Source organism: Olsenella intestinalis, from assembly GCF_023276655.1.
GTDB lineage: Bacteria > Actinomycetota > Coriobacteriia > Coriobacteriales > Atopobiaceae > Olsenella_J > Olsenella_J intestinalis.
The window spans coordinates 1,247,306-1,304,976 of the sequence record NZ_JALGRK010000001.1 but is presented as its reverse complement, the minus strand read 5'-3'; the positions used below and the strand labels follow the sequence as shown (position 1 = coordinate 1,304,976).

The 57,671-nt window shown below is 63.4% G+C and carries 40 protein-coding genes (2 of these 40 running past the window's edge); 12 read left to right on the top strand and 28 right to left on the bottom strand.

The window, feature by feature from the left end; all coding sequences use genetic code 11:
• From M5D76_RS04880 to M5D76_RS04865, 4 genes are all read right to left on the bottom strand, one after another.
• Positions 1 to 170, bottom strand: partial view of a MupG family TIM beta-alpha barrel fold protein gene (locus M5D76_RS04880; protein WP_248922257.1) — the 5' portion only. Its footprint begins 910 nt before the window's first position; the window shows 170 of its 1,080 coding nt (coding positions 1-170); the start codon lies at positions 168 to 170; the stop codon falls past the left edge of the window.
• Positions 171 to 263: 93 nt separating this feature from the next.
• Positions 264 to 1,745, bottom strand: coding sequence for a PTS transporter subunit EIIC (locus M5D76_RS04875; protein WP_248922256.1), 1,482 nt, complete (start codon positions 1,743 to 1,745; stop codon positions 264 to 266).
• Positions 1,746 to 1,826: 81 nt separating this feature from the next.
• On the bottom strand, positions 1,827 to 2,723 hold the full coding sequence (murQ, locus tag M5D76_RS04870) for an N-acetylmuramic acid 6-phosphate etherase (protein ID WP_248922255.1): 897 nt from the start codon (positions 2,721 to 2,723) through the stop codon (positions 1,827 to 1,829).
• Between the two features lie 8 nt (positions 2,724 to 2,731).
• A complete protein-coding gene (locus tag M5D76_RS04865; RefSeq protein ID WP_248922254.1) occupies positions 2,732 to 3,664 on the bottom strand; it encodes a MurR/RpiR family transcriptional regulator in 933 nt (310 codons plus the stop codon).
• 268 nt (positions 3,665 to 3,932) lie between these two features.
• Between M5D76_RS04865 and M5D76_RS04860 the strand changes: the two genes are divergently transcribed.
• From M5D76_RS04860 to M5D76_RS04845, 4 genes are all read left to right on the top strand, one after another.
• Positions 3,933 to 4,094 carry a PTS sugar transporter subunit IIA gene (locus tag M5D76_RS04860; RefSeq protein WP_248922253.1) on the top strand — a complete coding sequence of 54 codons (162 nt, stop codon included), beginning with the start codon at positions 3,933 to 3,935 and terminating at the stop codon, positions 4,092 to 4,094.
• 9 nt (positions 4,095 to 4,103) lie between these two features.
• Positions 4,104 to 4,268: a hypothetical protein gene (locus M5D76_RS04855; protein ID WP_248922252.1), complete on the top strand. Its 165-nt coding sequence runs from the start codon at positions 4,104 to 4,106 to the stop codon at positions 4,266 to 4,268.
• A 418-nt stretch (positions 4,269 to 4,686) separates the two neighbouring features.
• Positions 4,687 to 6,519 carry a DUF6020 family protein gene (locus tag M5D76_RS04850; RefSeq protein ID WP_248922251.1) on the top strand — a complete coding sequence of 611 codons (1,833 nt, stop codon included), beginning with the start codon at positions 4,687 to 4,689 and terminating at the stop codon, positions 6,517 to 6,519.
• A gap of 145 nt (positions 6,520 to 6,664) precedes the next feature.
• Complete coding sequence (locus M5D76_RS04845) at positions 6,665 to 8,212, top strand: hypothetical protein (RefSeq protein ID WP_248922250.1); 1,548 nt, start codon at positions 6,665 to 6,667, stop codon at positions 8,210 to 8,212.
• A gap of 72 nt (positions 8,213 to 8,284) precedes the next feature.
• Here M5D76_RS04845 and M5D76_RS04840 read toward each other — a convergent pair whose 3' ends face one another.
• The 4 genes from M5D76_RS04840 to wecB all read right to left on the bottom strand — a co-directional run bounded on the left by M5D76_RS04840 (position 8,285) and on the right by wecB (position 12,557).
• Complete coding sequence (locus M5D76_RS04840; protein ID WP_248922249.1) at positions 8,285 to 9,361, bottom strand: hypothetical protein; 1,077 nt, start codon at positions 9,359 to 9,361, stop codon at positions 8,285 to 8,287.
• 56 nt (positions 9,362 to 9,417) lie between these two features.
• The gene (locus M5D76_RS04835; protein WP_248922248.1) at positions 9,418 to 10,044 is read right to left on the bottom strand and encodes a hypothetical protein; all 627 of its coding nucleotides are present in this window, start codon (positions 10,042 to 10,044) and stop codon (positions 9,418 to 9,420) included.
• Positions 10,045 to 10,154: 110 nt separating this feature from the next.
• Positions 10,155 to 11,450, bottom strand: coding sequence for a flippase (locus tag M5D76_RS04830; protein WP_248922247.1), 1,296 nt, complete (start codon positions 11,448 to 11,450; stop codon positions 10,155 to 10,157).
• A 3-nt stretch (positions 11,451 to 11,453) separates the two neighbouring features.
• A complete protein-coding gene (wecB, locus tag M5D76_RS04825; protein ID WP_248922246.1) occupies positions 11,454 to 12,557 on the bottom strand; it encodes a non-hydrolyzing UDP-N-acetylglucosamine 2-epimerase in 1,104 nt (367 codons plus the stop codon).
• A 475-nt stretch (positions 12,558 to 13,032) separates the two neighbouring features.
• Here wecB and M5D76_RS04820 point away from each other — a divergent pair, with 475 nt between their 5' ends.
• Entirely contained in the window at positions 13,033 to 14,106 is a 1,074-nt protein-coding gene (locus M5D76_RS04820) for a hypothetical protein (protein WP_248922245.1), read from the top strand.
• Between the two features lie 16 nt (positions 14,107 to 14,122).
• On the opposite strand, the gene M5D76_RS04815 is transcribed toward M5D76_RS04820, so the two are convergent.
• From M5D76_RS04815 to M5D76_RS04780, 8 genes are all read right to left on the bottom strand, one after another.
• A complete protein-coding gene (locus tag M5D76_RS04815; RefSeq protein WP_248922244.1) occupies positions 14,123 to 15,253 on the bottom strand; it encodes a glycosyltransferase in 1,131 nt (376 codons plus the stop codon).
• Between the two features lie 154 nt (positions 15,254 to 15,407).
• Positions 15,408 to 16,433: a glycosyltransferase family 2 protein gene (locus tag M5D76_RS04810; RefSeq protein ID WP_248922243.1), complete on the bottom strand. Its 1,026-nt coding sequence runs from the start codon at positions 16,431 to 16,433 to the stop codon at positions 15,408 to 15,410.
• 37 nt (positions 16,434 to 16,470) lie between these two features.
• Positions 16,471 to 17,721, bottom strand: a complete 1,251-nt coding sequence (locus tag M5D76_RS04805) for a hypothetical protein (protein ID WP_248922242.1) — start codon at positions 17,719 to 17,721, stop codon at positions 16,471 to 16,473.
• A 91-nt stretch (positions 17,722 to 17,812) separates the two neighbouring features.
• Positions 17,813 to 18,595, bottom strand: a complete 783-nt coding sequence (locus tag M5D76_RS04800) for a glycosyltransferase (protein WP_248922241.1) — start codon at positions 18,593 to 18,595, stop codon at positions 17,813 to 17,815.
• Positions 18,592 to 19,308, bottom strand: coding sequence for a glycosyltransferase (locus M5D76_RS09265; RefSeq protein WP_248922240.1), 717 nt, complete (start codon positions 19,306 to 19,308; stop codon positions 18,592 to 18,594). Before M5D76_RS09265 ends, M5D76_RS04800 begins: the two co-directional genes overlap by 4 nt.
• A complete protein-coding gene (locus tag M5D76_RS04790; protein WP_248922239.1) occupies positions 19,308 to 19,889 on the bottom strand; it encodes a DapH/DapD/GlmU-related protein in 582 nt (193 codons plus the stop codon). Before M5D76_RS04790 ends, M5D76_RS09265 begins: the two co-directional genes overlap by 1 nt.
• Complete coding sequence (locus M5D76_RS04785; protein ID WP_248922238.1) at positions 19,882 to 20,721, bottom strand: NAD-dependent epimerase/dehydratase family protein; 840 nt, start codon at positions 20,719 to 20,721, stop codon at positions 19,882 to 19,884. Before M5D76_RS04785 ends, M5D76_RS04790 begins: the two co-directional genes overlap by 8 nt.
• Complete coding sequence (locus tag M5D76_RS04780; protein ID WP_487250683.1) at positions 20,718 to 21,722, bottom strand: WaaS/CpsH family glycosyltransferase; 1,005 nt, start codon at positions 21,720 to 21,722, stop codon at positions 20,718 to 20,720. Before M5D76_RS04780 ends, M5D76_RS04785 begins: the two co-directional genes overlap by 4 nt.
• 354 nt (positions 21,723 to 22,076) lie before the next feature.
• Here M5D76_RS04780 and M5D76_RS04775 point away from each other — a divergent pair, with 354 nt between their 5' ends.
• Positions 22,077 to 23,360, top strand: a complete 1,284-nt coding sequence (locus tag M5D76_RS04775; protein ID WP_248922236.1) for a helix-turn-helix domain-containing protein — start codon at positions 22,077 to 22,079, stop codon at positions 23,358 to 23,360.
• 41 nt (positions 23,361 to 23,401) lie between these two features.
• Here the strand turns inward: M5D76_RS04775 and M5D76_RS09260 are convergent, their stop codons facing one another.
• From M5D76_RS09260 to M5D76_RS04760, 3 genes are all read right to left on the bottom strand, one after another.
• Positions 23,402 to 24,550 carry a glycosyltransferase gene (locus M5D76_RS09260; protein WP_248922235.1) on the bottom strand — a complete coding sequence of 383 codons (1,149 nt, stop codon included), beginning with the start codon at positions 24,548 to 24,550 and terminating at the stop codon, positions 23,402 to 23,404.
• Positions 24,551 to 24,616: 66 nt separating this feature from the next.
• Entirely contained in the window at positions 24,617 to 25,453 is an 837-nt protein-coding gene (locus M5D76_RS04765) for a DUF4422 domain-containing protein (RefSeq protein WP_248922234.1), read from the bottom strand.
• Entirely contained in the window at positions 25,450 to 26,079 is a 630-nt protein-coding gene (locus tag M5D76_RS04760; RefSeq protein WP_248922233.1) for a CatB-related O-acetyltransferase, read from the bottom strand. Before M5D76_RS04760 ends, M5D76_RS04765 begins: the two co-directional genes overlap by 4 nt.
• A gap of 479 nt (positions 26,080 to 26,558) precedes the next feature.
• Here M5D76_RS04760 and M5D76_RS04755 point away from each other — a divergent pair, with 479 nt between their 5' ends.
• The 4 genes from M5D76_RS04755 to M5D76_RS04740 all read left to right on the top strand — a co-directional run bounded on the left by M5D76_RS04755 (position 26,559) and on the right by M5D76_RS04740 (position 29,447).
• Positions 26,559 to 26,837 carry a hypothetical protein gene (locus tag M5D76_RS04755; protein WP_248922232.1) on the top strand — a complete coding sequence of 93 codons (279 nt, stop codon included), beginning with the start codon at positions 26,559 to 26,561 and terminating at the stop codon, positions 26,835 to 26,837.
• Between the two features lie 65 nt (positions 26,838 to 26,902).
• Positions 26,903 to 27,343 (top strand): hypothetical protein, encoded by a 441-nt coding sequence (locus M5D76_RS04750; RefSeq protein ID WP_248922231.1) that lies wholly within the window; start codon positions 26,903 to 26,905, stop codon positions 27,341 to 27,343.
• Positions 27,307 to 28,611: a DDE-type integrase/transposase/recombinase gene (locus M5D76_RS04745; protein WP_248921882.1), complete on the top strand. Its 1,305-nt coding sequence runs from the start codon at positions 27,307 to 27,309 to the stop codon at positions 28,609 to 28,611. The genes M5D76_RS04750 and M5D76_RS04745 overlap by 37 nt, the downstream gene beginning before the upstream one ends.
• Before the next feature lie 2 nt (positions 28,612 to 28,613).
• Positions 28,614 to 29,447: an ATP-binding protein gene (locus tag M5D76_RS04740; RefSeq protein WP_248921430.1), complete on the top strand. Its 834-nt coding sequence runs from the start codon at positions 28,614 to 28,616 to the stop codon at positions 29,445 to 29,447.
• 522 nt (positions 29,448 to 29,969) lie between these two features.
• Here M5D76_RS04740 and M5D76_RS04735 read toward each other — a convergent pair.
• The 5 genes from M5D76_RS04735 to M5D76_RS04715 all read right to left on the bottom strand — a co-directional run bounded on the left by M5D76_RS04735 (position 29,970) and on the right by M5D76_RS04715 (position 34,601).
• On the bottom strand, positions 29,970 to 30,950 hold the full coding sequence (locus M5D76_RS04735) for a glycosyltransferase family 2 protein (protein WP_248922357.1): 981 nt from the start codon (positions 30,948 to 30,950) through the stop codon (positions 29,970 to 29,972).
• A gap of 26 nt (positions 30,951 to 30,976) precedes the next feature.
• The gene (gene tagD / locus M5D76_RS04730) at positions 30,977 to 31,375 is read right to left on the bottom strand and encodes a glycerol-3-phosphate cytidylyltransferase (protein ID WP_248922230.1); all 399 of its coding nucleotides are present in this window, start codon (positions 31,373 to 31,375) and stop codon (positions 30,977 to 30,979) included.
• Position 31,376: 1 nt separating this feature from the next.
• Entirely contained in the window at positions 31,377 to 32,618 is a 1,242-nt protein-coding gene (locus M5D76_RS04725; protein WP_248922229.1) for a CDP-glycerol glycerophosphotransferase family protein, read from the bottom strand.
• 203 nt (positions 32,619 to 32,821) lie between these two features.
• Positions 32,822 to 33,877, bottom strand: coding sequence for a glycosyltransferase family 2 protein (locus M5D76_RS04720; RefSeq protein ID WP_248922228.1), 1,056 nt, complete (start codon positions 33,875 to 33,877; stop codon positions 32,822 to 32,824).
• 1 nt (position 33,878) lies between these two features.
• The gene (locus tag M5D76_RS04715; protein ID WP_248922227.1) at positions 33,879 to 34,601 is read right to left on the bottom strand and encodes a sugar transferase; all 723 of its coding nucleotides are present in this window, start codon (positions 34,599 to 34,601) and stop codon (positions 33,879 to 33,881) included.
• Between the two features lie 473 nt (positions 34,602 to 35,074).
• Here M5D76_RS04715 and M5D76_RS04710 point away from each other — a divergent pair, with 473 nt between their 5' ends.
• Complete coding sequence (locus M5D76_RS04710) at positions 35,075 to 36,166, top strand: acyltransferase (RefSeq protein ID WP_248922226.1); 1,092 nt, start codon at positions 35,075 to 35,077, stop codon at positions 36,164 to 36,166.
• A gap of 71 nt (positions 36,167 to 36,237) precedes the next feature.
• Here the strand turns inward: M5D76_RS04710 and M5D76_RS04705 are convergent, their stop codons facing one another.
• A complete protein-coding gene (locus M5D76_RS04705) occupies positions 36,238 to 37,698 on the bottom strand; it encodes an exopolysaccharide biosynthesis polyprenyl glycosylphosphotransferase (protein WP_248922225.1) in 1,461 nt (486 codons plus the stop codon).
• Between the two features lie 256 nt (positions 37,699 to 37,954).
• Between M5D76_RS04705 and M5D76_RS04700 the strand changes: the two genes are divergently transcribed.
• Positions 37,955 to 39,022, top strand: coding sequence for an acyltransferase (locus M5D76_RS04700; RefSeq protein WP_248922224.1), 1,068 nt, complete (start codon positions 37,955 to 37,957; stop codon positions 39,020 to 39,022).
• Positions 39,023 to 39,473: 451 nt separating this feature from the next.
• Here M5D76_RS04700 and M5D76_RS04695 read toward each other — a convergent pair whose 3' ends face one another.
• The 3 genes from M5D76_RS04695 to M5D76_RS04685 form a co-directional block, all read right to left on the bottom strand.
• Positions 39,474 to 40,499 (bottom strand): DnaJ domain-containing protein, encoded by a 1,026-nt coding sequence (locus M5D76_RS04695; protein ID WP_248922223.1) that lies wholly within the window; start codon positions 40,497 to 40,499, stop codon positions 39,474 to 39,476.
• A 147-nt stretch (positions 40,500 to 40,646) separates the two neighbouring features.
• Positions 40,647 to 56,534: an InlB B-repeat-containing protein gene (locus M5D76_RS04690; protein WP_248922222.1), complete on the bottom strand. Its 15,888-nt coding sequence runs from the start codon at positions 56,532 to 56,534 to the stop codon at positions 40,647 to 40,649.
• A gap of 295 nt (positions 56,535 to 56,829) precedes the next feature.
• Positions 56,830 to 57,671 carry the 3' portion of a lectin like domain-containing protein gene (locus M5D76_RS04685; protein WP_248922221.1) on the bottom strand. 1,459 nt of this gene lie beyond the right edge of the window, so the window shows 842 of its 2,301 coding nt (coding positions 1,460-2,301); its start codon lies off the right edge, out of view; it ends in the stop codon at positions 56,830 to 56,832.

Genomic DNA, 57,671 nt, shown 5'->3' with positions numbered 1-57,671 from the left:
CGGCAGAGCGCGATCATGCGGCGCGCCTCGCGCGCGTAGTCGTCGCAGGTCTCCTCCGGGATGTGCAGCGACGTGAACGCGAAGCGCACGCCCACGGCCGCGGCGCGCTCGACGAGGGCGGCGTTCGCCTCGAAGCCGCCGGAGAAGTACAGGGAGATTCCGGTGTTCATGCTGCCTCCCGAGAGGGTGCGTGCGACCCCGCCGGATGACGGGGCCGCACGGCGTGCCAACAGATTCAGGCAAATGCCGAGAAGAGCGTAGCGCTACTCCCCGAAGACGTCGTTGATGCGGGACTCGTCGACGCCGAAGAAGTACGTGAGCGCGAACCCGGCGGCGTAGGCCGCGAGCATCGCGATGACGTAGTAGAGCTGCGTGCCCGGGACGACGATCAGGAGGCCGAAGAGGCCCGAGACGCCCTGGGAGACGGTGCCCAGGTGGAAGAGCCACGCGAGCACGCCGCCGACGCCCGAGCCCAGGCAGGCGCAGACGAACGGCTTGCCGAGCGGCAGCGTGACGGCGTACATGAGCGGCTCGCCGACGCCCAGGATGCCGACGGGGATGGACTCGCGCAGGTACGTGCGGACGCGCTGGTTCTTGGTGCGCACGTAGAGTGCCAGGCCGGCGCCCACCTGGCCGCCGCCGGCCATCATGAGGATGGGCAGCAGGTAGTTGACGCCCTGGGAGGGGCCGGTCGGGTCGTTGAGCATGGCGTGGATCGGCGTGAGCGCCTGGTGCAGGCCGACCGACACGAGCGGCAGGAACGTGGCCGACAGCAGGTAGGCGCCGAACGCGCCGAGAGTGTCGTAGAAGAACTGCAGCACGAAGAAGATGCCCTGCGTGAGGAAGGCGCCGATCGGCTGCAGCGCGATGACCGCCACGATGGAGCCCACGCCCACGGTCAGAAGCGGCGTGAAGAAGGTGTCGAGCGTGCTCGGCATCACCTTGTGGAGGTTGCGCTCGAGAAGAGCGAAGAACCAGCCGCAGATGAGGGCGCCCAGAAGGCCGCCGGCCGCGGCGTTGTAGGTGGTCGACATCGTGATCGAGATTGCGCCGTCGGCAAAGGCCGGGGTGGGCAGCGCGAAGGGCAGGCTCACGAGGGCCGCACCGTCCTTCGCCTTCGCCATGAGCGGCATGGCCACGTTGGCGATCGAGAGCGAGCCGGCCATGGCGCCGAGCACGCCGGAGCCGCCGAACTCCTTGCAGGAGTTCATGCCCACGAGCAGCGGCAGGTACAGGAAGAGCGCCCAGCCCATGGTGCGGATGGCGGCGTACCACCAGATCCCGTTGAGCGAGCCGCCCGTGGAGACGCCGATGACGTTGGTGATGCCGTTGATGAGGCCAGCGGCGATGATGCCGGGCAGCAGCGGCACGAAGATGTTGCCGATCCTCTTGAGGAAGCGCTGGACGGGCTTGTCGTGCTTGGCCTTCTGGGCGGCCTTGTTGTCGGCCGCGGCCTGCAGGACGTCGGCCTCGCCGGCGTCGCCCGGCTTGATGCCGGTGAGCTTCGCGAACTCGTCGAGTACCTTGTTGACCGTGCCGGGCCCGAAGACGACCTCGAAGCGGTCGCCGTCCTCGACGACGTGCATGACGCCGTCGACGCCCTTGAGCGCCTCGACGTCAACGGCGGAGGCGTCCGCCACCTGGACGCGAAGGCGCGTCATGCAGGCCATGTTGGAACGCACGTTGCCCGCGCCGCCCACGGCAGCCAGGACGCCCTCGGCACATGCCGCAAAATCCTTTCCCATTCTTCCTCCTCAACCTTGTTCGTATGTCTGCCAGGGGCCGGCGCGCGCCTGCCCTTGGGTGGTACCGACTCAGACCGTGCGTCAGGCGATGGCGCCGCGCACCTTGCCCTTCGCGCGGGCGAGACGAGCCTTCGCCTCGCTCGCGCAGACCTCCGCGAGAAGCATCACGATCGCGACCTTGGCCGAGCCCTCGGCCTCGGACAGCGCCGCGGCGGCAGCGTCGCGCGAGCAGCCCGTGGCCTCCATCACGATGTTCTGGGCGCGCACGCGCAGCTTGTCGTTGGTCTGCTGCACGTCGACCATGAGGTTCTGGTAGGCCTTGCCCACCCCCACCATGGAGCCCGTCGAGATCATGTTGAGCACCATCTTCTGCGCGGTGCCCGCCTTCAGGCGCGTCGAGCCCGTGAGCACCTCGGGGCCGCAGTCGACCTCGATGGCGAGCTCCGCCTCGCGCCCGATGACGGAGTCGCGGTTGCAGGCGATGGCGACCGTCCTGCAGCCCAGCTCGCGCGCACGGCGCAGGCCGCCCACCACGTACGGCGTCCGGCCGCTCGCGGCGATGCCCACGGCAAGGTCGCGCGCCTCGAGACCGATTTCGTCGAGCTCGCGCGCGCAGAGCTCGGCGGAGTCCTCGGCGCCCTCGACGGCGCGCACGAAGGCGCCCTCGCCACCGGCGATGAGGCCCACCACGCGCTCGGGCTCGACCCCGAAGGTCGGCGGGCACTCCACGGCGTCGAGCACGCCCAGGCGGCCGGAGGTGCCGGCCCCGAAGTAGACGATCCGCCCGCCCGCCGAGAGCGCCTCGACGCCCCAGGCCACGGCCTGGGCGATGTGGTCAAGCTCCTCTCGCACGGCGGGCGCCACGCGCGCGTCCTCCTCGTTCATGGCGGCCACGAGCTCGCGCGGCCCCATCTGGTCGAGGTCGCGCGTCCGTTCGTTGCGGCCCTCGGTGGAGAGCCTCGACAGGTCGATGCCCATGCTTCCCCCTATCTCCTTCGCACCGCGGCGTCCGCGGACGGACGCGCTCCCGCGACGCGGGCGCGGCCGAGGCACCGCTCGCGGGCGTCGCCGTCGGAGGCGCCCTTCTGGATCCAGTTGCTCGAGAGGCGCTCCATGCTCTTCTCGTAGTTGCGGCTGAGGTACGTCGTGAACAGCACGTCGACGACGTTGAGCTGCGCGATGCGCGACGACATAGCGCCGCTGCGCACGACGAGCTCGGTCGCGGCCACGCCGAGCACCACGTCGGACAGGTCGACCAAAGGCGACGCGAACGAGCCGCGCGTGATCGACACGATGGTCGCGCCGCTCTGCCGCGCCACGCGCACGCAGCGCAGGACGTCCTCGGTCATGCCCGAGTAGCTCACGACGATCGCGAGGTCGCCCGAGCGCAGGTTGCTCGCCGAGAGGAGCTGCGAGTGCAGGTCGTGGCTCATCTGGCAGTCGATGTCGAGCCTCATGAGCTTGAGCTGCAGGTCATGCGCGACAAGCAGCGACGCGCCCATGCCGAACAGGGCGATCCGCCGCGCGCTGCCGATGAGCTCGACCGCGCGGTCGACGGCCTCGACCTCCAGCCCGTCGCGCGTGAGCTCCAGCGTGGACACGTTGCGCGACGTCACCTTGTCGATCACGTCCTGCGTGGAGTCGCCGGTCATGACGCCGTCGGAGACCACGGCGCGGCTCTTCTCGGCGATGGCGCGGTCGTACACGAGGCTCCGCTGGAAGTCCGGGTAGCCGGAGAACCCCAGCTTGCGCACGAGGCGCACCACCGTCGAGGGCGACGTGTAGGTCAGCTCCGCCAAACGGTGCGTCGAGACGCCCACCGCGTCGTCCGGGTGAGCCAGCAGGTACTCGATGATGTCCAGCTCGGAGGCACTCGCCAGCGGGCGGTACTCCTCCAGATGAACGCGGAACCCTCTCATTGTGCCGGCCTCCCCTCGACGCGCCTGGACCGGGGCCGCGGCCCCGACTGACGGACCAATGCTACGTCGTTGTCATCCCTATTGATTTTGTTGACAGCATCGTTTCACGACGTGGAACGCTACCACCACAGCCACTACCGCCCACCGCCCGCAACGGACCGTTCACAGACGGGTAATGACCGCAGCCAGCGCGTAACATGTCAGCAAACAGTCAGTCGCGCGCCCGAACGATCCGGACGCGCGGCGACACTCATCTGAGGCCGCGGGCGTGTTCGACGACCGCTTCGTCGCATCCACGCTCGAGCGCGAGAGCGTCGCCGACACGAGCATGAACGAAGTCTTCGCAATCCCCCACACGACGACGCCCATCGCGAGCCGCACGGCCGTCTCGGTCGCCATCCTCAGACACCCCATCAAGTGGAGCGAGTAGGGCGAGCTCGTGCAGATCGTGTTCCTGCTTGCGGCCTGCCGCGACATAAATGCAGAGATGGAGCACCTCTACGGCCTGCTCGTCATGATCGTGAACGACTCGCACATCCAGCGCGAGCTCAAGGGCGTCTCCGACTACGACGCGTTCTTCCGCATGCTCACCTCAGCGTCATAAAAAAGCCCCCTTGCTTCCGCCCATCCAGATAAAAGGTGGGAGTACTCCAAGGGGGACGCTGTCATACTGGCGGGCTTCTATTTGCCCGCTCCAAATAATAAGGCGAAACCTCCCCTCTGTCACACATTCGCAGATAAAAGATGCGTGGAAATAGGCCGCTGAAGACAGCGGCAAACAAAGACCCAACAGTTCATTCCTTTCAGAACCGCGCAAAGCATGCCTTCGGCAGAAGCAGGCATCAGGACCGAGGCCGCAGGCACAAGCGCACGCGTCACCACACCCACACCACCCACGCCACCTTGCCCGCGCTAACGCCCCAGCGTAGGATAGACATTTAGTCGAAGCCACGCCGACGTCCCGCGGCCCACGCGATCACCGGCGCCGCATGCCATCACGCCAACCCACCAGGAGACCAACCTTGAGCACCACCACACGACGACTCGCCCGCCCGGCCTGCATCATCGCCTACCTCGCCCTGCTCGCCGTCTCCTTCGCCTACACGCAGGGCCTCGCGCACCCGCTGCCCGACGCGATCCGCACTGCGCTCGGCCTGCCCGCCTGCCTCGCGCTCGCCGCCTACGGCTACTTCCTCCACAAGACGCTGCGCCGCCCCGCCGCGCACGACGTCCCCACGGCAATCGTCTCGCTCATACTCTCCCTCTTCTGGGTGCTCGGCTGCGCGCTCAGCCAGCTCAAGACCATCGTCCCCCTCTTCCAGGACGCCAGCCACGCGGCAAAGACGCTCCTCGCCATCGCGACGATCGCCGTCTTCATCCACAGCCTCGCCACGCCCCTCTTCGACCGCATCCTCGCGCGTCACGAGCACACCGCCGCCGAGAAGAGCCTCCCCTCGGCAGCGGCCCAGACCGCACTCGAGCGCCTCGTCCGCCTCGCGCCCGTCGTCCTGCTCGTCGCCTGGGCCCCAATGGTCGTCGCCCAGCTCCCGGGCTCCACGAGCTTCGACATGAACTTCATGCTCGCCCAGGTCACGGGCTCCATGCACTGGAACACACACCACCCGCTCGAGGCGACCCTCATCTACGGCGCGATCTTCTCCCTCGGCCGCACCCTCGGCGGAAACGAAGTCGGCTTCCTGCTCATCACCCTCTTCCAGACGGCCGCCTACGTCGCCGCCTGCACGTTCGAGCTCCACACGCTCGAGCGCCTCGGCGCCCCGCGCTGGGCGCTCGCGGCCAGCCTCGCCTTCTTCGCCCTCAACCCCATCTTCTCCTGCTACTGCCAGTGGGACGTGAAGGACAGCCTCTTCGGCGCCGCCTTCATCGCCTACCTCTCACTGTTCGTCCTCTACGCCAAGGATCCCGCCGCCTTCGCCACCAACCGGCGCAACATGGCCACCCTCGTCGTCGCAGCCTTCCTCACGGGGGTCCTGCGCAAGAACGGCCTCTACGTCGTCGCGCTCTCGCTGCCGTTCCTCGCCCTCCTGCACACCGGCGCGCGCCAGCGCCTGCGCGCCGCCGTCCCCCTCGTCATCGCCGTCGCACTCGTCCCGGCGTCAGGCGCCATCCTCAAGGCCGCCCTCCACGCCGAGCCCGGCGCCCCCGCCGAGGCCCTCTCCATCCCCTTCCAGCAGACGGCCCGCTACGCCCTCCTCAACGCCGACGACGTGGAGCCTTGGGAGCGCGAGGCCATCGGCCGCACCCTCGACTACGACCGCCTCGCAGGCGCCTACGACTGGGCTGTCTCCGACCCGGTCAAGAACACCCTCCACAGCGCCGACCACCTACCCGACTATCTGCGCGCCTGGGCCTCGCAGGGCCTGCGCCACCCCGAGACCTACCTCGACGCCACGCTCCTGCAGACCTACGGCTACTGGTACCCCAGCCTCGCCAACGACTACAAGCAGGAGTACGCCGGCTTCGCCATGGCCGACAACAACGGCATCACGGCAACCAAGTGGCTGCCCGAGGGCGCGCGCAACCTCGCCCAGCGCATCCCGGCGATCTTCAAGGCCATCCCCGGCCTCGGCCACCTCTCGTACATGGGAATCTACACGTGGGCGCTGCTGCTCGCCGCGGCGCTGCTGCTGCGCGCCGGCAGGCCCGGCCGCGCGCTGATCGCCCTGCCCGGCCTCGTCCTGATCCTGACCTGCGTCGCCGGCCCGCTCAACGGCTCCATGCGCTATGGCATGGGAGTCGTCGCCACGCTCCCGCTCCTCCTCGCTGCCGCCACGCTCCTCGCGCAGGACGCCGCCGAGAAGAGCCTGCCCCACCGCTCCGCCGCCAAGAACTGACGGCACCTCGCTGTGCGTTGGCACGCCGCCCCGCGCCTCGGCTCGAAGGCGACGGCGCAAGCGCGCCCCATCGCTTGCCGCCGACGCGCAAGGCGGCGTAGCATGAGATGATTCGTCGATTGTTTGTTTGTTGATTGAGGGATACATGAGCAACGCCCATACGGACTCGCGCAAGAGGGGCCTCGGCATCGCCCTTGGCGCGGCCGCCATCATCATCGCCTCCTACTACTGGATGCAGATGCACACCTTCGCCCCGTGGTACGACGAGCTCTACAGCCTCAAGGCGTTCGCGCTGAACGGCGTGCGCTACACGGCCACGCACTGGCCCCTCCCCAACAACCACGTGCTATACAACGTGCTCGCCGCCCTCGTCTCCAAGCTCACGCCGGACAAGCTGATCATCATGCGCGGCATCTCGTACGCGTCGCTCCTCGCCACGACGGCCATCCTCTACGCCTGGCTGAGCCGCGCCTTCGACAGGACGGTCGGCGTCGCGACGGCAGCGCTCTTCGCCCTCGGGACCTATGCCCAGGGCTTTGGCGTCCAGGGAAGGGGCTACTCCCTCGCGATGCTCCTCTTCACGCTCGCCCTCGTCGCCTGCAGCCACCTCTCCCGAGGCGACACCAGAAGGCGCTGGTACGTCCTGTGGACTGTGTCCATCGCCCTCGCGGTGTACGACGTCCCCTCCAACCTCTACTGGATACTCCTTCTGTTCGCGGGAACGGTCCCCTTCATGAGAAGGGACCTGAGGGCCACGCTCGCCTACTGCGCCAGCTGCGCCCTCGGCGCCGTCCTCACGTTCTGCGCGTACCTGCCCATCTGGCTCACGACGGCGCGCGAGGCGGCATTCGCAGGAACGCTCCTCCAGAGCATCGCCTACGGCATGAAGCAGATGCTCTCGAACCAGTACGTCCAGAGCATCGACCGCGCAACGATGTTGCAGGGTCTGCCGGCGTACGTCTCCGAGGTCGGCGGCGCGATCTCGTTCGGCTTCGGCTACCTGCCGCTCGTCCTCGCAGCCGCGCTGCTCGTCGCGGCGCTGGCGGTCAGCATGCGCCGCGACACACCAGAAGGACGCACGCGCGACGACTCGTTCCAGCTGCTCGTCAAGATGACCATCTGCCTGTTCGGCATCTTCGCGATCATCACCCTGCAGTCAGCGCTCCCCTACACCAGGACGCTCTGCTTCCTGGGCGTCGCATTCCCGCTGGCGATGGTCGTCTCGGCACGCGCCCTCGCCCAGAACCCGCACGGCCGACGCCAGCTGCTTCCCAAGGCGGCGCTGGCGGCGGCATTCTGCATGCTGGCCGTGTCGTTCTTCGGCTTCCAGACGCGCGGCGTGTTCGCACCGCTCAGCGACCCCCAGGTCTTCCAGCAGAAGGACGCCTCGCTGAAGACCGTCTTCACCAAGACCCTCGCGAACCGTCGCACCGACAACATCATCCTCGGCGACGAGTACAGCGCCCTCAGCTGCTTCTACTACTGGGACGTCGACAAGCAGCCGGGGCGCTTCGAAAGCGACGCGGAGGTCGTAATCCTGGACGACAGGGAGCCCCAGCCGGGCTACGAGAAGGCCTGGCCAAGCTACTTCGGCCACGCCGACGTCCCGTGGGACTCCATCAACGCCAATATGGACCTGGTCTACCGGGACTCCACCTACTCCGTCTACGTAAGGCGCGACGACAAGTCCTAGAAGGCACGGGCAAGCGCGGCGGCCGCCCACGCCCCTCGTGCAAGACGCAGCCGAGAAGAGCGTGCCCCTCTCCTAGCGGCCCTCTTCCGCGTCCCCGTCGGCCTCGCTCGGCTCATCCTCGCCCGGGCACAGCGCGAGCGAGAGCACCATCAGGCCGAAGTTGAACTCGAGGTTCATCGGCAGCTGCTCGAACACGAGGAGCAGCACGTACAGCACCGCCACGGCAAGCACGACGGGCCGCACCGTGCGACCCGGCTTGCCCACGACTGAGATCGCAAACAGCACAGCGACGGTGAGCGTGAACCCCAGGCCCCATACCTTCGGCATGTTGGCGTAGGCACCCATGCCAAACCCGGCGCCGTACAGCGTGCGCATATCCCCAACCAGGCAGAACAGCGCAGCAGGCAGAAGCGCCACGCCCCAGCGAGCCCAGCGGCTCGAAAGCGCCGCCTCAAGCCGCTCCGGCCACCTCAGGTCGACCAAGATGATCGCGGCAAGCAGCAGAAGGAACAGCGCGCAGCGCTTCGAGTGCAGCGGCACCGCGGACACAGCGGCAAACGCCACGCAGGCCAAGGCCAAAACAACCCTCGCGCGCCTGCCGCGCACGACCACACTAAGCGCCGAGGCAAGCCCCAGCACCAGGCACGACAGCGCGCCAAAGTAGCCAAACATATAGCGCCCGAACACGAGGTTCTTCAGCGAGAACGCCGGGTCCTTCGTGTAGACCCACCCGGTGACCGCGAATGTGACCACGAGCGCGCAGACGACGCCCACGGCATACATCCGCGCCAGGCGCCTCAGGTCCATCCCCTGTGCGCAGATCACGGCAAGCGCAAGCACCAGCGTGTGCGCGTCGCGCGTCTTGCCCCACACGAGCAGCGAGAAGAACAGAAGCGGGAAGGCCAGCGCCACCTCGCGCACGCCAAGCCTGAAGCGCTTGGCCGCCAGAATCGCCACCAGGCAGCCCACGACCAGCGCCTGCACGAACTGCGCCGGCCGGTTGGCCACACACCACAGCGTCTGCGCGAAGGTGGAATGCTCGAACAGCACCTCGCCCACGCACCACAGCGCAAGCGCCACGCCCAGGATCGTCTCGAGCGCGCGGTCGCTGACCGGCTTCCTCAGGCTCTCTGCAACGGAGTGGTTCATGTGACCCGTGCCCTTCCAAGTACGCGGGAGGCCAGACGCCGCCAGGCGCCCCTCCCCTAGTTCGTCAGCGACAGCCCGTCGGCCGTCTTCGTCCAGCGCCACGCCACGGACTGCGCCTCGAGCGTCTTGCGCTGCGCGGTCATGGCATTCATGTCCGGCGCGTAGCCGTAGAGCGCCGTCCCGTCCGCGTTGGCGTACACCCAGTCGCTGCGGGTGCTGCCCTCGACCTCACCGTCGGCGGGGTACGAGAAGTACAGCATCCACGGTCCGCTAAGGTCTCCCTGAAGTCCCGAGCGCGGCACGCGGACAAGAAGCACGGCCCCCTTGGGATCGAGGTTGTTCTCGAACGACAGGTCCTTCACGACGTAGAGGATCGAGTCGGTGTCGGCACCGTCGAGCCTGAGCTTGCCGTGCATGGTGTGGCCCACGTAGTTGATGGTCGCTTCCTTGTTCTCCTCCACGTCAATGGTCGCGAGCCACGCATCACCTACGTTGATCGAGACGTGCCCCCTCACAACGCTCTCGTCCACCTTGCCATAGCGCAGCCCATACATGGTCGCCATGAGCATCGCCACGAGCAGCAGGCCCGACAGGGCATAGAGCAGCGGGTCCTCGCGCACGGCCGCGGCCACGCGCGCGCCCATCCCCGTGCGCTCCCCTTGATCACTCTTCCTAGCGGGCATCCGCAACTCCCGACGTCGTCATTCAACATTCAGCGCAGCCCGCGCGACCTCGCGCGAGCACTCTAGCCAGTATAAGCCATGCGCGAAGGGCCACGGCCAAAGCACAGCCGCTACGCCGCGCCCTCGCCCTCGCGGCTCGCCCGCCTCAGGCGGCTCACCTGCCGGTACAGCAGGGCCGTAAGCACGAGCTCGGAGACCAGCGGCGCCCACGCGGCGCCGTCGCCGCCAAACAGCCAGATCAGCACCAGGTTCAGCACGAGCGTCGCCGCCACGCCAATCTGGAAGCACGTGCTGTACTCCTTGTCGTGCCCGCTGCCCAGCAGCACCTGGATGCCAAAGAAGTTGTTGTTGATTCCAGCGAGCAGCCACCCCAGAAGCGGGATGGTCCAGTAGAAGTCACGACCGTATTCGGGGCCGAAGGCAAGCGTCACGATGAAGTGCGAGAAGAGCGCGATCACGAGGCACGCCGCACCAAAGGCCAGAAGCGCATAGCGCCTGACTCGCATCACGAACGCGTAACCCGCGGCAAACGACTGGCTCAGACGCCTGCTCGCAATGGGATAGAGCACCTGGCTCACGGGCGCCCACAGCAGCATCATCATCGTCGGGATCTTCTGGATGGCGGCAAACGACCCCACGACCTCGGGCACGCAGAACACGCCCAGGATCGTGACGCCAATCGCGCCAAACACCTTCGAGCTCAGCTGTGTCGTGAACACGAAGAAGCCGTCCTTGAGCTCGGCCAGCACATCACCCACGCCAACCCGGATGATCCGCAGCGCATAGGCGCGCTTCGCCACGATGAGCCCGGCAAAGCCGCTGATGATCGGCGAGACGGAGTACAGGAGGCAGTACAGGTACAGGTCGTCGGCACGCTTCACCAACAGGAAGATGAGCACCGTCGAGACCGTGCGCCCCACGATGTTCACGATCGAGATGAACTTCATGTCCTGCATGCCCTGGAACAGCCAGTTCTGCTGCACGCAGTAGCCCAGAATCGACGAGAGCATCACCGCCAGGCACGTGCACTGCACCACAAGCGACGTGTTGAACAGGCAGTAGATTGCCGTCACGGCAAAGCACGCGACCGTCAGCGCCACGCGCGCGAACAGCACGCACGAGAAGGTCCGCTCCAGCTGGTCGTGGTCGTCGCCGGCCCGCACGGCCACCTTGCGCGTGGCCGACATGCCAAAGCCGTACTCCACGACCACCTGCAAGTAGCCCACGAAGTTGAGCGCGATCGAGAAGAGCCCGTATCCGTCGCGGCCAAGGATGCGCGTGACGTAGGGCAGCGTGAGCAGCGGGATGACCGTGTTGAACAGCTGCAGCAGGTACATCCACATGCCGTTCTTCACGCTCGGGCGCTCGACGAGCCCCCGGATCCTCTCAAGCGAAATCCGTGCCATCCGCTAGTTGCTCCCGCACAGGATCTTCGCGATGCGCTCGCTCGCGTGGCCGTCGCCGTAGGGGTTGGCCGCGTGCGACATCTCGCGGTAGACCGCGTCGTCATCCAGAAGCTCGGAGAACGCCTCGTAGATGGGCGTCTCGTCGGTGCCCACGAGGCGCAGGGTGCCAGCCGCCACGCCCTCGGGGCGCTCGGTCGTGTCGCGCATCACGAGCACAGGCTTGCCCAGGCTCGGTGCTTCCTCCTGGATGCCGCCGGAGTCGGTCAGGATCATGTGGCTGCGAGCCATGAAGTTGTGGAAGTCCACGACCTCGAGCGGGTCGATGATGTGCAGCCGCTCCTCGCCGGAGAGCTCCTCGGCGGCGACGGACCTCACGCGCGGGTTCATGTGGATGGGATAGATGGCGCGCACGTCCCCGTGCTCGTCGAGCACGCGCCTGATCGCGCGGAACATGTGGCGCATGGGGTCGCCCAGGTTCTCGCGGCGGTGCGCGGTGATCAGGATGAGCCGGTGCCCCTCGGCCCATGCGAGCTCGGGGTGGTCGTAGTCCTCGCGCACGGTGTAGGAGAGCGCGTCGATGCCGGTGTTACCGGTGACCCAGATGCGCGCGTCGTCCTTCCCCTCGCGAAGCAGGTTCTCGCGGGCGGTCTCGGTCGGCGCGAAATACCACTGGCTGAAGACGTCCACGGCCTGTCGGTTGAACTCCTCGGGCCAGGGGCTCAGCAGGTTGTTCGTGCGAAGGCCAGCCTCCACGTGACCCACGGGGATGCGCTCGTAGAACGCGGCGAGACCCGCGGCGAACGACGTCGTGGTGTCACCATGCACGAGCACCACGTCGGGACGCTCCTTCTGCAGCACGTCGCGCATACCGGAAAGCACGTCCGAGGTGATGGTGGTCAGCGTCTGGTCGGCGCGCATGACGTTGAGGTCGTACTGTGGAACCACGCCAAAGGTGCCCAGCACCTGGTCGAGCATCTGGCGGTGCTGACCCGTGACGCACACGACGACGTCGAGCTCGTCCTTGTGCTCAGCGAGCGCCAGGACGAGGGGGCACATCTTGATGGCCTCCGGGCGCGTCCCGAAGACGACCATTACCTTTTTCTTCATTCTCACTCCGACGCGCGGGCACACGCTCTACCCAGCGCACGCGAATCGAGTCACCAGCGATGACCAAAGCGTATAGACAACGAAACAATCATAGCCCATCGAACGGACCTCCCCATCATCACCGCAACCTCGACAAAGAACCGCACAACAAACGACTGATTAGCAGGGAGTCGCAAGGCAGCGATGCGGGGCATTGAGCTTCGTTTGGTACACTTTTTAGAGGCCATGGGCCTACAGCTCATGGCAGCCGACCAGGAGGTATCAAAGAATGAATCGCGCTGTAACAGGCCACGTGAACAAGGCTCTCAATAATCGCATGCCATCTAACGGACCGTCGATTGGGTCGCCATCGGTAGCCCGCGTAACCCGCGCCCTTTCACGACTTGCTCTTGCCACCTTTGTATTCACGCAGATAATAATTCAATGCAGCACGTTATCATCATCCATGCCGAAAATCCCTTGGCAGGGAGTAGGCATGGTCTGCAAGGCATTCTGCCTCGGTCTCGCCTTAACCTCAACAATGCTACGCGAGGAGAGGTCAAGCATCTCAAGATTTGCTCTTTTTGCGCTGACGGTCGGCGCCCTCTTTCTATCAGCAACTCGCTCCGTCGCCTTGAACTTACTCGCGGGATTCCTAATTATCGTGCCGCTCGCCAACGACGATTGGCAGGACCTCTGCCTCATACACTGCTTTGCGACAATCCTCGCCGTGATTTTGGTAATGTTCGCCTCATTCGCAGGCATCCTCACCATCCATGACTTCATCCCCAACGGACGCCTCGTCTTTGGCTATGGATTCGCGCATCCAAATGGGCTGGGAGGCCTTCTCTTCAGCGCAGCAGGGTCGTTGACCATAGCAAGGTGGAGAAAGCACGCCCCCGTTGTCCCTCTCGTGTTCTCTGGATGCTGCGCAGTCTTCTCGTACGTGGCGCTAAGCTCAAACGCATCCTCCGTCCTTTGCGGAGCCATCTTCGTCATAAACGTCCTTGGACTTGCATCCTCTAGAGTTCGAAACGTCACGGTGACACGACAGGTTGCACGCACCGCGCTTCTCGTCGTGCCCGCCGCCCTCCTTGCGATAATGCTCGTCTCGGCGGCGCATTACGACGGCTCGAACGGACTATTCGCCTCGCTAAACCGCATGACTCATGCCCGGCCCTTCTACTCCCACGAGTACTACAAAGCGGTTGGAGGATTCACGATCACGGGTGCCCCTGTAGTAGTTCGCGGGGCACGTCACGCAGGAACCGCGTTCTGGGGGCTTGATAGCGGTTACGGCCATCTCGCCCTCATTTATGGCCTGCTGGCGACGTGTATGCTAGGAACCACATATGCAATCGCAACCCTGAAGGCGTCCAAACGAGGCATCGACGTGGCGACATTCACCATCGTTCTGCTGTGCGCGCTCTATCTCGTAGTCGAGCCGCTCCCGCTCTCTCTACACTTGAGCTTCCTAACGCTGTTCCTTGCATATGCATTTTCTAGCGAAAACAGCAAGCCGTCACAGAGCTCCGAAGAGAGTCCTGCGAAAGCAAGCTTGATGGTTTAGCCTGAGGGCTAAAGCGTTAGCCCTCGAGAATCTCCGCCACAATTGCATCGAAATCGACGCTGTCGTAGTACGCGCAAGAGTTCTCTGACATAACCTCATGGCGCGCGTCGATGTCCTCGATCGCGCGGGCGATCGTGGCCTCGTCTCCGGCGTCGACCACGCAGCCAAAGTCGCCGCGCTCGAGTGCGAGCCGGATGCCGGGCACGTCGGAGGCAATCACCGGCAGCCCGAAGCGCGTGTACTCCCAGATCTTGTTGGGGGCGCAGTACAGCGCGTTGAACGGGGAGTAGCGGTTGTTCCACGTCGGCGTGTACGGCATGAGGCCGGCCCAGGCGTGCCACGCGAACTCCAGGTGGTGCGGCGGCTCCACGAAGCCCAAAAACGTCACGCACGAGAACTCGTCGCACAGGTGCCTCACGTACTCCTGGCTCTCGGGCGTGCTCGTCGGCCCCATGAGGTAGAGCGCATAGTCGCCGCCCATCTTCTCGATCGCGCGCGCATACGGGGCGACGTCGCGATCGGGACCGAAGACCCCCTGGTAGAGGACGACCTTGCGCGGGTCGGCGGCCATCGCGTCGACCTTGTCCTGGTACGGGTTCTCCCCCGCCGCGCCATCCTCGCGCTGGTAGGCCGGCTTGTTCGGCAGCACGCGCGGCACCTTGGGCAGGTTCCAGTAGACCTGCTGCATGTAGGCGCGGTTGTACTCGGGCACCACCACGCGCCACGCGCGCCGCGCAATCTCGCTCACCGCGTTCGTGTGGAGCGGCATGCGGTTGAACAGCAGCGGCACGGTCTCCACGAGCTCCATCAGCTGCACCACGTAGCGATAGCGGAACAGCTCCGGCCCCGCCTCGCGCGCCGAGATGTCGGTGGTCGTCCACACCAGGTCGTACTCGCCCACCCCACGCCTCAGCTCGTCGCGGATCGCCTTGCGCGCGCGGAAGATGTCCGCCTTGCGCGCAAAGAACCCGCTCGGCCGGTCACCATAGGCCACCACGTGGTCGACGTCGATCCCCAGCCGCTCGATGGCCGAGCCGTCGCGGGTGATCAGCGTGGTCGTGTGACCAAGGCGCTTGAGGCTGGCCAGCAGGCTCAGTACGGGCGGGAGCAGCTCGACCTGCTCCTCGCAGACAACGGCGATGTGCATGCAAAGACTCCAATTCAATACGTCGAGAGGAGCCTGCGCCTTCTCGGCGACGCGCTCCCCTACGGGAAGCCGCGTATGGCCCCAGACCGACACTACCCCACGCTCGGGAGAAACGCAACGCGCCCGCACGGTCACGCGAACGCCACCCCGCGTCTCAACCGCGCTTGGCGGCCCCCTTCAGGCGCACGAGCGATCGCACCCACCGCGCGGCCGCCCGCACGCGCCCCTGCCTCAAGAGCCTCAGCGAGCGGGCACGCTCGAACCTCAGGCCCGCCGCGCCCACGGCGTCCATCGCCTCGACGAAGAGCGGCTCCGCGGTCATCTCCTCAAGGCATGCCGCAAGCTCACGCGCGTCCCTGCCCTGCACGAGCGCCTCCATGTCGTGCGCCCAGGCACCCAAAAGCAACGCGTACTGCCCGTCACGCGACGCCACGGACGCACCAAGCAGCTCCCACGCCCTACGCTCCACGAACGCCTGCTGCGCGCAGTAGTCGACCTCGAAGCGGCGATGCGTGGTGGACGCCTCGTTGGGCCGGTAGAAGTACAAGTCCCGGTCCAGAAGGTAGGCGCTATCGGCCCGCGCGATGGCGCCGGAGACCTCAAGGCGGTCCTCGCACATCTTCAGCCCCTCGGGTGCCTCGGAGTCGCCCTCTGTCAGGAGCTCGCGACGGATGGCCTTGGTGGCGAGGTTGTTCAGCGCGTAGGTCGAAAGGAACGCCTCGATAAGCGCATCCCGCTCGATCGGCCCCTCGCGAAGCCCGAGCGACCCATAGTCGATGATCGAGTCGCCACCTTGCTCGCGTGCGCTCATGTTGAACAGCAGGAGGTCGGGTCGCGCGGACTCGATGACGTCGCGCATGCTCGAGAGCGCGTCGGCCCCGATAAGCTCGTCGTCGGCGTCGAGGCACACGACGTAGCGTCCGCGCGCGAGCGAGAAGGCGCGCCTCCTCGCGCGAAACGGCCCCTGGTTCTCGTCCAGGCGCACGTATGTCAGCCTCTCGGCGGGCACGATGTCCTGCGCGGCGCAGAGCTCGCCAAGGCCGTCGGTCGAGGCGTCGTCGACGACGATGGCCTCCCAGTCGCCGCACGTCTGCCGCGCGAGGCTCTCAAGGCACATCCCGAAGACGCCGCGCGCGTTGTGCGCGGGAATGCAGATGCTGAAGAGCGGTGCCTGTTCCATACCTGACCTCACCTGGGTCCCTAACCCGACCGTCGCGCTACTCGTCGTCGAAGTCGTCAGCGGCGTCAACCGGTAGCGCGACGCGCCGCCTGCGCTCCCGCAGCTTCTCGAAGAGGGCGAAGGCCACCACCGCATAGACAGGGTAGGCCATCGAGGGATACGTGAACGAGTTCATGAAGAACGAGAACGCGACCACCATCGACATGAAGGCGAATCCCAGCGTCTCGACGCGTGTCCCCTTGAGGATGCGGCGGGCCAGGCGCAGTAGCCCCATCTGGAGCACGAAGCCAAGGTAGATGCCCGCCGTGCCCATGAAGCAGAAGTAGTCGCTCCAGATCGTGGACACCGTGAAGTAATTCACCTGCAGGGGAACCGACGGCGTCACGTAGAGAGGCAGCCTCTTGGCGATCGCCATCGGCAGGAACGAGTACAGGAAGTTGACCACATCAAAGGCATTCGACCCGTTGGAGACGTTGAAGTTGAGGCACGCCAAAGGTGACGTCAGGTACGAGTACGCCCACAGGAACTGCCGGGGGATGAACGTGGGCAGCGCCTGGGTGTAGCGACCGATCCTGAAGATGTAGAACGAGTTCGCCCACGAGGCTCCGTAGCGCATGTTGCCCATGGCACCGAAGGCCCAGAGCCCAGCGATGGCGGCCACGACGATGATCACGACGCCCTTCGCGGAAAGGCGGCCCCGCTTCGAGACGAGAAGCACGAGCGCCACGAAGAGACAGATGGCGATGGCGCTGCGGATGTACTGGAGCATGAGGAGGCCAAGGCACAGGAAGAACTTCACAAAGTCGCGCTTGTGCCGCTCGTCCAGAAACGTCTTGAAGCACGATGACGCATAGATGATGCACCCCACGATGCAGGTCGGGGCAAGCAGCGGGACGGGGTCGAGCAGCATCGACTCGTAGTCGAGCGTCTTGGTGAACACGCCCACCAGGGGCACGAACCCCTCCGCGACGAAGAGCAGCGCGAACAGCAGCGCAAGCACGACCAGCGGGCCCCACTCGACGCCAAAGCGATGCAGCGGCATCGCCTTCGGCCCAATGCGCCCCTCGAGCAGGCCAAGCTTCCTGTCGGCCGCATCGCGAACCGCATTTGGCTTGTACGCGAACTCCTTGCGGCACTGGTAGCCCCTGATCACGCAGAAGGCGATGCTGAGGATGAAGAAGACGACGAGCGAGGGATCGAGCGGCTTGTTGAGCTTGGACCACTGGAGCGCGTAAAGTCCGCACACGCCACTCCACAGGGCGGCGTAGATGTAGTAGTAGTTCAGCATTGCGCTCCCGATCGCTTAGGTATCAAAGTCCAGTCTATCCCACCACCGCCGCCACTCACGCGCGGCGGCGCCCCCGTCTGCGGCAAGACTCCTAGGAACTCCACAGGAATCGGGGCGAGCGGTACCTCACGGCCAGCTTGGCCCTCCTGGCTAGCAGCATCGCCCGGCAGTACACGACCCTCGCAAGCGACCCGGAATAGAACGCCCTCGCGTCGCGGCTGAAGATGCGCAGCCTCGCAAGCGCCGCGTCGGCATCGTCCGACTCCAGCGAGTAGGACTGACGGAGCACGGGCCCCTCAAGGTAGACGACACGCAGACCGCTTTCCTTCGCGTCCTGCAGGAAGCGATGGTCCACCAAATCCAGGAACAGGTCCTCGCAGTAGCGCACCTTCGAGTACGCCGCGCGCCTCACGACCATGCCGCTGTTGATCCCGCTGATGTCACGGGCGCCGGCGATCTCCCCCGCATCCGAGAAGGGCCTCGACCTCAGTCCGTCGAAGGTGCTGGGCGAGAGCACGTCCTCCCCCGCCATGACGAGCGGCAGGGCGATGTCCCAGGCCCCGTCAGACTCCCACAGGGCCTCGACCGCCTCGAAGTAGTCGGCGCCCACGGCCGTGTCGTCGTCGAACACGCAGACCACATCCCCGCGGCAGCGCTCGACGCCCGCGTTGTACGCGACGGGCAACCCCTTGTTTCCGCCCATCGAGACAAAGGTCACGCCGCGCTCGGCGGCGCGCGCCTCGTTGTCATTGGCGATCGTGCTGTTGTCGCAGACCACCACCTGACTCACCTGGGGCGCGTCCAGGGCAGCGTCCAGGCAGGCGATGTCGTCGAGCGACTGGTTGTAGACGACAACGAGAACGGAGATGCTCACCTTCTCAGCTCCCTCCGCCTCCTCGCGAGCGCCCTCAGGAGGTTGAGCCTCTGGCGCGCGATCACTCCCAGCGCGCGCCTGCTCGTGGTGACGTTGTCGCCATGCAGGCGGTGCCTCAGGTACACGTCGTCCATGAACGTGATGGAGCCCAGGGCCTCGCACACCATGCCGACCCAGTGGTCGTAGTTGATGACGTCCTCGGGCATGGGCATGATCAGCCGCTTCGACGCCTGCGGGAACGCCATGCAGCACCCGCTGTAGCGGGGTGCCGCAAAGTTGCGCAGCAGCCCGGGCCTGATGCCATACTCCTCGAACAGCGGCCTGGAGATGACTTCGCCCTCGGCATCGATGTGCACCACGTTATGGATGAGAAGGTCGGCCCCCGTCTCGTTGAGCCGCGCGATGACGGCATCGCGCTTGCCGGGAACCCACACGTCGTCCTGGTCACAGATGAACACGACGTCCTTCGCGCATGCGGCGATGGCATTGTTGAAGTTGCCCACGACTCCAGGGCGATCGTTCTCGACGACCCTCACGCGCTCGTCGCGCGCAGCATAGCCCTCGAGGACCTCGAGCGTGCGGTCGCTCGACGCGTCATACGAGACCACGAGCTCATCCTCGGGTCCGAGTTGCTCCAGAACGGAGTCGATCTGCTGCGCGATGAACCTCTCGCCGTTGTAGGCCGCCATGGCGACGGAAGCGGTGCGAAGCACTATCCCACCCTCTCCCACGTACGGCTCTCCTCGCTCCAGCGACGGATGGCCCGCGCGGGCGCACCAGCGACCACGGTGTTTGCGGGGACGGACTTCGTCACGACGGAGTTGGCGCCAATCGTGCAGCCGTCACCGACCTCGACGCCCGGCATGATGCAGACGCCCTCGCCAATCCAGACGTTGTTGCCAATCGCCGTGGGCTTGGTCACCAGTGGACGGTCGTCCGGCGCGACGTCAGGGCTGGAGGCATCTTCCGTGAAGCTGCCGTGGCTCGTATCCGAAATGAAGATGTTCGATGCCATAAGCACGCTGTCGCCAATGCGCACAGACTCGTGCGCCACGATGTGCACGCGGTCGTTCATCTTGCAGCCTTCGCCAATCTCGAGCACCACGCCCTCGCCCGCAAGGTCGAACCTGCAGCCGTAGCCAACCGTGAGCCCACGGCCATAGCGCAGGCGCGCCTTGCCACCCCTCAGGCAGAACGGCAGGCGCACGAGCCGTGCCCCAGGAAAGCGCAGCTTCGTATAAGCAAGGTAGACGCAGTTGCCCAGAAACTCACCTAGCCCGTACTGGCTACGCATCGCGTCCCTCCCGACGGGCGAGGATGGCCTGGATCTTGGAGTTGTCACCCCAAATGGCAGGCGAGTCGTACGGACGGTCGGGATAGCGCCCATACGCAAGGCTGATGCCCAGGTCGTTCTCCTTGATGAAGCCCTCGATGTACTCGCCAAGCGCCACAGTCTCTCCTGAGCAGATATTGATGATCCCGTCGACGTCCGTCTGCTCGACCGCGGCAACGACCTGCGTGCAGAACTGGTCATAGGGAAGGAAGTCGTACTTGCACGTGCCGCTCGTGAACGGGAACTCGGTCTTGCCATCGCCCGCGGCCTGGACGATCTTCGCGAAGATCGAGGAGCCCCTGCCATCGTTCGAGACGAGGTAGAACCCCCTCAGCCACTGGAACGTCACGTCATGCTGGCGACACAGCTCCTGGCAGAGCTGGCGCAGCGCATTCTTCGACACGCTGTAAGGCGTCGTAGGCCTGCAGGGCGTGTCGTCGCAGACCGCACCCTCGTGATAGCCCACCTCGTGCATGGACCCCATCACGGCAACGTGGTGCACGCCAGCCTCCACGCATCGCTTGATGAACGCATAGTGCTTGGGAAGGTCTTCGAGGTGCGACATGTCGTTGTGCACGAAGCCGTTGCGCCAGGCAAGATGAAGCACGGCATCGGGCAGGTCATCGCCCTCGAGCTCAAGCCCGAAGACATCGCCCACGTGTTCGCTCAACAGCGGATGCGAAAGCCCGCACGGCAGAAGCCCCCAGGCGTCCACCTCGACCCCGTCATCCAGCAGTCGCTGAACCACGCCCCTGCCGATATACCCATCAGCGCCAGTTACCAAGACCCTCATCGGCCACCCTTCTCATATCCAGAATAGGGCTCACCCTCGCCCACCAGACTCCGGACAAACGATGCTATCGAGTAAACATCGTATATCTCTTTGGGCAGCTCTTGATAAGGCTCCGAGAAAAACGCAGCGTCAATGCCGCGACTCTCATCCCAGACGGCAACGTTGCCGTACTTGTAGAAGTCGTAGTTGCTAACGTCCGCGTTCGCAGTGATGAGCTTCCTCTTCGCGCCCAGGGTCTCGAGCGTGCGCATGGTAAGTCCGCGCTGGTGCGCCTGGGGCGAGTCGATGATCGCCACCGAGCGCGCGTAGATGTCGGACACCTGCTCGGCCGAGATTGACTCGTGCTCGAACGTCACGCCGCGATACGCTGGGTTCGTCGCCTTCCTCAACAACTCGGCGGACGTCGAGGGCATGTAGAAATACGTGAAGACCCTCAGGCCGCTCTCCCTGAGCGACTGGCAGATAGACGAAACAGCTTCGAACTTGCTGGGCTGGTGCACGCTTCCGATGAAGCACGCGTCATAATCGAAGGATGCCTCCTTCCCCACCGACAGACCTTGGTACGCGTCGCCATAAAAAAGAGGCCTGAGCGAGATCTCCCCCGACTCGCAGTCCCCTGGCTCAAAGGACATAACCTCGTCAAACAGATCCGCACACTCGGCGAATCTCTGGCAGTTAGATAGCGCGTCCCAGAGGTAAGCGACGAAGCGCGTGCCACGCGCCTCCCCCGCCTTGCGAATGCGGGCGAACTGCTCTCTGGTGAAGCAGAACGACATGCCACCCATATACAGGAACTGGTCGTAGGCTCCATCTCGAACTTGCTCGCACACGCGCCTGGCGTATGCCTCAATCATGCCATCGACGAGGCGATAGTCGATGCGTCCCAGCGACTTAAACACAACACCCTCGCTGGGCCTGTCATCGATGCACTCGACCTGATGACCCTGTCGTGCCAGTTCGTCACTCACCCTGCGGCGATAACCAAAAAATGGCGGAGCCATGAGAAGTATCCGAGACATTGCCAACTCCAATTACATCAAACAGACCGGATGAACAAACGGAATGGAGGCAGATCATCAGGCATCTGAGGAGAACCGGTTAACTCGCGCTGAATCGCATGCACCGACGTCAATCGTAGGGTACGCAAATAATGATTATCGCAAATAAACATCCGGACCAGACGCACAGCGAAGAAAACCTATCCCTAGCACTTGGCACTCGTAGAGCTTCAAGTTCATCGAAACGCATCCCGCATCCATCGAAACATGTCCGGCTGAGTGCTGGACCAGGCGCCACAACTCCCAATCTGTTGCCGAGGGCCGGAAAGGCCGGCCCCGAAGAGACTGGAGCCGGAAATGGCAAGGAGGAGAGGGAGCGGGAGGCCGCCGTCGGAGAGGTCGTACTCGAGGCTGACGAGGCACGAGCGCAACACCATCGAGAGGATGCTCGACCGAGGCGCCTCGTGCCGCGAGATCGCGCGCGAGCTGGGCAGGGCGCCGTCGACGGTGGCGGGCGAGGTGGCGCGGCACCGCTTCGTCACGGCGCCGAGGGCCCGCCACGGGGAGCCCGCGCCTGAGGAGGGGCTCGCCGAGGCGTGCGAGCGGCTCGGCTCGTGGCCCCGCTGCCGCGACGGCCGCGGGAGGCGCAGGGCCTACGGCTGCCCGGGGAGGCCGCACGTCTTCTACAACGCGAGGATGGCGCAGCGGGCCGCCGACGCCGGGGCCTCGGAGAGCAGGCGCGGCATCGACGAGACGGAGGAGTCGGTGGCCATGAAGCTCTCCGTGATACGCTCCGACCTCGCGCGCGGCCTCTCCCCGGAGCAGATATCGGCGCTCAGGGGCGAGGAGCTGGGGGTCTCGCGCTCCACGGTCTACCGGTGGGTGGACGCCGGCTACGGCGAGATGACCAACATGGAGCTGAGGCGCAAGGTGGGCTACAGGCCGCGCAAGCGGAAGCGGCCCGGGAGGCCGGCGCGCCACGACCCGCGCAGGTCGCACGACGCCTTCCTGGCGCTCGGCGAGGAGCGCTGCGCCGCCGCCTGGGAGACGGGCACGGTGATGGGCTGCGACGAGGACTCGGCCTGCCTGCTGACGCTGTTCCACCGACCCGGCCGCTTCCAGCTGGCCCTGCCCCTCGCCTCGTGCGGCTGCGGCGAGGTCCCGCGCGCGATCGGGCTCGTGAGGGAGGCCGTGGGCGGCGTCGGGATGGCCCTGCCCCTCGGCAGCGTGCCGGCCGACAACGGCGCCGTGTTCGCGGACGACGGGGCCATCGCGCGGGCGCTGGGCGAGATGCCCGGGCAGACCGCCCTCTACTACTGCGAGCCCAGGAGGTCCGACCAGAAGGGCGGGTGCGAGAAGAACCACGTGGAGATCCGCAAGCTGCTGCCGAGGGGCCGCGGCATCCGCTTCGACCTCCTGACGCCCGCCGACTGCGCGCTCGTGATGAGCCGGGTGAGCTCCGAGTCGAGGGGCAGCCTCGCGTGGATGACCCCGGCCGAGGCGCCGGGGGCCGCCTTCGGGGACGCGGCCGTCGACCTCATGGACGCCTTCGGCATCGAGGAGCTGGGCATGAGGCAGCTCGACCTGACGCTTGGCTGCGTCGAGTGCGCACGCGCGGAGAGGGGTGAGGCGCCGCGCTAAGATCAAACATCAACCTGTATTCGGAACCCCGGTCGACTATCCTATAATTCAAGTATGTCAGCAACTATCGCATCAAAATCTATGCTGTCGTAGTATTTGCGTGCATTCAATGACATTATATCGTGCCTTGAATCAATGTATTTTATAGCCCGCGCTATAGATTCTTCTTCACTGATGTCAGCAACGCAGCCAAAATCGCCACTTTCTAGAGCCAGCCGAATGCCAGGAACATCCGACGAGAGCACAGGCAATCCAAACTGCGTGTATTCCCAAATCTTGTTTGGTGCACAGTATATTGCATTAAAAGGGGACATCCGAGTATTTCGCAATGGAACATATGGCATAAGTCCAATGTAAGCATACTTCGCAAAATCAAGATGATTGGGCGGCTCGATGAAACCAAGATATGTGACACCAGAAAAGTCACGCACAAGCATTTCAACACTATTCTTTGCGTCAGGAGTGTCAGTACGACCCATCAAATACAGAACATACTCATCGCCCAATCGCTCAATTGCCTTAGCAAAGGGGCTTAAATCTCTATCATGAGTAAAAATACCTTGATAGAGCACTATTTTTCGCCGCTCATTCTTAATGGTATTCATGGCCTCATTGTATCGCTCGTTTTTTGGAACCGCGGCCAAGGAATGATAAGCGGGCTTATTTGGCAACACATATGGTACCTTTGGCAGCGACCAGTAAACTTGCTGCATGTACGCGCGATTGTACTCTGGCACGACTACTTTCCATGCTCTGCGCGCAGTCTCTTCAACGGTCTTGTTGCGAAATGGAACTTTGCCAAAAAACAGGGGAACTCTCTCGACGAGCTCCATTAGCTGCATGACATGCTTGTAGTCATACAGCGCTTTTCCAGCTTCTCGAGCAGAGATATCAGTAGTTGTCCAAACAACATCATAAAAGCCTCTACCCCGGTCCAGTTCCTCACGAATAGTTCTTCGGGCATTAAATTGATCAATTTTACGTCGAATGCGATGCTTCGGCCTTTGGCCATAAACAATTGCGTTATCAATCGGAATGCCGATCTTTCTAACGGTGGAATCGTCTCTGGTAATAAGCGTAACGTTTAAATCAAGCCGTTTTAGTGAGGCTAATAGACTGAGAACGGGTGGAAGATATTCGATTTGTTCCTCACATATAACAGCAATATTCATTAATAATCCTTCGTTCACACAGCACTTTTGCAAAAACTAATAAGTTGTAGACCAACGAGGGTGCGCTCGAAAACCAGCTCTTCCTTAGGGCATCGCCCGTTTTCCATCTCGAACATATCGGATTATTTTCTTCAATGGTGGAGTATCAAGCCGCACCATCGGCACCTCAAAACGCCTACAATGCATCTGAAGAACCCATACGTTTAAAAGAATCTCTGAAATATAGCCAAATATGCGCAACTCGGCTTCCGAATATCCACTAGTATCTACTTCATTTTCTAATGCGAACAAAATGTCGAACAACCACTCACAGTATTCGTCGGCGAGCATTTTCGGAGCAATAAACAGATTGCAATAAGATGCATGACAGGAATTGACAACGGCATCAAATGAATCCACGAATGACGCACAGCGCTGTCTAATGATATCTCTAACGATTATTAGATCCTTGTCACGCCCTTCACCTTTTGCATAGATCGTACGAACAGTGTCATTCCGCCAGTAGAACTCTCTCGGCAAAATGATGTCCGACTCTCGCATAATTTGCGTCACATCATTTGCATCGAGAAAAAATCGTGGAGCATTTGAGAGTGGCTTGTTAGAAAAAAACCTTCTATAGTGGCATAAACCGACGATATCAGATTCTTTATCATTCTTCCAAAGCCAGTACAGCCCCGTTAATTCGCAGTAACCAGCATTCTTTTCAGAAATATTGTCCCCTGTGTCGTCACGAATAAAGCCGGTGTGACACTCACGCAGAGCGGAACCCACCTCAATTGGCTTATATGCCTCATCTAAGGGAGTATCAAAGGGCTTGTGTGCAGCGACATAAATACTTGTATTCAATATTTTGTCACATTTGCTATTAGACATTTCCGTCACAACCCAAATTAAGACACCATTAATAATTACCTTCTTCACTTCATACTATCAAGCAACTCAAGTGCATCATTTTGGGTCAGGGGATGGCGGTACAGCAATTCTGTGTAATCACGTACAAACTTTTCGTCAACCAACGCCCAGTCAACTTGCTCCATCAACTTTACTACTGGTTCATCATATCTATATCGAATGATCTCTGCGGGCAAACCGACAACGATGGCATACGGAGGAACATCTTTTGTAACCAAAGCACCGGCTCCAATAACCGCACCCTGTCCGATACTAACACCATCTAAAACTGTTGCGCCGTATCCAAACCACACATCATCACCGACAGTAATGCCACCTTTTGAACCTGATTCCGGAAAACTTTGACCAAGCAGCTTAACCTTAAATGGGAATGTCGAAGCGCTATCAGTTTGATGCTCGTTGTTTAGGACGAACGCAACACCTGGACCTATAGAACAGTAGCTTCCAATAGATAATTTATGCGTATTATTACTTGCGTAAACCTTTAAAACGCCGTATGTATGAGCCCCAACTTCTGCAATTCGTTGAACGCGAGGAGAGCAGTCTGCGCTAAGACTAGTTTCATTGTGCCTATTGTGCAGCCGCCATTCTATTTGATTTTTTTTTGCAATAAGAAATTGCTTAAACCCCAGCACGCAACACTCCATTTCACGGAAAAAATGCATGTTCGAGGAACACTATACATTATGTTAGAGAAAAGTTGAGTCATACGTGTTGACGTCGGTGTAAATCAACCGCAAATGATCGGACGTAGAGTTTCAAGTTCATCGAAACACATCTCGCACCCATCGAAACATGTCCGGCTGAGTGCTGGACCAGGCGCCGCAATCCCCCAATCTATTGCCGAGGGCCGGAGAGGTGCATTCGATACCTTAGAAGTCGACAGTTCGAAATAACGGTGTTCGACACTTCGATAGCGAGCATGCTGAACAAGACGCGGTCTAGCCTAATAGTTGCCGTTATGTCGGTGACGACCTAGGAGGCAGAAGGGAAATGGTCAGCATCCCCAAGGTAAATGTTATACGCAGGATGAGGAGGGAGGGGAAGAGCGTAGCCGAGATCGCGAGGTCGGTCGGAGAAGTACGAGAGGCGGGCGCGGACGGAGCGCGCCAAGGTGCTGGAGAGGGCCCGCAACCTGGTGGCCCACCCCGGCAGGTACACCCGTCACACCCACCACGGCGCGGCCGCCTACGTGAGGAACCTGCACTTCGACGACGACGGCAGCGTGGCCACCAACCGCGAGCTCTCGATCGACGAGGCGGCCGTGGCCGAGGCGGAGCGCTACGACGGCTACTACCTCATCTGCACCAGCGAGACCGACTGGGACGACGACCGGGTGCTGGACGCCTACCGCGAGCTGTGGCGGATCGAGAAGTCGTTCAAGGTCACATAGTCCGAGCTCGAGGCGAGGCCCGTGTTCGTCTGGACGAGGCCCCGCATCGAGGCGCACTTCTCCTCGTGTGCTACGTCGACCTGACGATCCTGCGCCTGCTCCAGAGGGCCACGGGCGTCCCCGCCGCGCGCGTCCGCAAGGAGCTGGCGGCCATGTCCTGCTCCGCCCTCGACGCCAACTGGTGGCTCTTCGACCACCGCACGGACGAGTCCGACGCGATTCTGGAGGCCGTCGGCCCCCCCGAGCTCAGGCGCAAGAACATGACCACCGCGGACGTCAGGGGGGTCTTCGCGAAGGCCAAGAGGGCGGGTGTTAGCGTCGGCTTAAATCAACCCTTAATCGTCGGACTTAATCAACCAATCCGAGTCAAACATAATCAACCAGACCCCTCCATCGAAGGCAGGCCATCGAACCTGCCCGCGTCTCCTATGCTGGTGCTGCATCACGCCGGCGTTAGGAGGACAGATGAATGGATAGCAAGTTCGATGGCCTACAGGAGATTATAGATAAGGCCCTCGCCTCCATGGAGGCCGAGTCGACCGGAGACTTCGACCCGCAGGAGTGCAACCTAGCGGAGTTCTGCCGCAGGACCGGGCTCACGAGGCAGAGGGCCAGGACCATCAAGGCCAACGGCTTCAGGGTGAAGCCCCACGGCCGACTTGGGATGAAGGCCGGCAGCACCGTGCTCAGCGGCCACACCGGTTTTGTCGACGACCAGCTTCGCAAGGGCGTCACCAACTCGCAAGTCGTCTACGAGCGACTGCTGGAGCAGGGGTACGAGGGCGGCCTCACCACCGTCAAGGTCTACATGGCAGACCACGCCGACCTCGTTCCCGCCAAGCGGCGGGCGACCGGCCCCCAGCGAGGGAGCGGCCAGCGGTTTCGGTCCGGACCGGCCGAATCCTACCAGATGGACTGGGGGTTCGCGAACGTCGAGGACTGGGCGGGCCGCAGGTACAGGGTCGCGTGCTTCGCAATGGTGTGCCACCACTGCGGGACGCCCTACGTCGAGTTCTTCCCCAACGCGCGCCAGGAGAACCTGTTCATCGGCATGCTCCACGCGTTCGGGCGCCTCGGGGTGCCCGACGGGGTCCTGACCGACAACATGAAGAGCGTCGTGAGCCGCAGGGACGCGGAGGGCAGGCCGGTGTGGAACGGCGAGTACGAGGCGTTCATGGACAGCGTCGGCTTCACGACCAGGCTATGCAAGCCAAGGCACCCGTTCACCAAGGGCAAGGTCGAAAGGCTCGTGCGCTTCGTGAAGGAGAGCTTCCTCGCGGGCAGGACGTTTGAGGACCTCGAATCGCTCAACAGGGACGCCCTGGATTGGTGCGACGCGCAGGCCGGCAGGTACCGAAGGTCGGCCGGCCATGTCCCGGCCGAGGTTCACAGCCGCCTCTGCTCCGCCCACGCCCGCGAGGTGAGGGATCCCGCGGCCGCGGAGCGGTACCTCTGCCCGTTGAGGAGGATCTCGTTCGACGGCTTCGTCAGCTTCGAGGGCGGAAGGTACGGCGTCCCGTACTGGTACTCCGGCAGCACGTGCCGGGTGAGCCGCGAGGGCGGCACCCTCCACATCTACTCGGAGGACCTCTCCCGCGAGCTGGTCTGCCACGAGGTCGACAGGTCCCGAGCCGACTCGTGGTGCGATGGCCAGTGGCCCGACTCGCAGCCGGAGGAGTCCCCGAGCCAAGAGGTCACGACGACGGTGACGAGGGCCAAGCCGAGGGCGGACACCGCGTTCGCCAAGTTCGACTTCTCCAGGGAGGTGATGTAGCGGTGGCGGCACGGGCATCGGAAGGCTCAACCCCGTTCGAGCGCGCGTGCGCCGCCGCCGGGGAGCTGAGGATCAGGATCGGGCCGGAGGAGCTGGCCAGCCTGGCGTCGGACAACGACATGCGAGAAAGGGAGGTCGAGGCCATCGCGACGGTGTTCGGCTACCTCGCCGAGAAGCGGAGGCGCTCCACGGTCGAGACCCTCCTGCGGCTGAGCAGGCTGCCGAGCAAGGAGCCCAAAACCTTCGACAACTTCGACTTCGGGCGCATTCAGGGCCGCGACGCGTGCGCGCTCGCGGAGCTGTCGGCCCTCTCGGACCTCTACGCGGGTCGCAACATAGCGTTCATCGGACCTGGGGGAATCGGGAAGACGCACCTTGCCCAGGCCTACGGGCGCGAGTGCTGCCTCAGGGGCCTCAAGACCTACTACGTCAAGGCCAGCGAGCTCGCGGACAAGATCTCGTCGGCCATAAAGAGGAGCAACGCGTCGCGCATGGTGAACACACTGGTGAAGCCGTCGTGCCTGATCATAGACGAGGTCGGCAGGAGGAAGTTCGACCGAGAGTGCACGGACCTGCTCTTTGACGTCATCGACCGGCGCTACGAGAAGGAGGGGCCCAACACCATGATTCTCACCAGCAACGCCGTCGCCAGCGACTGGCACGAGTTCTTCGAGGGCGACGACACGCTCCTGTGCGCCCTGGACCGCGTGTTCGACAAGGCCTCGGTGTTCATGATGCGAGGCCCGAGCTACCGCGGGCGTGAGCTCGACACGTTTTCCGTCGAGGCCGTGCCGTCGGCCACGAAGCAAAGAGGCATGCGAGACGCGACTGCGTAGTCCACAGTAAACACGATGCGATCGCCGGCGTGATGCAAACTAGATACGACGACGCGAGGAGAGCTGGGATGTGGTTGGTTGATTTCGCCCGACTCAATTTGGTTGGAAACGCCCGACGCTAGTTGGTTGATTTAAGCCGACGTCAACACGGGAATACCGCACAAGAAAAAAACACCTGCATAGAGGTAGTTTCCGCAGGTCAGATTGGCATTTTCTGCTCAACCAGCTGCCAAAGTCAGGTTTTGTCTATACTATCGCCCTGCCCTACGCAAGAAGCGCGAGGCACGACCAGAAGGCGGAGACGGGAAGTCGCCTCGCTTCGCGAAAGATCATCTTCTTGTTCCACGTCTCAACTGGGCAGCCCGGCTCATCGGGTTTCTGGTAGGCAAAGCCGCTGCATAGGCACGACCGCCATCGCCAATCCGAGCCTTCTTTCCGCGCTCGGCAGCATCGATTAACGCCGACTCAAGGCCGCCATCTAAACACTGTCTCCCAAAAAGAACGTTGACTCTCTATCCTTAATCATTTCGCATTAATTGGTTCTTCGCAATCAGTCAAGAACCAATGGGTGCGCTTATGTAGGCATAAACCAAGGTTGATATATCGTGCCAACTGATGAAATCTGCTACCAGGACAAATCTTGTTCTTCCACATAAAGCGAACGGCATAATAGCCACCGCGTTCAAAAGTCTTCTTCAGTTCTTCACCACGCCAATCGAGCGAATCAATGCTATTAAGAACTTCAAAAGAAGACCAAAACATGTGTGATTGAGCATCAATTACATCCCCGAAAGCCATGGCTCGTCGAATGGCTTTCAATAATCCATACTTTCTGGGTAGACCCGTGACGTTCGAATCATGACGCCTATATCTCACTAGAGGCTTCGGAATACATTCGACGTGCCCCAACAAGACAGCGTGCTTCGCATACCAATTATCATGGCTCAGATCATTTCTATTATTAACAGGCAGTTTAGCAGCCTCCCAGAGGGCTTTATTTATCGCTGCGGTTGTTCCCCAAACAAAGCAATGCGAGAAAAAAAGGTCAAGCGGATGACTTTGTAGGTCAATATCAGAATAATCACTCATAAATGAACCCAAAGAGTTCCCCGTGGCATCCATGAGCTCGAGATCCGTATAGCAAAGTAATGGACACCGTTTTCCGTATTGGCGCTCCATCCTTGACAAGACATCGATTTCAGTTCGCATTTTATCAGGGTGCCAGTAGTCGTCTTGGTCGCAGAAGAAATAATAGTCTGCACAACTGCCGTAATTATCCTTATAAAACTCGAACAAATTGTAATAATTTATGTACGCTCCGTGCGGCCCACGATTCTGAATCACTTTAATGCGAGGGTCTAGAGACTCAAAGTCCCTGAGTATTTCAATGGTTCCGTCACTTGACCCGTCATCGCTAATAAACAGAACCCAGTCGCCAAATGACTGATTTATAACACTATTAATCTGATCAGAAAGATACTTTGCACCGTTATAAGTGGTCATGAAGATCACGGACTGTTTTTTGCCGCTCATGAGTCCGGTCCCAAGTCTTCCTTAATTCGAGTGGTAGAAATCTCTGGCGTACGGGGAAGGTAGACCACCTCGGCACCCTCTTTCTCAAGGAAGTCAAACTTGCCCTTCCAATCATCCCCCATCACAAAAGTATCAATATGATACTCATGAATGTCAGTCTTTTTTTGCTCCCACGACTCCTCGGGAATCACTAGATCCACGTAACGAATGGCTTCAAGAAGACGCTTTCTCTCCTCATACGAGAAATAGCACTTCTTCTGCTTTTCATTCCAATTAAACTCATCAGTCGAAAGCGCAACCACCAGATAATCTCCCAGAGCCTTTGCACGCTGCAGTAAATTAATGTGGCCGTAGTGCAGCAAATCAAAAGTTCCATATGTGATAACACGTTTCATGTTATTTCTGTTCCTCGCGGTTCGTGGATTCCAGCACGGAAAGAAGGCCAATTCTGTCAGCTAAACCTCTGCGACAATCATAGCCCTTGTACTCATGAATCAAATCGCGGGTCTTGCCCCTTTCCTCGCAGTATGAATCGTCCCCACTACAAACGGCAGCCACGAAAGAGCACAGCTCATCAAATGAGTAGATATGTTGACCTGGCATCATATCTTTTGCGTCCGGAAAGATAAAGCCACGCATCTTTTGATAGCTCTCGTAATCATCAAGCGTAAACCCAATTGGTCGATCGAGTAAAAGAAAGTCAAAGTAAATTGATGAATAGTCCGTAAGCAGTGAATCGAAAGCAGCCACAAATTCATAGAGGCGAAGGCCCTCGGCTCTGATCATCTCGTCGTTAACAAAAACAATATTCTGAAACTGCTCACCCTGGAGCCCAGAGCTCTTAGCAAGCGCATAGGGATGAGCTTTAATGAAAAGGATTCCGCCCTTTTCGCCAAGCCAAGAATCAAGCCTGTGAAGCAGTTCGACACTCGTAGCTATCGGCAATCCTGTAGAAGTTTCAATATCAGAATTATCGTAACGTCCATCAAATGACTTTCTAAAAGTCGGCATCCATAGAATTGTTCTTGACGAATCTGCAAAGTGAGCAAATCTATGCAAGTCACAATCATTCGAACATAGATAATCATTTCGCGGTAGCCCAGAAATGATTACCTGATCTTCCCTACAACCGAAAACGCGGGCCATTATTGGAGCAAACAGCCTTGACGTCGCGATCGTATATGAAAAATCAGCTATGTCCTCTGCCTCGATAACTGCGTCATTGGACAACTTCCCGATTCTTTTAAGAGGCATGCCGTGCCACAGATTAACCACCACTTGGTCTTCTGAAGGAACAATTCTCATGCCCCCATATGTGAAAAGCACAAATCCCGATCGCATGTATTCAAAGATTCCACGAACAGTACCTACCGTCCTGTGCCTACCCGGTAGTTCTGGCCCTTTTGCACGATTCGGAAGACAGAACACGATGTCAAGTTTCTCATCGTATCCGTTATCCACCAGCCAAGAATAGAAAGCCTCGTTGTTATCAACGATACGCCCGTACATGGAGCTGTAAAAAAGTACACGATGTTTGTTCTTTTTTACCCACCTGTTAATCTGCGACATGCCGCTCAGAACGAAAAGAGCAGCACTCCTTGTTGCACGAAGTGATTTAACTGTCGAAAAAAAGCTCATATAGCGTCACCACGACCCTGCCCCAATAGCTTCACCGCGCCCCTCCTCACTCCACTAGTCACAGATATATCCATTTTTTCAAGTAGAGCTATCTAAAAAACATCTACGGGGCAAGGAGATTAAAGAGCGGTTGTTCATAATATACAAAAGCAAGCTGAAGACAATACGCTCCCCAATTCAATCCGCGCCTAAGGAAGTTGGCCTCATGCCCTGACTTCCTTTTTAAGTACGTTAGACACTAAGTAATAGACGAATATGAAGAGAACGAAAATGTTTAGCTTGTATAAAGTGGCGCTTGCCTTAAGAGCAAACTGCTTTTTACCCCTACTCCGTCGCTTGCCAAAGCTAAGATACTTGTTCTTTCGCCAAGACGGCATGGCAGAGTCAAGCCAATGCAATTCCCCGCGAGCAAGCGAGAGCGCCCTGCCCATATTGGAAAAGGCAAGACGTGTCACTCCCCCCACCGAGCTCCTAATAAACACTTGGCACTCAAACATCTCACGATACGGCGCATGCGCTCCAGAGGAGAACTTGGGCAATAACTTCGCAAACTCTTGGTGCATGGACTCATACTTGGCATCATCCATTTCGGCAGTAAGCGAGTTCCGGCGCACTCGATAGTGGTAGAGAGCATTGTTAGTGAACTTGACACTCTTAAGATTAGGGAGCGATTCAAACAGATAGCACGTATCCTCAGAGCGTTTAATTTGCCTAAAGCGAACACCTTTGATGCCATCAAACCTATATAGTTTCGCGTAGGCACAGGGGTTGATGAACGCAAGGTCATCACAAAGTGCAGAGTCATCGAACAGCTCATCACTGTAATTGACCATCTCCGTCGCAAGGACATGCTCAGTGCCGTCCTCAAATCTAACTATTCCACTAACGCTCAAATCCGCATCGAAGGTCTTTGCGGCATCGTGCAAATCCTCAAGATATGTAGGTTCAAACCAGTCATCAGGATCCAAAAAAGTCACGTACTCGGTTGGATGCTCTTCAACCCAATCAAGACCAGTATTTCTCGTCCCGCTCAGTCCAAGATTCTTCTTGTTTTGCAACAATACGAATCTATCACCTAGAGCCGATCCAGCTTTCTTCGCACGAACGAACGTATCGTCGGTAGCACAATCGTCCACCATAACAAGGCGAAAACCCTGATAGGTCTGAGCATTAACGCAGGAAAAGAATTCATCGAGATACTTGCTCACATTGTAAGCCGGCACAACGATACTGATGTCGATCGTCGGGTTGGCGGACATACTAGTAGCTCCCATCGCCATGCAGCACGGCACCAAAGGTCTTAGCGATAATCTTTATATCCGTCCAGATAGACATGTCCTGAATGTAGTCGAGGTCGAGCTCTACCCAGTCTTCCCAGTCAATTCTCGAGCGTCCCATCACCTGCCAGTAGCAGGTAAGACCAGGCTTAACGAGAAGCCTTTGGGCCTCATGGGGAGTGAACTCCTTCGTGCGCTGGATCGCGCGTGGACCGACGATGGACATCTCGCCCTTGATGATGTTCACAAGCTGGGGAAGCTCGTCAATGGAGGTCTTGCGGATAAAATCCCCGACCTTGGTGATGCGGGGGTCGTTCTCGATCTTAAAGGCGGGTCCAGTCTGCTCATTCTGCTTGAGGAGATCCTTGAGCTTGGACTCCGCATCGCGGTACATTGAGCGGAACTTGTACATCTTAAAGGGCTTCCCATCGAGGCCCTCGCGAGGCGCAGCATAAATAACGGGACGTCCGTCCTCGACCATGATGGCAATAGCAGCCCCAAGCATCACGGGCGAAAGGATAATAAGTGCACCGCCCGAGAGAACGATATCAGCCACACGCTTCACTACTTTGTAGTAAAGCGGCTTCCCATCCCTAACAAGCTTCATATTCTCACGGTCAACAAGGGAACGGCGAGCAAGACGCTCATCACTAACCCGAAAGCCTTCAACCTCTGCAGCTTCAGCAACGGCGTCAAACTCTGTCATCAATCCACCTCGCATAAATATATGTATAAAACAATCGATCTCAAATGCAGTGATTCAAAACACGTATGAATCATCAGCATGATAAACCCGTCCAAATAGCGACGGGAACATAGCACCGGCTCAGAAAGCGAATCAATAAATCGAACACGATAAGCATGCTGACCGAAAAATCGAAAAAAGGCATCCTTCCTAATTTGATTATATGTAAAGAACAGCATAACAATCCGCACGAGCGGTGCTATCGAGAGCTCGGTGAACATACAACGCGAGAAGCGCATCTTCGGGCAAGATTAATACGGTGATTAACAGAGCTCTTCAAGGTAAGCGCAAGGGCTCCAGAAGACATCCGAATCATCAAGGCATGTCGGCCACTTCGTTAACCGCGAACTTCTCTCCCATACGCCAAGCCCATGCGCATTAGCATTACTGCATATGACGTTAGTTGGAGTTCTACAACAATCAGGAGGGTCATCTTGAAGCATAGGAGGGACGGCTACATAAGAGGAAGCCGCCGTCTTGAATACATAAGCATCCTCAATGTCATTTCCGCCTTTGGCGTGGTTATGCTTCACTGCAACGGATGCTTCTGGGAGGGACCGGCACAGGGGAAGTCCTGGATTAGCGCCAACTTCATCGAGACCTTGTTCTACTGGCCCGTCCCCATCTTCTTTATGATTTGTGGCGCAACGCTCATGGGTTATCGAGACCGAATGGGCACCTCGGACTACCTGAAGCGCCGCGCGCGCAGGACGCTCGTGCCCTTCCTCATCTGGAGCCTGATCGGATTTGCATACTGCACGTTCTTCTCGTTCGTAGATGGAAAGCAGCCCGACCTATCCCTAACCACCATCATCGATGGAATAGTCAACACGAAGTACGTCGGCATCTATTGGTTCTTTCCACCACTATTCGCGGTATACCTTGCAATCCCGATCTTTTCGGCGATATCTGACAAGAAGAGGGTCTTCTCCTACGCGGCGATTGTCGGAGTCGTCTTGGTCTCGATCCTGCCCCTACTGTTTCAGCTACTCCATTTGAAGTGGAACTCGAGCATCACACCGCCACCCGTTACGGGATACATGCTGTACGCAATACTTGGCTGGCTGCTGAGCAAGGTGGAAATCAAGCCGAGATGGAGGGTCGCAATCTACGTGCTGGCCGTTGCGGGTTGGCTGACACACATGTTCGGAACGCTTGCCCTCTCGTCCCCTGAAATCGGCATCTCGAAGGTCTTCAAGGGATACCTCAATATTCCGGCCGTTGCCCAGGCGCTAGGCGTGTTTGTCTTCGTGCGCTATGCGTGCGAGAGGAATAACGCCGCGACGCAGCGTATCGCAGCCCTCTGCACCGCGATCGCCCCGCAGACCTTTGGCGTGTATCTGATTCACTGGTACGTGCTGAACCTCATCAGGCGCAGCGGCATGGTTCCCATCCACTCCATTGTCTATCGCACGGTTGGAGCTCTTCTCGTCTTCTGCCTTTGCATACTGGTCACGTGGCTGTACAGGTCCGCCGTTGCAGGGATCAGATTCATGTCAGCGCAAAGGAAATCAGAGGCCGCATAGCACACGGGCGCCAAGTGGCGCACGGGGCTCAGTCAAGGCGAGGCTCTTCTCGTCAGCTTGATGTCTCTCCCCTACTTCCCCGTGCCGTCGAAGACGGCGGAGAAGGTGCGCAGGACGATGTTGAGGTCAAGCGTGGCCGAGGCGTGGCGGGCGTAGTAGAGCTCGAGCTGCTGGCGGCTGCCGTCGGCGTAGGTGGCGTCGTTTCTGGCCTGCACCTGCCACCAGCCCGTGACGCCGGGCTTGCAGCTGAGGAACTCGTCGAGGTCGTCGCCGTAGTGGGCGAGCTCCTCGTCGACGACCGGTCGCGGGCCGACGACGCTCATCTCGCCCTTGAGGACGTTGACGAACTGGGGGAACTCGTCGAGGGAGGTCTTGCGCAGGATGCGGCCGACGGCGGTGATGCGCGGGTCGTCCTCCACCTTGCGCTCGCGCTCCCACTCGGCGAGCTGCTCGGGCGTGAAGTACTTCTGGACGTCGCTGGCGTCGGCCACCATGGAGCGGAACTTGTAGAGGTTGAAGTGACGGCCGTGCAGGCCGACGCGGCGCTGCGTGTAGAAGGGCGAGCCCTTGCTCTGCAGGGCGATCACGAGGCAGAGGACCAGGCCGGGGATCACCATGAGGACGATGACGACGAGACTGAAGAGGACGTCGAGGACGCGCTTGAGGAAGTGCGTGTAGAAGCGGCCTCCCCTGCCGGGGTAGTTGATGGTGGGGAGCTCGCCGAAGTAGCCGAGGGTCGCGCCCTGGATGGTGGGGTCGATGAGGTCGAGGGCGACGTGGCAGGCGGCGCCCATCTGCGCGGCGGCGTCCACGAGGGTGGTGAGGTGGGCCTTGGCGACGTGCGGGGCGGAGACGTAGACGTCGCCGACCTGGAGGTCAGGGAGGGTGGCGGCGAGCGTGCGGGCGAGGTCGCGCGGCGCGCAGTCGATTGCGGCGCCGCAGACGTCGCCGGTGACGCGGGGCGCGGCGGGGGTGGCGGGCGCGCCGGTCGCAGGCGCGGAGGCGTCGAGGGCGAGCCAGCCCGCGACCTCGAAGGCCTGGCCGACGGAGAAGCGGTCGCGGAGCTCCGGGAGCTGGCTCTTCTCGGCGATTACGAGGATGGGAGTACGGACGCCGCGGCGCGAGAGCATGCGGCGCGAGACGCGCTTGAGGGCCTGGCGGGCGAGGAGCATGACCAGGGCGGCGATGGGCACGAAGTAGGCCATCGCAAGGCGCGAGGGCATGGGCTCGGCGTGCATGACGAGGGCGAGGAACGAGACGCCGAGCACGAGCATGGCGACGTAGGCGACGACCACGCCGAGCTCCTGGACGGCGCGGCGGCGCATGAAGCCGCGGTTGATGTGGAGGGCGTAGTTGAGGAAGGTGACCAGCAGGACGAGCGAGAGGTAGACGATGCGGTTGGTGCGGACCTCTGCGGGGGCGACGCCGGCCTCGGCGAAGCGGACCTGGACGGCAGCCCAGAAGGACGCCAGGACGCAGACGACGTCCATCGCCCAGAGGGCGAGCCTTCTGAGGGTTCCGCTTCTGTCCATTGGCTTCCTGTTGTCGGGGTTGGTTGGTCGAGCTAATGATAGCAGGCAGGGGCACGGGGGCGGACACGGCGCATGCGGTCGTGGGAGAACACCGCCAGCCGCGCCGACGCGAGCAGTCTCAGGGGCCTTCATAGACAATTTGCTTCGGACAACATGCCTTAATTCAACAGATAAGAACTTCTATGGAAGGCACGTCCACTAGACTAGAAACTGTCGCATTCCTCAGCAATCACAGTGAAATGAACAAAGGAGCAGGATGTCTAGTGGACGACTGAGAATAGCTTGGCTTGATTTCGCCAGAGCCCTTGCCATCATTTCAGTCGTAATGTGCCACAGCGTCGAAAGCATCTACACGCTTAGCCCAGCATCCCTCGCAACGCTTAGCACGCAGACAAACATCTTTGCCGTAACGGCCTTCACCTTCGGGCGAATAGGCGTACCACTGTTCCTATTCATTTCCGGCTATCTTTTGCTAGACCGTCCCTGGGACAACCAAGCTTGCAAACGATTTTGGAAGACCCATTGGCTCCCCTTATTCGCATGCATTGAAGCCTGGATCGTTATCTACTTCTTCTTTTTGAACTACACGGCAAAACAACCGGCACAACCAAACGATCTCATTCTCGAAATGCTATTTCTCAAGAAAGTCGGGATGGGTCATTACTGGTATATGCCCATGATTATCGGCTTTTACCTATTCCTGCCCATCATGGGCGCCGCCCTAAGTCGGCTTGAGCCGCGAACCATCGCCTTCCCTTTGGCCGCAGCATCGCTTTGTTGTTTCGTCATCCCCATAGTGAAGCCAGTGATGGCGCTTGCGGGCATGTCAGTAAAACTTGATCCGCAAATCAACGTAGGCTTCGCTGGTGGTGTCTATGGCATCTACCTCATCCTAGGGTGGTGCGTAAAGAAGCAGGCATTCAGAAGAATTCCCACAGTCGCCTTGGCGTGCGGCGGCATTGCCCTATTCGTGGGCTGCGTGGCGCTACAACACGTCTGTCATGCACGCAGTGTTCAATATAACGTCTGGTATGACAGCGGCGCACTCATGCTTTGCGGTTTGATGGCATTCATACTTATGTCCAAAATGCCTCCCCAATGGTTCACAAATAGCAAACCAGAACCCCGTCAGGGAGATATGGCGACCCCCCCCCCGACAGCAAAACCTTCTTTCCCGCGTCTCTTATGTCCTCTCGTACTATTCCTTCGCACTGTATCTCACGCATTACCCAGTCCAAATGCTATTGAAGGCCTCCATCAAGCAGCTGCCCCTTTCCATGCCCATGCAGACAATCGTTCTGTTTCTATCCAGCCTGCTTATTAGCCTCGCGGCATGTTGGCTCATTGCCAAGCCCCCTGTCATCGGGAAAAGGCTGCTCTACCTGAAATGACTACAGCAGACCTGAGTTCTTCAGGCGTAGATCCAGCGCCGTAGTGGAAAGGGATCTAATATGCGATCGACAGGCCCAGTAGTTGTCTGTTTGATTTGCTGGTCAAAGGTGTAGTTCCACACAGGGAGACGCAGCGTAACCAGCCAACAAGCCGCATGGCGTAGCTAGACCGGAAGCATTTCAGCCGTTTTTGTAGCTAACTCGGAAAGATTTCGCCCGTTTTTGTAGCTAACTCGGAATGATTTCGCCCGATTTTGTAGCTAAGTCGGAAAACTCCCGCAATGCAAGGAAACGGTTCTTGAAGGAGCGGGGTCACTCAAGCATCGCTCTCGCAGGCAAGGGGCAGGCTCTTCTCGGCCGTTCGTGCCCTTTGGGGCAGAGGGGCTACCTGGCGTGCTTGGGGTTGCCCGCCCACTGGCCGCAGCGCTTGAGCATCTCCATGCGGCTCTTGACGTAGCGCTTCTCGATGGCGTCGCCGAGGGCGCGCGTCATGGCGACGAAGGCGCCGCTGCCGAAGCACGCGAGGAGCGAGTCGATCGCCACGAAGACGCCCGGGGCGAGGGCGGCGACGCGCATGGGCGCGAGGTCGGTGCCCGGGAGCTCGAGCGCGCGGATGATGATCAGCGCGGCCAGCGGCATGAGCAGGGGCCCGTACCACTGCTTCTGGACGAGGCTCGTGAGCTCGCAGGTGTACGCGCCGCTGGTGCGGACGTCGACGTGGACGCCCGAGACGTGGCTCGCGACGCCGTTGGCGATCTGGCGAAGGGCGCCCGAGACGTGGCCGGAGAGCGCCTCGTAGGCGAGGAGGTACGTGGGGTAGACCATCGCCGAGACCCAGGCGAGGTAGTCGATGGGGCCGGCCGTGGGACCCACGTTGAAGCGGGCCTCGTTGCCGTTGACGAACGGGAAGTTGAGCCACCAGACGCCGGCGAAGGCGAGGCAGAGGACCACGCGCAGGAAGTGAGGGCCGAGCAGGAAGCGGCGCAGGCGGTGCGTGCCAGGCGCGGCGTCGACGGCGGCGTTGGCCTGCTCCTCGGCGACGGCGCTGCGGGGGTTGCCGTGCTCGTCCCAGAAGAGGGAGTCGTCGACCTGGGTCGCCCCGACCTTCTCGCCCGTGGGCGCGTAGTGGACGCCGACGCCGTAGGCGCCCTCGGCACCGCCCACGAGGTCGCGGTGCATGGTGGCCTCGCGGTTGTCGTCGAAGTATTCCTTGAGGAGCGCGTAGGCCTTGTTGACCTGGGTCATCTTGCGCTGGGCCTCGGCCGGGTCGAGCCCGTTTCTGGCCGCGGCGTCGGGGTGGCACTGCTGCGCGAGCGCCATGAAGCTGTGGCGCAGCTGCCTGCGGTCGTATCTCTCCGGCAGGTCGAGAATGGCCTCGGCCTCGGCCTGCGTCATGTCCTGCTTGGGCACTGTTTCCTCCCCTGGTGCGGCCGCGCGGCGGACTAGCCCGGTGCCGCGCGCTCTGGTGGATTCTAGCAGCAACCGACGCAGAGGCAAAACGGGAGGGGCCCGTGGGTGCGGGCCCCTCCCCTGTCGGTCGTGCGTCCGGACGCGTGCCTAGCCGGCCATGACGGCCATCCAGCCCACGCCCTCGAAGTGCCAGCCCAGGCGCACGAGCGCGTCGTTCTCGGCCTCGGAGGTCGTGAAGTTGTGCGTGCCGACGGTGGCGTAGGGGTTGTACTGGCGGAGCACCGGGACGGAGCCGCCGGAGTTCCAGCCCACGCCCTCGTAGTTCCAGCCTGCCGCCACGAGCGCGTCGCGCTCGCCGGCGGACGGCGTGTAGTGGTGGTCTCCGGCGTAGGGGTTGTAGAGGCGGTAGACGGGCTCTCCGCCCTCGATGGGCGCCCACCAGCCGACGCCCTCGTAGGACCAGCCGACGCGGCTCAGGAACTCGCGCTCGCCGGGGGAGCTGGTGTAGAAGTGCTCGCTCGAGTAGGGGTTGTAGAGGCGGAACATCGGGATCGCGTCGGGCCTGTCGGGCACGATCTTGAAGGTGGCCTGCGCCGTGCCCGTCCAGTTGCCCGTGCCGGAGATCGTGACCGTCGCCGTGCCGACCCCGACGTTGGACTCGTAGGCCGCCTCGTAGTCGACGCCGGAGACGAGCGCGCGGCCGAGGGCCGTGACGTCGAGGGCGGGCTCGATGAGACCTCCGGTCTCCACCTGGTCGGCGATCGGCGCTATGGCCGACTGCGCGATGTCGGCCGGGGCGATGGCGTAGGTGACCTCGATCGCGTCGGCGGGATCGACCAGCGGGTCCTCCCAGACGCAGTTCGCCGGGTCGGCGAGGCGGACGGTGGCCACGTGCTCGCCGGCGTCCGTGGCACGCTCGTCCTCGGCGACGCAGAGGGCGTCGAGGTCGACGCCGAGCTGCGCCTCGCCGTCATAGACGAGGCCGATGACGGGCTGAGGCGTGCGCGCGACGGCGGGGACGATACCGAACGTGGCGTCGAGCGTGCCATAGTAGTCGCCCCTGCCCGTGACGGTCACGCATGCGGTGCCGACGTTGACGTTGGACTCGTATGCGAGCGTGAAGTCGACTCCGTGCTCGAGCGTGTGCGTGGCGCCCTGGGAATCGACCCAGGTGACGGTCGGCACCGGCTCGAGCTCCGTGCCCGTGTAGGTCTGGTCGGAGATCGGCAGAACCTCGCCGGTCGAGAGGTCGGCCGAAACGATGGTCAGGTCGGACTCGACCAGCGTGACGGCGTAGTTGGGGTTCTCGCCCCAGGTGGCGAAGATGCGATGCGCACCGGCATGCTCGCCCGCGTCGCGCCCGTAGGCAAGGCCGACGAGCGACTCCGTGCCCACGAGGCCAGAGACGCTGCCAGTGAGCTCGGGGTCGGCGTCGCCGAAGGTCTTGGACTTGGCGTCGCACGTGACGGTGACGGCCTTCGGCCTCACCGTGACGGGGACGGTGGCCTGGGTGCCCGAGCCGTCCGCGGCGATCGCGTAGTTGGCGTTGACCGCAGCGTCGGCGAGGCGGGCCCCGGTGACGGCGACGGCACGCCCCTCCCCCGCCGCGGCGTCGGAAAGGGAGCCGGTGACGGCAGCGAAGTCGGGCACGGGCGTCTCGCCGAGGACGGCGCCGTCGAGGCGCGCCTGGGAGAGGTCGAGCTCGACCGCGGTGGTGCCGTCGTAGTCGCGCGCGACGGCCGTGACGCCGGCGAGCGTCAGCTCGCGGCGGGAGACCTCGACGCCGGCGACGACGAGCTGGGTGCCCGCCTCGTCTGCGGCTATCGCGTAGTTGCGGTTGACGTCGTTTCCGGCGGCGAAGGCGATGCCCGAGACGCGGGCCTCGTGGGTGCCGGCGGACCCTGCGTCGAGCGTCGCGGAGACGGCCGCCCAGTCGAGCGTGGGCGTCTCGCCGGCGACGGCGCCCGTGAAGGTCGGGCCGCCCTCCGCCACCGTGACGAGCTGCGGGTCGACCGAGGTCGTGGCGTCATAGGGGCGTCCCGCGACCGAGACGCCGCCGGTGATGGTGAGCTCGGCGGGCGCGATCGTGTAGGACCCGACTGCCGACGAGCCGGCGTAGTTGCCGCGGCCGGTGGCCTTCACCCAGTACGTGCCGGCATCGGTGGGACCGGCCGCGGGAGCGGGCTGGGTACAGGCCTCGTCGAGCCAGCAGGAGACGTCGTAGTCGTCTCCCTCCCTGAGCGGGTCCTGCTGGCCGATGCGGACCTGGACGGAAGCCTTCTGGGCGGAGCCGGTGTAGGTGGCCGTCTCGCAGGTGACCGTCGCGTGCTCGAAGGTTGCCGGCGCGATGTCGAACTCGCCGACGGATCGCGAGGCCGCCCAGTCGGACGTGGCCGCAACGGAGGCGCGCACGTAGTAGTGGCCCGCGGCCGTGGGCTTGGCCGTGGTGGTTGAGGTCGGGCTGAAGGTGGGCACGGTCGAGTACTCGAAGGAGGGCTCGCCGGCCTGCTGGAAGCGCGCCTCGCCGACCGGCTCGTACGTGTCGCCGAAGACGAGCGAGGTGGGGTTGACGCCCGCGGCCGTGACCCAGGAGTTGGGGTTGGGGTCGACGACGAGGGTGCCCTCGGCGTAGGCGAAGGTGTAGTCGTCGGCCGTGCCGCCCGTGGGCACAAGCTGATAGGTGCCGGCGTGGACGGCCGACGAGGTGTCGACCGTGGGCGCGGAGTAGCCAAGGGCCGTGGAGGCGCTCTCGCCGCCCACGAAGCCCGTGACGGCGACGTCGGCGGGCATCTCCTCGCCATAGGTGCCATGGGAGGCCGGGGCGAAGGTCGCCGTGAGGGTGGCCTTGAGGATGTTCGCCGCCGAGGCGACCGTGGTGCCGGTCAGCTCGTAGTTGGCGTTGGTGGGGTCATCCACGTCGAGCGCGAGGCCGCTGACCGTGGCGGCGACGCCCGTGCCCGCCCGCGGGCTCGCGAAGGCGGCCGAGGCCGCGGAGCCGTCGAGCGTCGGCGTCTCGCCGGCGACGACGCCCACGAAGGAGGCTCCTCCGACCACGGCGGCGGCCGCGGTGGTGCCGTCGTAGACCTTGTCCGAGACCGGGACCGAGATGACTGTGAGGCTCGCCCGGGCGATGTCGACGGGAAGCGTCGTCTCGGCGAAGGCGTAGTTGCGGTTGACGTTGGCGGCGCCGGCGTCGTCCGCGAGTTTAAGGCCGGAGACGGTCGCGGTCCGCGCCGTGCCGGCCGACGGGTCGGCGAGCGTTGCGGAGAGCGGCGCCGTGGCGTCGATCGTGACGCCCTCGCCGGCAACGACGCCGGAGGCGATCTGCGGGGCGCCCGTGATCTCGACTGCGGTCGTGCCGTCGTAGGCGCGCGGGGTCGCGGTGATGCCGGAGACGGTGAGGAGCGCCGGCGTGACCGTGGCTGCGGCCGTGGCCTGGGCCCCGCCCTCTGCCGCCGCGATGCGGTAGTTGGCGTTGGCGGCGTTGCCTACCGCGAGCGCGACGCCGGAGACGGTGGCCGTGCGCTCTCCGACGTCGGGCGAGTCGAGCGCGGCCGCGGCCGCGGAGACGTCGAGCGTGGGCGTCTCGCCGGCGACCGCGCCCGAGAGCGCGAGCGCGGAGCGGTCGAGCTGGGCCGTGGCGTCGGTGGTGGCGTCGTAGGGGCGGGACGCGAGCGCCTGGGCCGAGAGCGTGAGCTCGGCGGGCATGATCTGGTAGGCGCCGGCCTTGAAGGACTCGGGCGCCTCGCCCTCGGACTGCGTGGCGTAGTTGCCGACGCCGACCGCCTTCACCCAGTAGGTGCCGGCGGCGACCATGTCGGAGACCTCGACCTGGCGGGTGAGGGCCTCGTCGGCGTAGTACTCGAGGACGTAGTCGCGCCCGGCCACGAGGGCCCTGCCGCCGACCGTGACCGTGGTGGCGGGCTCCTGCGGGAAGGCGTTGTAGGTGGCCGGCGTGCTCGCCACGACGGCGTTCTCGAGCGTGGCGGGCAGGATCTGGAAGGCGACCGTGGCCTCCGCGGCCTCCCAGTCGTCGCCCTCGGGGACGGTCGCGCGCACGAGCCAGGTGCCAGCGGCGGTGGGCTTGGTGTTGCCGAAGCCGGCGCGTGTGCCCTCGCGGCCCCAGGAGTAGGAGATGGTGTCCGAGCCCCAGGAGGAGCCGGCGACGCCGGCGTAGTCCTCGCCGAAGACGGGCGCGGCCGGCTCGGTGCCGAGGCCCGTGACCTGGTTGGAGGCGCGGGCGATGGTGGCCGCGACCACATGCGGCGCCGTGGAGCCGTCGGCCCAGGAGAGGAGCGACTCGTCGACGCCGAGCACCGCAGCGGAAATCTCGGCCGTCACGGAGTAGTCGCCGGCGTGGGTCGCGACGGCGTTGCCGTACTCGTCGATGCGTTTGCCCTCGTTGTCGCTGCCGACCGCGGCCGTGATGGAGTTGAGCCTCACGCCGTCGGAGGCGGCGAGCACCTGCTGCTCGGAGGCGTTGTAGGCGAGGCCCGAGGCGGCGACGGGCACGGGGATGCGCCACTTGGCGCTGATCTTGACGTCGGCCGTGCCGCCCGTGTAGGTCGTGGTGCCGGAGCCCGGCGTGAGGGTGCCGACCTCGCCCTCGTCGCCCACGCGCTTGACCGCCCAGCCGTCGAAGACCCAGCCTCGGGCGTCGCAGGTGGGATCGGGCAGGTCGAGGGTCGCGGCGAAGGCGAGGCTCTTCTCGGCCGCCTGGCCCGGGGCCAGCTCGCCGCCGTTGGCATCGATCTTGACCGTGTACGTGCGCGGCGTGGCCGTGTACTCGGCGTGGTAGGTGATCGCGCCGGTGACGGGCAGGTAGGGGTTGTTGAAGTCGTTTCCGGACTCGTCGGCCCAGCGGGCGAACGTGTAGGAGTAGTCGCGGCCGGGCGCGCGCTCGGGCGTGGCCGCAGGCGCCGTGGCCGTGGAGCCATAGTAGGCCGAGCTGGTCGCGAAGGTGGCGTCGTCGTTTTGCCAGGTGACGGGGTAGGAGTCGATCGCGTAGTAGAGGCTCACGACCGTGGAGCCGTCCTCGGCGACATAGAGGGGGTCGGCCTGGGCGGGGTGCGCGGCGTCCGCGAAGGTGGTGCGGGAGGCGTCGAGGGTGTGGCCCTCGACGGTGCGCTGGACGTAGGTGGCGTCGTCGCCGGGAAGGCCGGTCGCAGCGTCGGTCGCGGTCGGGGTCGCCGGCCAGGCGGGGGCTCCCGTGGAGTCGAGCTCCTGCACGTAGTGGTCGACGTGGTAGGCCTTCTTCTCGAGGTCGGTCTCCCACTTGGCAAAGAGCGTGGCGTTGGCCGTGAGCTCGCAGGTGGTCGACGTGGTGACGCGCTGGCCCCAGTCGCCGTCGGTGGTGCCGTTCTTGGTCCACCAGCCGGCGAACGTGTAGGTGAAGGTCTGGCCGCCCTTGGTGTAGGTGCGGGTCGGGTCGGGCGCGGGCACGGCGTAAGTCGTGGAGTAGGTCTGGGCGACGCCCTGGGTGGTGGCGCCGCCGTCGAAGATGCCACCGTTGGCGTCGAAGGTGGCCGTGGTGCCCAGGTTGTCCGCGCGGACGGCGAGGTCGCGCGTGCCGGTGAAGTTGTTGGTGCCGGTGAGGCGGACCGTGTAGGTGCCCGCGGCGCCGATGGCCTCGACGGGGTTGCCGCCGGAGTCGAGGAGCTGCGCCGTGAAGTCCGCTCCCTCGGCCGAGGTGAGCTCGCGCGCGACGGAGGGCGCGGCGATGCTCGCGGACGCGACGGGGCGGATGGGCTCGCCCGCGAAGGTGTAGACGTAGGTGGAGCCCTCGAGCGAGCCGTCGAGCGTGGCCGTGACGGCGGCGTCCGTGAGGGGGCGCGGCTGGATCGCGAGCGTGCCGGGCGTGGTGGCGAGCTCGTAGTTGGGGTCCGCGATCGTGGCCGTGATGGCGCCGGGGTAGGTGCCGGCCGGCGAGTCCGCCGCGGTGGAGCAGGCGTAGGCAAGGCCGATGGAGGCCGCGGTGTCGCCCGAGGCGTAGGTGCCCGAGACGGTGCCCGTCAGCTCGGGCAGAGCGTCGCCGAAGACCATGCTCTTGTCGTCGGGCGTGACCGTGAGCTGGCGCCTGTAGATGATGTAGGTGCCGTTCTCCACCGTGACGTCGTAGTTGGGATCGTCGTTGTGGCTGACCCACATCACGTAGGTGTCGGCGTTCTGCGAGGTCGTGGGGTTGCCCGCGACGTCGGTGCGGCGGACGGTGGGTGCGAGCGCCGCGCGTGCGATGGCGGCGGCGTCCTCGGTGAGGCCCGCGATCTCGACGTTGTAGGTGGGCTCGCCCGCGACCTTGTCGTAGGTCTTGCTGGAGCTGCTGCCCGAGGCAACCTCGGCGCGCAGCGTGACCTTGACGGGCTCGATCTGGAAGGTGCGGCTCGTGGTGCCGGTGAAGTTGCCGGTGCCCGTGGCCGTGACCGTGGCGTTGCCGGCGTTCGTGTTGCCGCTCCAGCTGAGACTGTAGTCGCGGCCCTCGTTCACCTGGTCGTCCACGAGGTCGCCCGTGTAGTCGACGAGAAGGGCCGGCGCCGGCTGCTGCGCCTCGCCCGTGTAGGTGAGGGGCGCGACCTCGGCGAGCTCGCCGCCGGAGATGTCGAAGGGCGCGACCGTGACGGTGAGGGTGTGGGGCGCGACGCTGCCGTCGTCCCAGCGGTGGTTGGCGTCCGGCGTGGCGACGACCGTGTAGGTGCCGGCGGTCGTGAAGTAGGCGCTGCCGATCTCGGTCCCGTCGAGCCAGTAGACGCCGTAGCCGGTGGCCGCGGCGGGCGCCATGGTCACCTCGAGGGTGAAGCCCGTGGCGACCGCGACGCCGACCTGGGCCGACCCGTTGTAGGTGAGCGCGGTGGCGGTGGGCTTGGCGATGGGCGCGCGGCCGATGGAGAAGGCCTTGCGCACGGTGCCGGCGTAGTTGCCGCGGCCCTCGACGACGGCGACGGCGGTGTTGGTTCCGACGTCGACGTTGGACTCGTAGGTGACCGTGTAGTCGGTCCCGTTGGCGAGCACGCGCGCGCCGTCGCGCACGGTGACGGGCGGCGTGACGGCCGATCCCGTGTAGCCCTGCTCGGCGATGGCGTCGACGTTGGCGTCGGCGAGCGCGAGCTGGCCGATCGCGAAGGGCGCCGTGCCCGTGAGGCCCGCGTAGTCGTCGGTCGCCTCGACCGTGGCGCGGGCCACGTAGGTGCCGACCTCGGTGGGGGCCACCTCCGAGAAGGGCCCGACCGCCGTCGCGGCGTAGTCCCAGGCGACTGTGGCGCCCTCGAGCGGGAAGCGCGGCGTGGCCGAAGGCGAGAGCGCCGTTCCGTAGGTGACGCTCGCGCAGGCGGGCGACGCGGTCCAGCTGTTGGTGGCGCGCTCGACGGTGGCGAGGACCACCTTGGGCGCGGTCGTGCCGTCGGCCCAGGTGACGTTGCGGTCGCCCGCGCGCAGCGTGGCCGTCACCTCGTAGGTTCCGGCGTGGGTGGCGAGCGCGCCGGAGGACGTCGCGCTTGCTCCGTCGGCCTTGGCGGTGGAGCCCGCGGCCGGGGCGATGGCGAGCTCGTAGCCCTCCCCCGCCGCCACGACGACCTGCGCCGTGCCGTCGTAGGTGCGCGTGGTGGCGGCCGGCGCCGCGACCGTCCAGGTGGCGGTCACGACCGAGGCCTCGGTGCCCTGCGTGAGGGTGCCGCCGGAGACGGCGGTCGAGGCGCCGGAGGCGACCCAGCCCGCGAAGGCGTAGCCCGCGCGCGTGGGTGCCTCGAGCGTCTGGGTGGAGCGGTAGGCCAGGTCGGCGTCGCGCCTGTAGGTGCCGTCGGGCTGCGGCGTGAAGCCGGCCTGGGTCCAGGCGCCGCCGTTGGGATCGACCGTGACGGCGTATGCGGCCTCGGCGTAGGTGGCGGAAAGGACGTTGCTCTTCTCGTCCACGCCCATGGTGATGGTCGTGGCGGTGGCGGGACCGAAGCCCGCGACCGTGGGCGCCTCGAGCGCGACCTTGGGCGCAGGCGTCGTGCCCTTGAGGCCGAGCGTCGCGCCGTAGGCGGCCGTGCCCGAGGTGGCGGGCGCAAGCGTGGCGCCGGCGCCGTCCTTGAAGGTGGCCGTGTAGGCGTAGGTGTTGCGCGTGTAGTAGAGGCTCACGATGGTCGCGCCGTCGTGGCGCGCGGTGGACGTGTTCGCCGTGGCCGGGTTCTCGACGACGGCGTAGGAGAAGGTAAAGCCCTCGGTGTCGGCGGGCTTGACCTCGATGGCCGACCCCGCCTCGACTAGGCCGCTGACGTAGCCCATCGACGTGTCCTCCGCGAAGGTGGAGGCGTCCTCGTCGAGGTCGACGTCCTGCTTGTAGGCCTTCACGTGGAAGGTGGTCGTCTTGATGGTGTAGGAGAAGCTCACCGTGAGCGACATGCCCGCCTCGCCCGGCGCGCCGAGCGTGAGGGTGCCGGCGTCGTCGCCGTCCTTGGCCCAGCTGCAGGCATAGGTCTTGCCGTCGAGGGCGAACGACGTGGCGCCGGGCGCGACCGTGGCGGAGTGCGCCTGCTGCCCCGGCGCCGCGAGGTCGGTGACCGTGACGGAGTCGAGCTCGTAGTTCTCGTTCACGGGCGCGTAGGCGACGCGCTGGCCCTCGACGGTCGCGAGGCTCTCGGCCGAGGCGGAGGCCGCCGTGGCGCGCGCGTCCGCACCCACGCCCACGAGGCCATCGGTGGCCTCGGCCGCGACGAAGGTGGTCTCGACGAGGCGCGCCGTGAACGTGGCCGTGCCCGTGACGGCGACGGTCGCGTAGTCGTCGACCATGCCGGTGCGGACGGTGCCGTCGGGCTCGGTCACGCTATAGGCCCAGCCCAGGAAGGTGTAGCTGCCGGTCTCGACGCCGATGCCCGCCGGCACCGAGCGGCCGTACTCGACCTGGGCGTTGCTGGCGTCGTCGAGGATGCCCGCGGTGCCCGTGAGCGTGACGCCGTGGTCCGCCGAGAAGGTCGCGGCAAAGCTGTCGCGGCTCCACCTTGCGTAGAGGGTCGTCGCGCCGCCCTCGATCTTGCCCACGATGGTCGTCGAGGTGACGTTCTCGCCCCAGTCGGCGCCCGCGGCCTCGCCGTAGGGGTCGGCGGCCGTCGCGGGGTTGTTGGTCCACCAGCCGGCGAACGAGAGGCCGGGCAGGGTGGGCGCCGGCGCGGGCAGCGCGTAGGCGCTGTCGTAGGTCTCGTCGAGCGTGACGGCCGTGGCGCCGGAGAAGGAGCCGGCGTTGGCGTCGAAGGTGACGTCGTAGTGCCTGGGGCCGACCGTGACGGGCGCGAGCGCCACGCCGGTGAAGTTGCCCCTGCCCGTGAGGGCGACGTTGTAGCTGCCCACGGCGCCAATCGAGTCGATGGGAGAGCCGGCGGCAGTCGCGAGCGTTGCCGTGAAGTCGCGATCCCCCACGAGCGCTTCGGCCACGTTGTCGCCGTTGTAGTCGAGCGTGGCGGAGGCCACCGAGACGTCCGCGGGAAGCGTGAGGGCCACGCCCTCGAAGTCGTAGGCGCCCGTGGCGCTGTTGAGCGTGACGGTGGCGCGCGAGATGTCGGCGGGCACGATCTTGAACGTGGTGGTGGCCGCGCCCGTGAAGTCGCCGGTGGCCGTCGCGGTGGCCGTGGCCTGCGCGGCATTGGTCACGTCAACGTTGGTCGACCAGGAGCTGTCGAAGTCTGCGGCCGGCAGCGTGTAGGTGCCTGCGTCGCTTACGAGCGAGACCGTGAGCGCGGGCTCGAGCGCGGCGCCCGTGTAGGTCTGGTCGGGAATCTCTGCGAACGTGACCTGGGCGCCCGTGCCGGGCTCGGCCAGGGAGCGCTTGGCGATCGAGAAGGTCGCGCTCTGCTCGCCCTGCGTGTTTCCGTAGGCCACGTTGCTCGTGGGAATGGCCGTCACCGTGACGGTGGGCGCCGCGGCGGCGGACTTGTCGGCCGCGTGGACGTTGTTGGACCAGGCGAGCGTGTAGTCGACGTCCTTCTGCAGGGTGTAGGTGGTGGTGCCGATGGTGCAGGCCACCGTGGGCTCGGGGCGCTGCTCGAAGCCCGTGAAGGTGACGTCGTCGACGCTGATCTGCGCGCTCTCGATGGTGAGGCGGCCGATGGTCGCGTCGATCACCTTGTCGGACGTGGTGCCGTCGTCCCAGGTGGCGCCCGTGGCCTTGGCGGCGTCCGAGAGGGCGACCGTGATCGCGTAGGTGCCGGCGTCGGTGACGTAGGCCTTGCCCTCGTCAGCGCCGGGACCGTAGATGCCGTACCCCGACGTGGACGTGGTGGCGCCCGACGGCGCGACCGAGACGATCTTGTGGCCGGGCGCGACCCCCATGACGGTCTGCGCCTCGCCGTTGTAGGTGAGGCCGCCCGTGGCGGTGGGCGGCGTGACCTTCCAGGTGGCCGTCACCGTGGCGTCGCCCGAGCCCATCTTGAGCTCGCGCGGGCTGCCCGACGCGGCGACCGTGGTCTTGACGGCCGTGCCCTCGGCGTCGGTCACCTTCCAGCCGGCGAACGTGTAGCCGGCGCGGCTGGGCGACGCGAGGCTGGCCGTGGTCGCGAAGTCGATGTTGCTCTTCTCGTACACGCCCTCGCTGCCGGCGACCGGCGCAAACCCGGTCGGGGGCGTCCAGGTGCCCTCGGCCCCGTTGAGGTCGATGGTCACCTTGTAGTCGCGTATCTTCCAGATCGCGTAGAGGGTCACCACGTCGCCGTCGATCTTGGTGAGGCGGCTCACCTTGGCGCCGGCCTCGAAGCCCTCGTCGGGCGTGGTCTTGGTCTTGGAGAGCGACCAGCCGAGAAGTTCGTAGCCGTCGCGATAGATGCCGTTCTTGCTCCAGATGGGCAGCGTGATCTGGTCGGTGAAGCCGTGGGACTCGGAGTTGTTGTAGCCGTACTCCTTGGCGTTGACCGAACCCGAGCCGCCGTTGGCGTCAAGCGTGAGGACGTAGGTGTTGGGCTTCCACTGCAGGTAGAGGTCGATCGAGGTGTTGGCGGCGGGCTCGTCGGTCGCCGTGAAGGACTGGCCGAACTCGTAGGTGGTGCCCGATCCGTCGGGCTTGGTGTTCCAGGAGACGGCCTTGAAGCCGGGGTTGGACCAGAGGCCGCTGGCGACCTTGGCAAATCCCGCACCGAGCGCGCTGATGGGAGCCGCCGAGACCTGCGTGGCGTCAGAGCCGTCCTCGGCGTTCATGTGGTAGACGATGTCGAAGGAGTTGTACTTGGTGAGCGGCGTGAGGTAGCCGTGGTCGTTCAGGGTGCGCGCCTTGCCGTAGGCGGCCGTGTACCTGATATAGAAATTGCCTTCCTTGGTGGTGGGCATGTCGGGCACCTTCGTCGTCTTAACGGCGGCGGGGCTGTAGTACTTTCCGACGAGATTGCCGCATCCTCCGAAGAGGTCGTAGTAGCCCCTCGCTCCCGGGACGCCGCTCGACGCGGTGGGAATCGTCTCCCTGAGCGCAGGGTTATTGAACGCCGAGGTGGTGTCCGCGCAGAGGATCGTCGTGAGGTCCCTGCAGCCATAGAAGGCGTTGTAGGCGTTGGTGACCTTGCTGAGGTCGAAGCCGGAGAGGTCGAGTGACTTCAGGCACGGGCTGTTTCCGAGGTCGCCGCGCTCGCCGTTCGCCTGGTTGTAGCCGAACATGCACTGCATGTCCTCGACGGCGGGCGCCTTCACGCCGCTCATGTTCACCGTCTCGAGCTTGGAGCACATGTTGAACATGAAGGCGACGCTCGAGTTGTTGAGCATGTTCCATCCGGAGATGTTTGCCTCCTTCAGGTTGGTGCACCCCAGGAACATGCGGTCGGTCGTGGTAGCAGCCGACGTGTTGAGCTTTGAGAGGTCGAGGCTCGTGATAGCCGTGAGGCCGCGGAACGAGTTGGAGAAGATCTCGGTGCGCGAGGTATCGAGGTACTCGAAGTTCTCGAATGTCGTGAGGCTCTTGAAGTTCAAGCGGTCCGTCGAGGCGACCGTCGTCCCGACCTGGCGGTTGAGGAACCAGCCGTAAAGGCTGTAGGGCTGGACGTCCTTGAAGGTGGGGTCGAAGGTGACCTTCTTGATGTCGGCCTTGATGCCGTCCACGTTCTGGTAGTAGTTCTTGGCGTTCCAGGGCGGCAGATAGTCGTCGAGGCCCCTATAATACGAGTCCGTGCTTGACGCCGTGAAGTAGGTCTCGCCAGGGTACGCCGTGAGGTCGGTGGTGAAAATCAGCTGGTCCTTGGTGCCGTTGTTGTCGTTATCCTTCATAACGGCGTAGAACTCGGTCTCCTTGATGTACTGCGCGTAGAGCGTGCCGGGCTCCGAGAAGAAGTTGGCCATGTTGGTCGAGACGCGCACGCCGTCAGTCGCCTGCGTGTACCAGCCGCTGAACTTGTAGCCCTCCTGGGCAACGGGCGCCTCGGGGAGGGCGAAGTTCTCGCTGTAGCGCTCGTCCTTGGTGAGCTTCGTGTTGGAGACCTTGGTGAAGCCCTCGGTCTCGGTCACGGTGGTGCCACCGTTGTCGACGTTGGCGTCGAAGGTGATCTTGTAGGCGTTGGGGCCCTCCCACACGGCGTAGAGCGTGACGGTGTCGCGGTCGATCGAGGAGAGCTTGCTCACCTGCTGGCCACCGTCGTAGGCCTTCGCGGTGGCCGTGGGCGTGAGGCCCCAACCCTTGAAGATGTATCCGTCGCGGTGCACGGTGGTGGCGTCCGGCAGGATGCGGGCGTCCTCGTAGGGCACGTCGCTCATCGCGGCGGCTGTGGTCGTGCCTCCGTTGCCGTCAAACTGCACGCTGTAGGTGTTGGGTGCCCACTGGAGGTAGAGGTCGAGGCTTCCGTTGGCCGCAGGCTCGAGGGCGGCGGGAAGCTTCGATCCGAATGCGAGGGTCTGCCCAGGCTGCTCGGCCGTGGGGGCGGCAACCGTGTTCCAGGAGAGCGCGTGGTAGCCCTCGCGCGTCCAGAGGGCGCTCGCGAGCGTGGGATACGAGCCGATGATCGAGTGGAGCAGCGACGTGGAGGTGGAACTCACGTCCATGCCGCCGGCGTTCATGTGATAGGTCACGCCATAGGAGTTGAAGCGCGTGGCGGGCGTGAGGTAGCCGTCGTTTGCGGGCGTGCACGCCTTGGAGTACGTCGCGCCGATCTCTGCGCTCGTGAAGGCGCGCTGACCCGAGACGCCGCCGGCCGCGTTGTAGTACTTGCCCACGAGGTTAGTGCAGCCGTAGTAGGTGTGGTCATTGTCAGTCACGCCAGTCAGGTCCGTACCCTCGGCCACGAGGATCGTCTTGAGCTTCGAGCAGCCGCTGAAGGTGCGATTCGTCGTCGTCACGTGGCTGAGGTCAAAGCCCGAAAGGTCGATGACCTGGAGGCTGCGGCAGTTCGAGAACATGCCCTCGATGTCCGTAAGCGCCGACGCGGTGGCGCCGCTCATGTTGAGGTCCGTCAGTGCCGCGCAGTTGACGAACATGGACGCCATGGTGGTGACGTTGTCCATCTTCCAGCCGGAGATGTTGACCGAGCGCAGCGTGGAGGTGCTGATGGACTCGTTGTAGAAGGCGCGGTTCATGTCGAGTGCGGCCGAGGTGTCCATGCTGGAAAGGTCGAGCGTCGCGAGCGCCGGCAGGTCGCGGAAGGCGCAGGCGAACGACTCGGTCTTCGAGGTGTCCAGGTACTCGAAGTTCTCGAAGGAGCTCAGGCGCTCGAAGTTCTTGACGTTCTGGTTGAACCTGTTGCCGAACCAGCCGCTGATCGATCGGGGCTGGACGGTCTTGAAGCTCTGGTCGAACCGGACCTTGGTGATCTTGAGGCCCGTGGAGGGCTTGTTCCAGTCGGCGTACTTGCTCGCGTCGGACTGGCCGCCCACGAGGTCGTACATCTTGGTGGTGTTGCCCGTGAAGTAGTCCACGTTGAGGGTGCGCCCGGTCGTTGCCGCCGCGTCAGCCGTGAAGGTGAGGAGGTCCTTGGTGCCGTTGCCGTCGGTGTCGTCCACGAGGACGTAGAACGTCTGGTCCTTGATGTACTGCGCGTAGAGCGTGGTGGGCGCCAGGATCTTGACCGTGCTCGTGGCCGAGATGCGCTGGCCGCCCACGGGCGCGGTGTACCAGCCGCTGAAGTAGTAGCCGCTCGCGGGCGTGGGATTGGAGCTCGGCATCGCGTATTTAGCGTCGAAGGTCTCGGTCGCGTTCTGGGAGTACGCGGTGCCCCCGTTTGCCGTGTTGCCGTCAAAGGTGACCGTGTACTTCTCGGGCGACCAGACGGCATAGAGGGTGAGCTCGTCTCCGTGGACCGCAGAGAGCTGGCCGTAGGTGGCGCCGGAGTCGTAGGCCTTCTGCGTGGCCGTGGGCGTGAGCGCCCAGCCGAGAAGGGCGTAGCCCTCGCGCGTGACGTCGGTCGTGGTGGGCATGGTGACCTGGCCCGTGGCGTAGGCGACGTCCGCGACGGGCGCGGGCGAGCCGACACCGCCGTTGGCGTCGAAGCGGACGCTGTAGGTGTTGGCCTCCCACTGCAGGTAGAGGTCGGTGTCACCGAGGTCGGCCGCGAGCTTCTGGGCGAAGCCGAAGCTCGTGCCCGAGCCGTCGGGCGCCGTGTTCCAGCCGGTGGCGTGGTATCCCATGCGCGACCACAGGGCGCTCGCGATGGTGGGATAGGAGCCGCCCACGTCGTACTTCATGCACTTGACGCTGTTGGTGACGTCGAGGCCGTCGGCGTTGTAGTGGTAGGTGATGCCGTAGGAGGTGTTGGCGTCGGCCGCGGTGAAGTAGCCCTCCTGGCTCGGCGTGCGGGTCTTGGCGAAGGTCGCGCCCACGTTCTTCTTCGCCGCGAAGGTGGTGGTGCGCCTCACGCCGTTGGCGTCGACCGAGAGGCCGACGAGCGCGTTGTTGTTATAGAAGGTGTTGGTGCAGTTGGCGCCCGTCATGTTGGCGCCCTCGGCCGTGATGATCGTCTTGAGCGACGAGCAGTTGTAGAACATGTTGGTCGCGTTGGTCACGTTGCTGAGGTTGACGCCCGAGAGGTCGACCATGGTGAGCGACTGGCAGTTGCCGAACATGTACTGGGTGTTGGTCACCACCGGCGCGGTGGCGCCCGCCATGTTGACGGTCTTGAGCTTGGGGCACTCGTTGAACATGTACTCGAGGGCGGCGACCGAGTTCATGCGCCAGCCCGAGAGGTTGATGCTCTCGACGGACGTGTTGGAGAAGAAGGCACGGTCCATGTACTCGGCCGCAGAGGTGTCGAGGCTCGAGACGTCGATTGTCTTGAGGCTCGCGAGGCCGCGGAACGAGTTGGCGATGTTCTTGGTTCGCGAGGTGTCGAAGTAGGCGAAGTTCTCGAACTCGGTGAGCGGCTCGAACACGCGGTGGTCGGTCTGGAAGTCCATGAACCAGCCGTTGATGTTGACAGGCTGGACGTCCTTGAAGCTGGCGTCGAACGTGACCTTGCGGATGCGGTCGGGGTTCTTGGGCTGGTTCCACTCGGCCTTGCGGCCGGAGAAGAAGGCGTAGTCGTAGTTGGTGTAGCCGCGGTAGTAGTCGGTCCCGAGGGTGCGGCCCGTGGTCGCCGCGCTATCGGCGGTAAAGGTCATGTGGTCCTTCACGCCGTCGCCGTCGGTGTCGTCCACCAGGACGTAGAAGGTCTCGTCCTTACCGTACTGGGCGTAGAGGGTGGTGGGCGCCGAGGAGGTCACCTTGTCGAGCGCGTTGTAGCGCATGCCGCCCTGGCCGGACTGCGTGTACCAGCCACTGAAGTAGTAGCCGCTGGCGGGCGTGGGGTTCGCGGGGAACTGCCAGGCTGCGCCGACCGTCTGCTCGATGGTGGCGACGGTCGCATCGCCGTTCTTGAAGGTGACGGTGACCTTCTCGGCCTGCGGCTCGAGGCTGGCGCGCTCGTCTGCCGCGGCCTGGAGGGCGCGGTCGTGCTCCTCCTCCATGCGCGCGGCGGCCTCTACCTCGCGCTGGGTCTCCTCCGCGGCTGCAGCCTCGGCGCGGGCACGCGCGAAGGCGAGCGCTCCGGTGCCTGCAAGCGCGGCGGCGAGAAGCGATGCCGCAACGATGCCCGCGACCCTGCCCTTGGAAAGCGGCGTGCTGGACTTGCCCATGGTGTCCTCCAGTCGTCTTCGCCCCCGGTGGGGCGGCCGCGCCGAAAGGCGCGAAAAGACCGAGTGAAATTGCATAGTTTTATAAACTTTACCAGCGGATACGCACGACATATGACGTGTTCGGGGCACCTGTCAGTCGATGGGTCGCATTTTGTCGGCGGCTGACCGAGCGAGGAGGCACGCTCTTCTCGACTGCGCTGCCGAAACGCAGAAAGGGAGGGGCCCGCTGGCGCGGACCCCTCCCCTCTTGCGTGATGTCTGGCGCTCGAGGCGCTGCCGGATGTGCGGCGTCAGCCTACATCGACATCCAGGCGATGCCCTCCTCGCTCCAGCCGGCCTTCACGAGCTCGTCGTTCTCGAACTTGGAGGTCGTGAAGTTGTGGGTGCCGACCGTCGCGTTGGGGTTGTACTGGCGGTAGACCGGCGTGTCGCCGCCGGAGTACCAGCCGATGCCCTCGTCGAGCCAGCCGACCTTCACGAGCTCGTCGCGCTCGAGGGCCGACGTGGTGTAGTGGTGGTCACCCGCGTAGGGGTTGTAGAGGCGGTAAACCGGCTCATCGCTCTCCTTCGGGGAGACCCAGCCAAGGTCCTCGTCGTTCCAGCCGACGGAGGCGAGGTGGTCGCGCTCCTCCGCGCTCGTGGTGTAGAAGTGCTCGCCCGTGTAGGGGTTATAGAGGCGGTACACGTTCTGCCCCTCGTCGACGGGGTCGGGCTCGCCGGGCGTGGCGTAGAGCTTGATCGAGAAGTTGTCAATCGAAGTGTTCGCATCGTTCTCGGCGGCGAGGTAGTCCTTCCAGTCCTTCCAGGCACCGCCCGTGTAGATGAAGCTCTCGCCCTTGTTGACCACGGCGGTGGTGACGTTCGTGTCGGTTTCCTTGGTGGCGGAGCTTGCGCTTGCCTCGTACACGCGCTTGCCGTCCGTGCTCACCTTGGACGCGGTCGAGACGACCGCGACACGCTGGCCCGCCTTGACGTCGATGGGGTTGTCGAGGTCGATGCGGTGGAAGCCGGAGTACTCGAAGTTGTTGGACGCGCGTGCGACCAGGGTGCCGTCGGTGGGGTTGGTCGCGCCGTCGTCGAGCAGGTAGACGGCCAACGTGACGCGCATGTTCTCCTCGCCGGTCATCGTCGAGGCGC

Bases quoted from the DNA above. Each gene is read 5' to 3' on its own strand.
- M5D76_RS04875 (WP_248922256.1), bottom strand. From the start codon at position 1,745: ATGGGAAAGGATTTTGCGGCATGTGCCGAGGGCGTCCTGGCTGCCGTG.
- murQ (WP_248922255.1), bottom strand. From the start codon at position 2,723: ATGGGCATCGACCTGTCGAGGCTCTCCACCGAGGGCCGCAACGAACGG.
- M5D76_RS04865 (WP_248922254.1), bottom strand. From the start codon at position 3,664: ATGAGAGGGTTCCGCGTTCATCTGGAGGAGTACCGCCCGCTGGCGAGT.
- M5D76_RS04845 (WP_248922250.1), top strand. From the start codon at position 6,665: ATGAGCAACGCCCATACGGACTCGCGCAAGAGGGGCCTCGGCATCGCC.
- M5D76_RS04840 (WP_248922249.1), bottom strand. From the start codon at position 9,361: ATGAACCACTCCGTTGCAGAGAGCCTGAGGAAGCCGGTCAGCGACCGC.
- M5D76_RS04835 (WP_248922248.1), bottom strand. From the start codon at position 10,044: ATGCCCGCTAGGAAGAGTGATCAAGGGGAGCGCACGGGGATGGGCGCG.
- M5D76_RS04830 (WP_248922247.1), bottom strand. From the start codon at position 11,450: ATGGCACGGATTTCGCTTGAGAGGATCCGGGGGCTCGTCGAGCGCCCG.
- wecB (WP_248922246.1), bottom strand. From the start codon at position 12,557: ATGAAGAAAAAGGTAATGGTCGTCTTCGGGACGCGCCCGGAGGCCATC.
- M5D76_RS04820 (WP_248922245.1), top strand. From the start codon at position 13,033: ATGGTCTGCAAGGCATTCTGCCTCGGTCTCGCCTTAACCTCAACAATG.
- M5D76_RS04815 (WP_248922244.1), bottom strand. From the start codon at position 15,253: ATGCACATCGCCGTTGTCTGCGAGGAGCAGGTCGAGCTGCTCCCGCCC.
- M5D76_RS04810 (WP_248922243.1), bottom strand. From the start codon at position 16,433: ATGGAACAGGCACCGCTCTTCAGCATCTGCATTCCCGCGCACAACGCG.
- M5D76_RS04805 (WP_248922242.1), bottom strand. From the start codon at position 17,721: ATGCTGAACTACTACTACATCTACGCCGCCCTGTGGAGTGGCGTGTGC.
- M5D76_RS04790 (WP_248922239.1), bottom strand. From the start codon at position 19,889: ATGCGTAGCCAGTACGGGCTAGGTGAGTTTCTGGGCAACTGCGTCTAC.
- M5D76_RS04785 (WP_248922238.1), bottom strand. From the start codon at position 20,721: ATGAGGGTCTTGGTAACTGGCGCTGATGGGTATATCGGCAGGGGCGTG.
- M5D76_RS04780 (WP_487250683.1), bottom strand. From the start codon at position 21,722: ATGGCTCCGCCATTTTTTGGTTATCGCCGCAGGGTGAGTGACGAACTG.
- M5D76_RS04775 (WP_248922236.1), top strand. From the start codon at position 22,077: ATGGCAAGGAGGAGAGGGAGCGGGAGGCCGCCGTCGGAGAGGTCGTAC.
- M5D76_RS04745 (WP_248921882.1), top strand. From the start codon at position 27,307: ATGGATAGCAAGTTCGATGGCCTACAGGAGATTATAGATAAGGCCCTC.
- M5D76_RS04735 (WP_248922357.1), bottom strand. From the start codon at position 30,950: ATGACCACTTATAACGGTGCAAAGTATCTTTCTGATCAGATTAATAGT.
- tagD (WP_248922230.1), bottom strand. From the start codon at position 31,375: ATGAAACGTGTTATCACATATGGAACTTTTGATTTGCTGCACTACGGC.
- M5D76_RS04725 (WP_248922229.1), bottom strand. From the start codon at position 32,618: ATGAGCTTTTTTTCGACAGTTAAATCACTTCGTGCAACAAGGAGTGCT.
- M5D76_RS04720 (WP_248922228.1), bottom strand. From the start codon at position 33,877: ATGTCCGCCAACCCGACGATCGACATCAGTATCGTTGTGCCGGCTTAC.
- M5D76_RS04715 (WP_248922227.1), bottom strand. From the start codon at position 34,601: ATGACAGAGTTTGACGCCGTTGCTGAAGCTGCAGAGGTTGAAGGCTTT.
- M5D76_RS04705 (WP_248922225.1), bottom strand. From the start codon at position 37,698: ATGGACAGAAGCGGAACCCTCAGAAGGCTCGCCCTCTGGGCGATGGAC.
- M5D76_RS04700 (WP_248922224.1), top strand. From the start codon at position 37,955: ATGTCTAGTGGACGACTGAGAATAGCTTGGCTTGATTTCGCCAGAGCC.
- M5D76_RS04690 (WP_248922222.1), bottom strand. From the start codon at position 56,534: ATGGGCAAGTCCAGCACGCCGCTTTCCAAGGGCAGGGTCGCGGGCATC.